Annotated in this window: 46 protein-coding genes, 3 tRNA genes and 1 pseudogene (1 of these 50 running past the window's edge); 26 read left to right on the top strand and 24 right to left on the bottom strand. The window is 63.5% G+C overall.

All coding sequences use genetic code 11. The annotated features are described in order from the left end of the window. The 3 genes in view from D0Z70_RS19490 to obgE are tightly spaced (at most 46 nt apart) and all read right to left on the bottom strand, a layout consistent with a single transcriptional unit that may run on beyond the window. On the bottom strand, window positions 1-714 hold the 5' portion of the coding sequence (locus D0Z70_RS19490; protein WP_239019032.1) for an NAD-dependent epimerase/dehydratase family protein. 183 nt of this gene lie to the left of the window's left edge; 714 of the gene's 897 nt are visible here — the first part of the coding sequence; its start codon is at window positions 712-714; its stop codon lies off the left edge, out of view. A gap of 22 nt (window positions 715-736) precedes the next feature. Continuing rightward, on the bottom strand, window positions 737-1,864 hold the full coding sequence (gene proB, locus D0Z70_RS19485; RefSeq protein ID WP_119749335.1) for a glutamate 5-kinase: 1,128 nt from the start codon (window positions 1,862-1,864) through the stop codon (window positions 737-739). A gap of 46 nt (window positions 1,865-1,910) precedes the next feature. Then, entirely contained in the window at window positions 1,911-3,011 is a 1,101-nt protein-coding gene (gene obgE / locus D0Z70_RS19480) for a GTPase ObgE (protein WP_119749358.1), read from the bottom strand. A gap of 172 nt (window positions 3,012-3,183) precedes the next feature. Here obgE and D0Z70_RS19475 point away from each other — a divergent pair, with 172 nt between their 5' ends. After that, window positions 3,184-3,714: a GNAT family N-acetyltransferase gene (locus D0Z70_RS19475; RefSeq protein ID WP_119749333.1), complete on the top strand. Its 531-nt coding sequence runs from the start codon at window positions 3,184-3,186 to the stop codon at window positions 3,712-3,714. Then, complete coding sequence (locus D0Z70_RS19470; RefSeq protein ID WP_119749331.1) at window positions 3,711-4,253, top strand: hypothetical protein; 543 nt, start codon at window positions 3,711-3,713, stop codon at window positions 4,251-4,253. Before D0Z70_RS19475 ends, D0Z70_RS19470 begins: the two co-directional genes overlap by 4 nt. On the opposite strand, the gene D0Z70_RS19465 is transcribed toward D0Z70_RS19470, so the two are convergent. The 3 genes from D0Z70_RS19465 to rplU form a co-directional block, all read right to left on the bottom strand. Then, entirely contained in the window at window positions 4,240-4,815 is a 576-nt protein-coding gene (locus D0Z70_RS19465; protein WP_119749329.1) for a GNAT family N-acetyltransferase, read from the bottom strand. The genes D0Z70_RS19470 and D0Z70_RS19465 overlap by 14 nt on opposite strands. Before the next feature lie 271 nt (window positions 4,816-5,086). Next, on the bottom strand, window positions 5,087-5,356 hold the full coding sequence (gene rpmA, locus D0Z70_RS19460) for a 50S ribosomal protein L27 (RefSeq protein ID WP_017183119.1): 270 nt from the start codon (window positions 5,354-5,356) through the stop codon (window positions 5,087-5,089). A 32-nt stretch (window positions 5,357-5,388) separates the two neighbouring features. Then, window positions 5,389-5,754, bottom strand: coding sequence for a 50S ribosomal protein L21 (gene rplU, locus D0Z70_RS19455; protein ID WP_119749327.1), 366 nt, complete (start codon window positions 5,752-5,754; stop codon window positions 5,389-5,391). 189 nt (window positions 5,755-5,943) lie between these two features. Here rplU and D0Z70_RS19450 point away from each other — a divergent pair, with 189 nt between their 5' ends. Together D0Z70_RS19450 and ybaL are read left to right on the top strand one after the other, a co-directional pair. Then, on the top strand, window positions 5,944-6,336 hold the full coding sequence (locus D0Z70_RS19450; RefSeq protein WP_119749325.1) for a hypothetical protein: 393 nt from the start codon (window positions 5,944-5,946) through the stop codon (window positions 6,334-6,336). A gap of 54 nt (window positions 6,337-6,390) precedes the next feature. Then, complete coding sequence (gene ybaL / locus D0Z70_RS19445; RefSeq protein ID WP_119749323.1) at window positions 6,391-8,028, top strand: YbaL family putative K(+) efflux transporter; 1,638 nt, start codon at window positions 6,391-6,393, stop codon at window positions 8,026-8,028. Window positions 8,029-8,072: 44 nt separating this feature from the next. Here ybaL and D0Z70_RS19440 read toward each other — a convergent pair whose 3' ends face one another. The 12 genes from D0Z70_RS19440 to D0Z70_RS19385 all read right to left on the bottom strand — a co-directional run bounded on the left by D0Z70_RS19440 (window position 8,073) and on the right by D0Z70_RS19385 (window position 20,244). After that, on the bottom strand, window positions 8,073-9,863 hold the full coding sequence (locus tag D0Z70_RS19440) for a DEAD/DEAH box helicase (protein ID WP_119749321.1): 1,791 nt from the start codon (window positions 9,861-9,863) through the stop codon (window positions 8,073-8,075). Window positions 9,864-10,173: 310 nt separating this feature from the next. Continuing rightward, window positions 10,174-10,872 (bottom strand): 50S ribosomal protein L1, encoded by a 699-nt coding sequence (rplA, locus tag D0Z70_RS19435; protein WP_119749319.1) that lies wholly within the window; start codon window positions 10,870-10,872, stop codon window positions 10,174-10,176. Between the two features lie 4 nt (window positions 10,873-10,876). Next, complete coding sequence (rplK, locus tag D0Z70_RS19430) at window positions 10,877-11,308, bottom strand: 50S ribosomal protein L11 (RefSeq protein ID WP_119749317.1); 432 nt, start codon at window positions 11,306-11,308, stop codon at window positions 10,877-10,879. A 245-nt stretch (window positions 11,309-11,553) separates the two neighbouring features. Further along, window positions 11,554-12,090, bottom strand: a complete 537-nt coding sequence (gene nusG, locus D0Z70_RS19425) for a transcription termination/antitermination protein NusG (protein WP_006968004.1) — start codon at window positions 12,088-12,090, stop codon at window positions 11,554-11,556. 39 nt (window positions 12,091-12,129) lie between these two features. After that, complete coding sequence (gene secE, locus D0Z70_RS19420) at window positions 12,130-12,336, bottom strand: preprotein translocase subunit SecE (protein WP_066857860.1); 207 nt, start codon at window positions 12,334-12,336, stop codon at window positions 12,130-12,132. Between the two features lie 170 nt (window positions 12,337-12,506). Further along, window positions 12,507-12,582 (bottom strand) — tRNA-Trp (locus tag D0Z70_RS19415). A gap of 53 nt (window positions 12,583-12,635) precedes the next feature. Beyond that, window positions 12,636-13,571: a YihY/virulence factor BrkB family protein gene (locus D0Z70_RS19410; RefSeq protein ID WP_119749315.1), complete on the bottom strand. Its 936-nt coding sequence runs from the start codon at window positions 13,569-13,571 to the stop codon at window positions 12,636-12,638. Between the two features lie 235 nt (window positions 13,572-13,806). Next, on the bottom strand, window positions 13,807-15,030 hold the full coding sequence (locus tag D0Z70_RS19405) for a dihydroorotase (protein WP_119749313.1): 1,224 nt from the start codon (window positions 15,028-15,030) through the stop codon (window positions 13,807-13,809). 130 nt (window positions 15,031-15,160) lie between these two features. After that, window positions 15,161-16,156, bottom strand: a complete 996-nt coding sequence (locus tag D0Z70_RS19400; protein ID WP_119749311.1) for an aspartate carbamoyltransferase catalytic subunit — start codon at window positions 16,154-16,156, stop codon at window positions 15,161-15,163. A gap of 119 nt (window positions 16,157-16,275) precedes the next feature. After that, complete coding sequence (locus tag D0Z70_RS19395) at window positions 16,276-17,886, bottom strand: phytoene desaturase family protein (protein ID WP_119749309.1); 1,611 nt, start codon at window positions 17,884-17,886, stop codon at window positions 16,276-16,278. Then, window positions 17,883-19,193, bottom strand: coding sequence for an aromatic ring-hydroxylating oxygenase subunit alpha (locus tag D0Z70_RS19390; protein WP_239019034.1), 1,311 nt, complete (start codon window positions 19,191-19,193; stop codon window positions 17,883-17,885). Before D0Z70_RS19390 ends, D0Z70_RS19395 begins: the two co-directional genes overlap by 4 nt. Before the next feature lie 67 nt (window positions 19,194-19,260). Beyond that, on the bottom strand, window positions 19,261-20,244 hold the full coding sequence (locus tag D0Z70_RS19385; protein WP_119749307.1) for a bile acid:sodium symporter family protein: 984 nt from the start codon (window positions 20,242-20,244) through the stop codon (window positions 19,261-19,263). A 94-nt stretch (window positions 20,245-20,338) separates the two neighbouring features. On the opposite strand from D0Z70_RS19385, the gene D0Z70_RS19380 reads away from it, so the two are divergent. Beyond that, entirely contained in the window at window positions 20,339-21,097 is a 759-nt protein-coding gene (locus tag D0Z70_RS19380; RefSeq protein WP_119749354.1) for an enoyl-CoA hydratase-related protein, read from the top strand. Here D0Z70_RS19380 and D0Z70_RS19375 read toward each other — a convergent pair. The 3 genes from D0Z70_RS19375 to D0Z70_RS19365 form a co-directional block, all read right to left on the bottom strand. Next, on the bottom strand, window positions 21,084-22,004 hold the full coding sequence (locus tag D0Z70_RS19375; protein WP_119749356.1) for a DMT family transporter: 921 nt from the start codon (window positions 22,002-22,004) through the stop codon (window positions 21,084-21,086). The two genes, D0Z70_RS19380 and D0Z70_RS19375, sit on opposite strands and share 14 nt — an antisense overlap. 75 nt (window positions 22,005-22,079) lie before the next feature. Beyond that, a complete protein-coding gene (locus D0Z70_RS19370; protein WP_119749304.1) occupies window positions 22,080-22,394 on the bottom strand; it encodes a hypothetical protein in 315 nt (104 codons plus the stop codon). Window positions 22,395-22,463: 69 nt separating this feature from the next. Further along, window positions 22,464-22,943 carry a MarR family winged helix-turn-helix transcriptional regulator gene (locus D0Z70_RS19365; RefSeq protein WP_119749302.1) on the bottom strand — a complete coding sequence of 160 codons (480 nt, stop codon included), beginning with the start codon at window positions 22,941-22,943 and terminating at the stop codon, window positions 22,464-22,466. A 325-nt stretch (window positions 22,944-23,268) separates the two neighbouring features. Here D0Z70_RS19365 and D0Z70_RS19360 point away from each other — a divergent pair. Beyond that, a tRNA-Gln gene (locus D0Z70_RS19360) sits at window positions 23,269-23,343 on the top strand. 133 nt (window positions 23,344-23,476) lie between these two features. Here the strand turns inward: D0Z70_RS19360 and D0Z70_RS19355 are convergent. Beyond that, window positions 23,477-24,292, bottom strand: a complete 816-nt coding sequence (locus D0Z70_RS19355) for a YncE family protein (protein ID WP_119749352.1) — start codon at window positions 24,290-24,292, stop codon at window positions 23,477-23,479. A 131-nt stretch (window positions 24,293-24,423) separates the two neighbouring features. Between D0Z70_RS19355 and D0Z70_RS19350 the strand changes: the two genes are divergently transcribed. From D0Z70_RS19350 to D0Z70_RS19285, 14 genes are all read left to right on the top strand, one after another. Then, on the top strand, window positions 24,424-25,680 hold the full coding sequence (locus tag D0Z70_RS19350; RefSeq protein WP_239019031.1) for a glycosyltransferase: 1,257 nt from the start codon (window positions 24,424-24,426) through the stop codon (window positions 25,678-25,680). Beyond that, window positions 25,677-26,615 carry a hypothetical protein gene (locus D0Z70_RS19345; RefSeq protein ID WP_119749298.1) on the top strand — a complete coding sequence of 313 codons (939 nt, stop codon included), beginning with the start codon at window positions 25,677-25,679 and terminating at the stop codon, window positions 26,613-26,615. The genes D0Z70_RS19350 and D0Z70_RS19345 overlap by 4 nt, the downstream gene beginning before the upstream one ends. After that, window positions 26,612-27,157 carry a DUF2141 domain-containing protein gene (locus D0Z70_RS19340; RefSeq protein WP_119749296.1) on the top strand — a complete coding sequence of 182 codons (546 nt, stop codon included), beginning with the start codon at window positions 26,612-26,614 and terminating at the stop codon, window positions 27,155-27,157. The genes D0Z70_RS19345 and D0Z70_RS19340 overlap by 4 nt, the downstream gene beginning before the upstream one ends. Before the next feature lie 3 nt (window positions 27,158-27,160). Further along, window positions 27,161-28,336 (top strand): glycosyltransferase, encoded by a 1,176-nt coding sequence (locus D0Z70_RS19335; RefSeq protein WP_119749294.1) that lies wholly within the window; start codon window positions 27,161-27,163, stop codon window positions 28,334-28,336. Window positions 28,337-28,456: 120 nt separating this feature from the next. After that, window positions 28,457-29,554, top strand: a complete 1,098-nt coding sequence (locus tag D0Z70_RS19330) for an endonuclease/exonuclease/phosphatase family protein (protein ID WP_239019030.1) — start codon at window positions 28,457-28,459, stop codon at window positions 29,552-29,554. Continuing rightward, window positions 29,554-30,726: a TonB-dependent receptor domain-containing protein gene (locus tag D0Z70_RS19325; RefSeq protein ID WP_119749290.1), complete on the top strand. Its 1,173-nt coding sequence runs from the start codon at window positions 29,554-29,556 to the stop codon at window positions 30,724-30,726. Before D0Z70_RS19330 ends, D0Z70_RS19325 begins: the two co-directional genes overlap by 1 nt. Before the next feature lie 15 nt (window positions 30,727-30,741). Continuing rightward, window positions 30,742-32,235: a phospholipid carrier-dependent glycosyltransferase gene (locus D0Z70_RS19320; RefSeq protein WP_119749288.1), complete on the top strand. Its 1,494-nt coding sequence runs from the start codon at window positions 30,742-30,744 to the stop codon at window positions 32,233-32,235. A gap of 222 nt (window positions 32,236-32,457) precedes the next feature. Then, on the top strand, window positions 32,458-33,960 hold the full coding sequence (locus D0Z70_RS19315; protein WP_119749286.1) for an acetyl-CoA acetyltransferase: 1,503 nt from the start codon (window positions 32,458-32,460) through the stop codon (window positions 33,958-33,960). A 54-nt stretch (window positions 33,961-34,014) separates the two neighbouring features. Further along, on the top strand, window positions 34,015-34,923 hold the full coding sequence (locus tag D0Z70_RS19310; protein WP_182914038.1) for a LysR family transcriptional regulator: 909 nt from the start codon (window positions 34,015-34,017) through the stop codon (window positions 34,921-34,923). A gap of 291 nt (window positions 34,924-35,214) precedes the next feature. Beyond that, window positions 35,215-36,000, top strand: coding sequence for an enoyl-CoA hydratase-related protein (locus D0Z70_RS19305; RefSeq protein WP_119749282.1), 786 nt, complete (start codon window positions 35,215-35,217; stop codon window positions 35,998-36,000). Next, on the top strand, window positions 35,997-38,090 hold the full coding sequence (locus D0Z70_RS19300; RefSeq protein WP_182914037.1) for an acetate--CoA ligase family protein: 2,094 nt from the start codon (window positions 35,997-35,999) through the stop codon (window positions 38,088-38,090). Before D0Z70_RS19305 ends, D0Z70_RS19300 begins: the two co-directional genes overlap by 4 nt. A gap of 56 nt (window positions 38,091-38,146) precedes the next feature. Continuing rightward, on the top strand, window positions 38,147-40,615 hold the full coding sequence (locus D0Z70_RS19295; protein ID WP_119749278.1) for a TonB-dependent receptor: 2,469 nt from the start codon (window positions 38,147-38,149) through the stop codon (window positions 40,613-40,615). Between the two features lie 93 nt (window positions 40,616-40,708). Beyond that, window positions 40,709-41,809, top strand: a complete 1,101-nt coding sequence (locus D0Z70_RS19290; RefSeq protein ID WP_119749276.1) for an NAD(P)-dependent alcohol dehydrogenase — start codon at window positions 40,709-40,711, stop codon at window positions 41,807-41,809. A gap of 13 nt (window positions 41,810-41,822) precedes the next feature. Next, complete coding sequence (locus tag D0Z70_RS19285) at window positions 41,823-43,247, top strand: aldehyde dehydrogenase family protein (RefSeq protein WP_119749350.1); 1,425 nt, start codon at window positions 41,823-41,825, stop codon at window positions 43,245-43,247. A gap of 135 nt (window positions 43,248-43,382) precedes the next feature. Here the strand turns inward: D0Z70_RS19285 and D0Z70_RS19280 are convergent, their stop codons facing one another. Next, window positions 43,383-48,047: an NAD-glutamate dehydrogenase gene (locus D0Z70_RS19280; RefSeq protein WP_119749274.1), complete on the bottom strand. Its 4,665-nt coding sequence runs from the start codon at window positions 48,045-48,047 to the stop codon at window positions 43,383-43,385. A gap of 312 nt (window positions 48,048-48,359) precedes the next feature. Next, window positions 48,360-49,676, bottom strand: coding sequence for a PAS domain-containing protein (locus tag D0Z70_RS19275; RefSeq protein ID WP_119749272.1), 1,317 nt, complete (start codon window positions 49,674-49,676; stop codon window positions 48,360-48,362). A gap of 189 nt (window positions 49,677-49,865) precedes the next feature. On the opposite strand from D0Z70_RS19275, the gene D0Z70_RS19270 reads away from it, so the two are divergent. The 6 genes and pseudogenes from D0Z70_RS19270 to D0Z70_RS19245 form a co-directional block, all read left to right on the top strand. Beyond that, window positions 49,866-49,941, top strand: a tRNA-Thr gene (locus D0Z70_RS19270). A 164-nt stretch (window positions 49,942-50,105) separates the two neighbouring features. Further along, the gene (locus D0Z70_RS19265; RefSeq protein ID WP_119749270.1) at window positions 50,106-51,323 is read left to right on the top strand and encodes a tyrosine-type recombinase/integrase; all 1,218 of its coding nucleotides are present in this window, start codon (window positions 50,106-50,108) and stop codon (window positions 51,321-51,323) included. A 162-nt stretch (window positions 51,324-51,485) separates the two neighbouring features. After that, on the top strand, window positions 51,486-53,042 hold the full coding sequence (locus D0Z70_RS19260) for an ISL3 family transposase (RefSeq protein ID WP_119749268.1): 1,557 nt from the start codon (window positions 51,486-51,488) through the stop codon (window positions 53,040-53,042). Window positions 53,043-53,366: 324 nt separating this feature from the next. After that, entirely contained in the window at window positions 53,367-56,678 is a 3,312-nt protein-coding gene (locus tag D0Z70_RS19255; protein ID WP_119749266.1) for a DEAD/DEAH box helicase, read from the top strand. A 205-nt stretch (window positions 56,679-56,883) separates the two neighbouring features. Beyond that, on the top strand, window positions 56,884-57,087 hold the full coding sequence (locus D0Z70_RS19250) for a hypothetical protein (RefSeq protein WP_119749264.1): 204 nt from the start codon (window positions 56,884-56,886) through the stop codon (window positions 57,085-57,087). 254 nt (window positions 57,088-57,341) lie between these two features. Next, a pseudogene (locus D0Z70_RS19245) lies at window positions 57,342-57,671 on the top strand (ParB/RepB/Spo0J family partition protein); the annotation flags it as partial.

Here is a 57,671-nt window from a genome sequence, read left to right as displayed (position 1 = left end):
GGTGCGCGCTGCCACGCCCAGCAGCCAGGCGGGGGTCGCCAGCGTCCGCACGGTCCGGCCCATGGCGCGGCCGATCGCGGCCCCAAAATCCTTATGATCCCAACCGCCGACCGTGCCGTCATCCGCCTCATAGATGTGGGTCAGGCTGATCTCTCTCTCACCCGCCAACGTCAGCAGCAGCCGCGCCAGATCGCCGACCTCGATCACCGACAGCCGCCCGCCCGGCGGCAGCATCATGATGCCGCGCTTGGCCATGCGGAACAGTTCCAGCATTTCCCGGTCATTCGGCCCGTAAATGGCGGGCGGACGCACGATCGTCCAGTCAAGTCCGCTGGCCTTCACATGGCGTTCGGCCAATGCCTTCGACCAGCCATAGTCGGACAGGTCGGGTTCGCGCGCGGCGAGCGAGGAGACATGGACCAGCCGCCGCACCCCGCGTTTGCGCATGGCGTCGATCACCGTAATCGTGCCACGCGCATTGCCTGCCTCGAATGCGTCGCGATCGGGCGCGTTCACCACGCCCGCTATATGCACCACGACATCGGCGTCGCGCACCAGCGTATCGAGACCCGCTGCATCGTCCAGCGACCCCGGCACCCATTTCAGCCGCGCGCGTGGCGGCTGCGCCTTGCGGGTCAGCGCGGTGACATGATGCCCCGCCGCCAGCGCCTGATCCAACGTCTCGGTACCGACGAAACCCGTCGCGCCGGTCATGGCAATCCGCAATGCCATGGTGTCAGACCATCGCCATATGGTCGCGATGGACCAGTACGGACCGGGGCAGGTGGCCGAGCAATGTGGCGATATCCTCGCTGCGTTTGCCCGCGATCCGCGCCGCTTCCTCGCTGTCATATTCGCTCAAGCCGCGCGCGATCACCCGGCCATCGGGCGTCACGATATCCACCACATCGCCGCGCGCAAACACGCCTTCCACGCTGGCGACCCCGGCGGGCAGCAGGCTGTTGCCCTTGCCCAGAGCCCGTTCCGCGCCCGCATCCACGATGATCCGCCCGCGCACGGTCAGTCGCCCGGCCAGCCAGCCCTTGCGGGCGCGCTTGGCGGGTGCGGCGAGGAAGATCGACCCCTTGCCGCCACCCGTCCAGTGCGACAGCGGCGCATCGACCTTGCCCGAAATGATCGCCAGATGCGCGCCCGCGCCCGTCGCAATCTTCGCCGCCTCTATCTTGGAGGTCATACCGCCCGATCCCATGCCGGACGCCGAGCCACCGTCGGCCATGGCGGCGATTCGCGCATCGATGCGCTCTATTGTTTCGATCAGCATGGCGTCCGCATCGACGTGCGGGTTGGCGGTGTAAAGCCCGTCCACGTCCGACAGCAGGACAACTGCGTCAGCCCGTGCCGCCTGTCCGATACGCGCCGCCAGCCGGTCATTATCGCCAAAGCGGATTTCGGCGGTCGCCACGCTGTCATTCTCGTTCACCACCGGCACGACGCCCAGCGCCATCAGCCGTTCGAGCGTTGCCGAGGCATTGAGGTAACGGCGGCGATTTTCCAGATCATCGAGTGTCACCAGCATCTGCGCCGCGACAATGCCCTGTTCGTCGAGCAGGCTGGCCCAGCATTGCGACAAGGCGATCTGCCCCGTCGCGGCGGCTGCCTGCGCATCCTCAAGGCTGCCGCGTCCCCCCTTGGGCAATTTCAGCCGCCGCGCGCCTAGCGCGATCGCCCCCGACGACACGATGATGACCTGCTGCCCCGCGCTTTTGCGCGCCGCGACATCGGCCACCAGCGTGCGCAACCAGTCCACCCGCACCTGACCCGCCGGATCGACCAGCAGGGCAGAGCCGATCTTGATCACCAGACGGCGGATGAGGGTGGGGGGAAAGCCGGAGAGGGGGTTCATAGACTAGTCCAGCAACGCCCCTCCCCTTCAGGGGAGGGGATGAAGGTCAGAGCGGCGACCATGGGCGTTCGCCTTCTTCGTCCGCGTCGCTTTCCGGCTTCGCATCGTCCAGCGCCTGCCCCACGATCGGCAGGATCGCGTCGAGCAGCGCTTCCACGCCCTCGCCGGTCCCGGCGGAGATGATGAACACATCCTCCACGCCTTCCTCGCGCAGCTGGTCGGCAATATCCTCCATCAGCTCCGGCCCGAGCAGGTCGCCCTTGTTGAGCGCGACGATCTGCGGCTTTTCGTCCAGCCCCTCGCCATAAGCGGACAATTCGTCCTGCACGATATGGAAAGCCTCGATCGGATCGTCGCCGGTCGCGTCGATCAGATGGAGCAGCACGCGGCAGCGTTCGATGTGACCCAAAAACCGGTCGCCAATCCCCACGCCTTCGGCCGCACCCGCGATCAGGCCCGGAATATCCGCCAGCACGAATTCGCGCTGCTTGTGCAGCACAACGCCCAGCTGCGGCTTGGTGGTGGTAAAGGCATAGGCGCCGACCTTCGCCTTGGTATTGGTGACCTGATTGATCAGCGTGGACTTGCCCGCATTGGGCATCCCGACCAAACCGACATCGGCCAGCAGTTTCAGCCGCAGCCACACCCACATTTCCTGGCCCGGCCAGCCCGTGCCATGCTGGCGCGGGGCGCGGTTGGTGCTGGTCTTGTAGGACATGTTGCCCCGGCCGCCATCGCCGCCGCGCAGGAAAGTGACGCGCTGCCCCACTTCGGTGAAGTCGGCCAGCACGTCCTGATCCTCATAATCGGGAATGCCGTCCTCATCCTCGCTGCCCTCGATCGGCTTGGGATCGGACAATATCTGGGTGCCGACCGGCACCTTGATGATCAGATCCTTGCCGCCCGCGCCATAGCGATTCTTGCCCATGCCCGGCGTGCCGCGCTGCGCCTTGAAATGCTGGGTGTAGCGGAAGTCGATCAGGGTATTGAGACCCTGCACCGCTTCGAAAATGATGTCGCCGCCCTTGCCGCCATTGCCGCCGTCGGGACCGCCATATTCCTCATATTTTTCACGCCGGAAACTGACCGCACCGGGGCCGCCCCAGCCGGATTTGATAAAGATTTTTGCTTGATCGAGAAAATGCATGGGGCGCCCATAGAGCATTCTGAAGTCGGCTGGAACAGTCGACGGCCCGCAGAATGCGGAAAACATAAAATAGCGCCTAATGGCGGAAAATTAAACCTCTGTGCGCGGCGATCGACAATCTGTAGCAAGCGCTTGGCTTGACGACTGGCGGACACTGGCCTTTGATCGCGGCATGATGACCGCGCCCCTGCTCCATACCGACCGCCTGATCCTGCGCCGGCATATGCTTGCCGACTATCCTGCCTGCTGCGCGCTATGGAGCGATGTGGAGGTTGTCCGCCATATCGGCGGATCGCCGCAGGACGCGCAGGCGGTGTGGTTCCGCCTGCTGCGCTATGCGGGCATGTGGTCGCTGCTGGGCTATGGCATGTGGGTGATGGAGGATCGCGCGACCGGCGCGATGATCGGCGAGGCGGGCTTGCTGAGCGCCGCGCGTAGCCTGCCTGAACTGGACGGTGTGCCGGAGGCGGGATGGGTATTGGGACCGCAGGCTTGGGGCCGGGGACTGGCAACCGAGGCGATGGCGGCGGTGCTGGGCTGGGCCGACGCCAATCTGGACAGGACCGCGATCCGCTGCATCATCGAGCCGGACAATGGCGCGTCGATCAAGGTAGCCGAAAAGCTGGGGTTTGCGGCAATGGGCGACGCAGTGCTGGGGGGCAAGGTGATCAAGCTGTTTGACCGTCGGGGGGTGTCGGCATGATCGGTTGGGCCATGCCTGTGCTGGTTAGCATTGCTGTACCTGCGATTGGAGAGGCGGATCGCGCGGCCATCGCTGTCCGCGTCGCCGATTTTGGCGCGATGATGCAGGAAGGGCGCATCGCCGACAGCTTAGACTTTATTCCGCCCCGTCTACTGCGCAGCATCGCGCAGCGTTTCGGCGTGCCGGAAAACGATGTGAAGGCGATGGTTGGCGCACAGATGGCCAATGCTTTGGCGGGTGTTCGTTTCCTGTCCTTTGCCATGGATATGCAGGCAGCGACAGTCGCGACCACGCCAGGCCGACGGCGTGCCTATATGCTGATCCCGACCGAGAGTCAGATCGCCATTCCCGATTTGGGGACGCTGCGCAGCCAGACCAGCACGTTGGCGTTGCAGGATGAGGGCGAATGGTATCTCATCCGAATCGACAGCACGCAACAGGTTGCCCTGCTGCGCGCGGCCTACCCCGAATTTACCGGTGTCGATTTTCCGTCAGGGTCCTCGACCATGGTGGACGGGCCGGTGCCTACGCCGCCATAGCAGGCAAGGCATCCGCATAGAGATCCATCGCCGGATCTTCCCCATTTCGCGCCACCGCGCCTTCCTCGAAGATCAGGCAGGGTGCGGTGCAGCCGCGGGCCGGGCTGAAGCGTGCTTCGACCCGGCCATTATGGCGAAAGCCGAGCTTGCGCAGGACATTGCCCGACGCGCCATTGTCGGCGAAATGCGCGGCGCGGATGTCGCGCACGCCGTTGGCGCGCGCCATGCGCAGAACCGCGTGCGCCGCTTCGGTCGCGAAGCCCAGCCCCCAATAGGGGCGGGCGATCCAATAGCCCAGTTCATGGCTGCCATCTTCGGCGCGCATGACGCCGCAGCCGCCGACCAGACGCGGCGCGCCATGGGTGCGGGTGAAGGCGAGCAGGCTGGGCTGGCGCACATCCTGCGGCCGGGCCAGGAACGCCTGCGCATCGTCCAGACCATAGGGGCTGGGCGCGGGGGTCAGGTTGCGCAGGACCGCCGGATCGCCAATGGCCTGGGCCAGGGCAGGGGCATCCTCGATCCAGCCCGGACGCAGGAGCAGGCGGGGGGTACGGGCGAACATTCTCGTCTCTCCTCTTTGTCTGCGCCGATAGCCGCCAATGATGACGGCTTGACGACGCTGTGGCTTCTGGACTGGCCCCGCCCGCACGACGCGCGGGAAGGGCTTTAGTTCCAGGGACTTGAGGGAAAATGGAGGGGAGGCCCGTAGCAACGAAAAAGGGGCGCTCCTTGTGGAAGGAGCGCCCCTTTTTCCCTCGAAAACCGACAGCGCCTGATGGCCCTGTCGGGAGGATCGCCCCTTTGCGGAGGGACGATCCGTCATTGATCGTCCGTTATTCGGCGGCCTGCGCGACAGCGTCGACCGACACATATTTGCGGCCCTGCTTGCCCGCATGGAATACCACGCGGCCTTCGCCCAGCGCGAACAGCGTGTGGTCCTTGCCCATGCCGACGTTACGGCCGGGATAGACGCGGGTGCCGCGCTGGCGAATGATGATGTTGCCGCCGATCACTTCCTGACCGCCGAACTTCTTGACGCCAAGGCGCTTCGATTCCGAATCACGACCGTTGCGCGACGAACCGCCAGCTTTCTTATGTGCCATTGTCTAAACTCCTAATTCTAGTCGCGAAGCGATCAGGCTTCAGCAGCGGCAGGCGCCGCGTCTTCGGTCTTTGCAGCGGCCTTCTTGGCCTTCTTTTCTTCGCTGCCGATCGACACGATCCGCAGGATCGTGTGACGCTGACGGTGGCCGTTCTTGCGGCGATAATTGTGGCGGCGGCGCTTCTTGAAAACGATGACCTTCTCGCCCTTCGCCTGCGCGATGATCTCGGCTGCGACGGTCAGACCGGCCACATCCTTCAGATCGCCGCCTTCGCCGGCCAGCAGGACGTCGTCCAGCGTGATCTTGTCACCGGCTTCACCGGCCATTTTCTCGACGACGATCTTGTCTCCGGCGGCGACGCGATATTGCTTGCCGCCTGTGCGCACGATAGCGAACATGGCTTGTCTCTTCTCGTTCAAATCTGCTTTACGCCAATCACCAAAGACATGAAGCCTAAGCCGACCCGCGCGGGAATGTGGCCCGGTAGTGGAATGACTCGAACCTGTCAACCACGATGGGCCGGTTCAGGGGGTGGTTTTCCACCTGCCTTGCCCTATCTATAGCAGGATAAAGGGATAGTGGCACGCATGAAGCGCATCGGAGCAGACAGCAAAGGATTTGCGGGCCAGCGCCTGCCGGTCATCGCTGCCCTGTGGATGCTGATTGGCGTCGTCTTGCTCTCGGCCCTCGCGCCGCTAGGGCCGCCGCTCAGCCGGGTTGCCGGGTCGGCCTTCAATCCCGCGACCAGCGATGTGGTGATCAAGGCGCGCGCCCCGCTCCCTCCGCAGACGGTGCAGACCGCCCGGCTAGACGGTGATGGTCCCTCTGCCTTTCACCTGCTGCTGGCAGTGGTGGCAGCCTCTTCACTCATTGTCTGGCGGCTATGTGCCGTCCCGGCATTGTCTCGCCCAGCAGCGACAGTGCGATCCGGCGTCCACTCCCGCACCAGGCAAGCGCGCGCACCCCCAGCCTGTTCCTGACGAATCGACTCCGGGCCCAGCGCGCGGGCCTTCGTTCGGAACAAGGATTTGCCTATGCCCCACCACACGCCCCTGATCGGCACGATCGTTGCCGGTCTTGTCGTCGCCTTCATCATGGGGGCGATCGCGCATCGCCTCAAACTCTCGCCGCTCGTCGGCTATCTCGTCGCCGGGATCATGGTCGGTCCCTTCACCCCCGGTTTCGTTGCCGATGCAAGCCTGGCCAACGAACTGGCCGAAATTGGCGTCATCCTGCTGATGTTCGGAGTGGGGCTGCATTTCTCCCTAAAAGACCTGCTCTCGGTCAAACATATCGCCATCCCCGGCGCGCTGGTGCAGATCGCGGTCGCGACCGGCCTTGGCATGGCGCTGGCGCATGTCATGGGCTGGCCGCTGATGGGCGGCATCGTCTTTGGTCTGGCCTTGTCGGTCGCCAGCACGGTCGTGCTGCTGCGCGCCTTGCAGGGCGCTGATCTGGTCGAAACCCGACGGGGCCGAATCGCCGTCGGCTGGCTGATTGTCGAGGATCTGGTGATGGTCCTTGCGCTGGTCCTGCTGCCAGCCCTCGCCGCCGTCATCAACGACGCCGAGTCCGGCGCAGGGGCGGGCGCATTGATCGCGCCTTTGGTCGGCACCCTGCTCAAGGTCGCGGGCTTCGTCGCGCTGATGCTGGTGGTCGGGCGGCGTGTCATCCCCTGGGCGCTGCACTGGGTCGTCCACACCGGATCGCGCGAGCTGTTCCGCCTCGCCGTCCTCGCCATCGCGCTGGGCGTAGCGTTCGGCGCGGCCTATGCGTTCGACGTGTCCTTCGCGCTGGGGGCTTTCTTTGCGGGCATGATCCTGGGCGAAACCCCGCTCAGCCGCCGCGCGACCGAAGAAACGCTCCCGCTGCGCGATGCCTTTGCGGTGCTGTTCTTCGTGTCGGTGGGCATGTTGTTCAATCCCGCCGTGCTGGTGCAACAGCCGCTGCCGCTGCTCGCCACCGTCGCGATCATCATCGTGGGCAAATCGATCGCCGCCTATGCCATCGTCCGCCTGTTCGGCAAACCGGGCGACACTGCCATGACCATCGCGGTCAGCCTGGCGCAGATCGGCGAATTTTCCTTCATTCTCGCCACGCTGGGGACAGGCCTTGGCGTGCTGCCTGCGGACGCGCGCGACCTGATCCTGGCAGGCGCGATCGTCTCGATCTTCCTCAACCCCATCCTCTTCTCGCTGGCGGTGCGCGGTCGCAAGCAGGAGGAGGTCGATGCCGAAGCCGCCCGCGTTGCCGCCGCGCGTCCGGCGATGGGCCATGTCGTACTGGTCGGCTATGGCCGTGTCGGCAAGCTGATCGCCACCCGCCTGACCCAGCGCGCCGTCCCCTTCGTGGTGATCGAAGGAGACGCGGAGAAAGCCGAGGAGGCGCAAGCCGTCGGACTGTCCGTCGTCCGCGGCAATGCGCTGGAGGACCGCCACCTCATAAAAGCGGGCGTGAAGGAGGCGCATCACCTGCTGATCGCCGTGCCGGAGGGTTTTGAGGGCGGCGCGATCCACGAACATGCGATCCGCCTGAACCCGCAGCTCCAGGTCATCGCCCGCGCACACAGCGATGCGGAGGTCGACTATCTCGAAAAGCTCGGCGTCCCCCATGTGGTGATGGGCGAACGGGAACTGGCGGGCCGGATGCTCAGCCTGTGCGGGGCGGGGTAAAACAAGAAAAATCCTCCCCTTGGCAAGGGGAGGATTTCGGATCGTCAGCCCCGGCTGCGCGGCGGACCCTTGCGGGGGCCACCGGCGCCAGCGCCCTTGAACGGACGCGGGCTGTGCGGTGCTGCGCCGCCACGCGAAAAATTGCCCGGACCGCCACGGGGCGGACCAGCGCGGTTGGGACGATCGCCATTGGCGGGGCGCAGCTGCTTGCGCTTTTCGCGGGCTTCCTCGCGCGGCGCGCCATCGACCGGATCGAACAGCACATCCGCGCCCTCGTCACCCGCTTCGCCGGTGCGGCGGACGGCGGCCAGGAATTTGGATGCGATCGCCTTGGGAATTTCGAACATCGTGTCGTTGGTGGTGATGCGGATCGCGCCGATGTCCCCGCGCGACACATGGCCGCGACGGCAGATCAGCGGCAAAATCCAGCGCGGATCGGCATTCTGGTTGCGACCGATGTTCATGCGGAACCACTGAGTATCCTCGAAACCGGGACGCGGCCCTTCGCGGCGGGCAGGGGCATCGCTGCCGTCCAGCAGCTCTTCGGGCGCAGGCAGGGCGGCGCGGGCGGACCGCACCAGCATCGCGGCGATTTCCTTGGCGCTCTTGGCTTCCAGCAGTTCGCCGCCCAGCGCCCAGTCGGACTCTTCCAGCTCCATCGGCTCCAGCAGGCGGGCGCGCAGCCGCTCGGCATCCTGCGCGGCGATCGCTTCCTTGGTCGGGGCGGACGTCCATTCGACCGGAATTTTCGCGCCCTTCAGCATCCCTTCCACCCGGCGACGGCGCGGATAGGGGACGATCAGCACGGCGGTGCCCTTCTTGCCAGCGCGGCCGGTACGGCCCGACCGATGCTGCATGGTTTCCGCGTCGCGCGGAATTTCCACATGCACAACCAGCGTCAGCGTGGGCAGATCGATGCCGCGCGCGGCCACGTCGGTCGCGACGCACACCCGCGCCCGCTTGTCGCGCAGCGCCTGCAACGCATGGTTGCGTTCATTCTGGCTATGTTCGCCCGACAGCGCCACGGCGGCAAAGCCCCGCTCGGTCAGGCTGGCGTGCAGATGGCGGACATTGTCGCGCGTCGCGCAGAACAACATCGCTGTCTCCGCCTCATGGAAGCGCAGCAGATTGACCACGGCATTTTCAATGTCAGCGGGCGCTACGGTCATCGCCTGATAGCTGATGTCGCCATGGCCCCGCTCGGTCGATGTGGTCGCGATCTGGATCGCGTCCTTCTGGTAGCGACGGGCCAGCGCGACGATCGGCTTGGGCATGGTCGCCGAAAAGAGCAGGGTGCGGCGGCCATCGGGGGTGGCATCGAGTATGCCTTCCAGATCTTCGCGGAAGCCCATGTCGAGCATTTCGTCGGCTTCGTCGAGCACGGCGGTCTTGAGCGCCGACAGGTCGAGCGCGCCGCGCTCCAGATGGTCGCGCAGACGGCCGGGCGTGCCGACGACGATATGCGCGCCCTGCGCCAGTGCCTTGCGTTCCCGCGCCGCGTCCATGCCGCCCACGCAGGTGGCGATGCGCGCGCGCGCTCCGGCGTAAAGCCATTCCAGTTCGCGGCTGACCTGCAACGCCAGTTCGCGCGTCGGCGCGATCACCAGCGCCAGCGGCCAGGCGGGCGGCGGCAGGCGGCCTTCCTCGCTCAGCAATTCGCTGGCCATGGCCAGGCCGAAGGCGACGGTCTTGCCCGACCCGGTCTTGGCCGACACGATCATGTCGCGGCCAATCGCTTCGGGTTCGATGACGGACGCCTGCACTTCGGTCAGGGTCTGATAGCCCTTGGTCGTGAGCGCTTGCGCGAGGATAGGGGGGAGAGTTTCAAATGCCATGTCTATAATGTCCATCGGGAGTGCGATTCCGCCTCTACCGACGGCATCATGAGAACCTTCCATGCTTCCAACATCGCGGAAGCCTGGGGCGTCAGGTCAAGCGCCCCAATCACTAATCTCCGTTCGGGCTGAGCGAAGTCGAAGCCTTCCACTGAGCGCAGCGAAGTGCCTTCGCTATGCTCAGGCGAACCCTTCGACTTCGCTCAGGGCGAACGGGAGGAAGATGGCGGCAACCAAATTCCAAAACAGGAAAGCCTCCTTCCCCATTTCGCGAGGAAGGAGGCTTGCCTGATTGTCTATAGCGCAAAAATCAGATTGCGGCGACTTCCGCCACATCGACCTTCACGCCCGGCCCCATCGAGGAGGACAGGGCGATCTTGCGCACATATTTGCCCTTCGAACCGGTCGGCTTGGCCTTGACGATCGCATCGACGAAGGCGTCGAAGTTGCGACGCAGATCTTCGGCGGTGAAGCTCGCCTTGCCAATGCCCGCATGGATGATGCCGGCCTTTTCGACGCGGAATTCGATCTGGCCACCCTTGGCGGCTTTCACGGCTTCGGCGACGTTCGGCGTCACGGTGCCAAGCTTCGGGTTCGGCATCAGGCCCTTGGGACCAAGCACCTTACCCAGACGACCGACCAGACCCATCATGTCCGGCGTCGCGATGACGCGCTGGAAATCGATGTTACCGGCCTGGATCGATTCCAGCAGATCCTCGGCACCCACAATGTCGGCGCCGGCGTCGAGCGCCTGCTGCGCCTTGTCGTTACGGGCGAACACGGCGACGCGCACGTCCTTGCCGGTGCCGGCGGGCAGGGTGACGACGCCACGGACCATCTGGTCGGCGTGACGGGGATCGACGCCCAGATTGATCGCGATTTCGACGCCTTCGTCGAACTTGGCGGTCGCGTGGGTCTTGATCAGGCCCAGCGCTTCATTGACGCCGTGCAGCTTTTCCTTGTTGATCGCGGCGGCCAGAGCCTTCGCCTTCTTGGTCTGCTTTGCCATGGTCTTAGCCCTCCACCACGTCGAGGCCCATCGCGCGAGCGGAGCCTTCAATGATCTTCGTTGCTGCGTCGATGTCGTTCGCGTTCAGGTCAACCATCTTGGCCTGCGCGATTTCGGTCAGCTGGGTGCGGGTGATCTTGCCAGCGACGATCTTGCCCGGTTCCTTGGAACCCGACTTCAGGTTGATCGCCTTCTTGATCAGGAAGGTGGCAGGCGGCTGCTTCATCGTGAAGGTGAAGCTGCGGTCCGCATAGACGGTGATGATCGTCGGCAGGGGCGTACCCTTTTCGACATTGGCCGTCTGCGCGTTGAACGCCTTGCAGAATTCCATGATGTTCACGCCGCGCTGACCCAGTGCTGGGCCGATCGGCGGGGCAGGCTTGGCATCTCCAGCGGGCACCTGGAGCTTGATATAGCCCGTAATCTTCTTGGCCATGATGACTCACTCTGTTGCTGGGCGTGCCGCAAGGCGCGCCCGGTTCAAGTTTAGCGGTGCAAACGAAGGCCAAAGCCTCCTCCCGCGCTTATTCCCGGTTGCCCGGAAATTCTGTTTGTCCCGTCATTTCAGTCCGTCATCCCGACGAAAGTCGGGATCCATTCTCGCTCGGTCGGCATATCCATGCGACGCAGCCCTGAATGGGTCCCGGATCAAGTCCGGGATGACGATGACGGCACGTAATCTTACTTCGAAAGCTCTACCTGCTCGAAATCCAGTTCCACAGGGGTCGCGCGACCGAAGATCGACACTGACACCTTGACCCGGTTCTTCTCGAAATCCAGTTCCTCGACCGTGCCGTTGAAGCTGGCGAAGGGACCGTCCAGAACCTTGACCGCATCGCCGATTTCGTAATCGACGCTGACCTTGTGCTTGGGGGCGGCCTCGGCTTCCTTGCGGGCGCCGAAATAACGTGCGGCTTCCGATTCGCTGATCGGCTGCGGCTTGCCCATCGACCCCAGGAACCCCGTCACCTTGGGCGTGTTTTTGATCAGGTGATAAATATCGTCGTTCATGGCGAGCTTGGCCAGGACATAGCCGGGCATGAACTTGCGCTCGACCTGCACCTTCTTGCCGCGCTTTACCTCGGTCACGGTTTCGACAGGCACTTCGACCTGCTCGACCAGCTGCGTCAGGCCCATGCGCTCCGCTTCGGACAGGATCGATTCCTTGACCTTGTTCTCGAAGCCCGAATAGGCGTGGATGATGTACCAGCGCGCCATGTTACCGTTTCAAACTCCCAAAAACCAACGCAGTCACGTTCACGCCTGACCCGCCGCGAGGCCCAGCAGCCACTGGACGATCGCACCGAAAAAAGTGTCGATGCCAAAGAAGAAGAGGCCCAGCAGCGTCGTCATGATGACGACCATCACGCCGGTCATGACCGTTTCGCGACCCGTGGGCCACACGATCTTCGACGCTTCGGTTTTCACCTGATTGACGAATTCGCCGGGGGAAACCTTCGCCATCGCCTGCCTCAAACCCTTTGCACAAACACCAAAACGCGAAGCAATAGTCCGCCCTCCCGATCCCGCCCATATCGGCGTCCGGGGGGTGCGGCCGCATGGCTTCGCGACACAATTTCGACGGCGCGTCTAGCGGCAAACCTCATGGAAAACAAGGATGCTGCTGGAACGCTTGGCAGGAGTGGAGGGACTCGAACCCACGGCATTCGGTTTTGGAGACCGACGCTCTACCAACTGAGCTACACTCCTGTGCCAGCGAAGGAGGGCGCTTTAGCGTGGCCTGCCGGGCAGGGCAAGCGCGATTATGCAGCTTTTTCTTGGGGCTGTGCGATGGTCGTTTCGGCACTGGTCTGCCGCTCGGCTTCCGCATTGATCTGCGCGCCCAGCAGCACGACATAGGCTGACACGAACAGCCATAATTGCAGCACGACCACCGCGCCCAGCGACCCGTAGGTCTCGTTATAATTGCCAAATGTCGCGACATAGAAGGACACGCCAAGCGTCACGACCAGCCAGAACAGGGTCGCCGTCACCGACCCGACCGTCAGCCATTGCCACTGCGCCTGCCGCCGGTTCGGCCCGAAGCGATAGATGAGGCCGAAGATGACGCTGGCCAGCAACCCCGCGCAGATCCACGTCACCGCCTTGATCGCAAACAGCACGCCCGGTCCCCAACTGGTCAGCCAGGTCTGGATGAGGCCAATGACCGTGGCGGTAAATACGCCTGCCACCATCACCAGCACGGCGGAAAAAGTGATCCCCATCGAAACACGCGTAAAGGCGATAATGCCGCGCCCTTCCTTCTGCCCATAGACGATGTTCAGGGCTTCCATGATCGCCGAAGCCGCCCGCGTCGCGCCATAGACGGCGATGCCGAGCGCGGCGGCCAGGCCAAAGCCGATCGCGGGCTTGGCAGTGCTGACGACGCCGAGCAACTGGTCGTTGATCAGCTTGGCCGCATCGGTCGGCACCACTGCGATGATCGCCTGCATATGCCGCCCGACCATCGCCGGATCGCCAAACAGCCCATAGGTCAGCACCACAGCCGCCATCATCGGCGCGATCGACAGAAAGGCGTAATAAGCGACGCCCGCCGCCAGCAATCCCACATGGTTGGACGACAGCGCGCCATAGACACGCTTCAAAATCTCCCACCAGGCCCGCGGCGGTATCTTCCACGGCGCATCGACATGGACTTGCTGCGCGACTGGCACCTGCTGCGCGACTGGCTGGTTCATCGGCGTCCCCTGTTGCTCAACCGGGCAAGCGCATGAAGGGGGAGGGCGGTTCCCACCTTTATCCCTCTCCCTTGAGGGAGAGGGTTGCGCAGACTTGGCAGCTTGCTGCCTTAGTCGTAGCTGGGAGAGGGTGTTCTGCGCCATCGCCACCAGCACCCCCTCATCCAATTGCGCCTAACCTCACTGCGTTCGGCAAGGCTCCATATCCTTCTCCCCCAAGGGAGAAGGCAATATGTTACAAAAACACCCCGCCCTTCATGATCCGCCGGGCGCGGCCCTGCACTGGCATACGGTCGAACGGGGTATTGCCCGCCGCCGCCGCCATCTTCGCGCTGTCGACGATCCACGGCGCGTCGGGATCGACAAAGATCAGGTCCGCCGCGCTGCCGGGCGCGAAGCTGCCCGCATTGACGCCCAAAATCTTTGCCGGATTGGCGCTCAGCAAGGTCATCAGCCGGTTGAGCGACACATGCCCCTCCCGCACCAGATTGAGCGAGAGCGCCAGTAGCGTTTCCGCCCCTGCCATGCCGGGCGAGGCGTCGGCGAAGGGCAGGCGCTTGTCCTCCGCCCCGCGCGGATCATGGCTGGAGGTGATGACATCGACCGTCCCGTCCGCCACCGCCGCGATGCTCGCCTTGCGGTCATCCTCCGACCGGAGCGGTGGCGACAGGCGCGCGAAGGTACGGAAGTTCGACACCGCATTGTCGGCCAGAAATAGATAGGCCGGGCTGATGCCGCAACTGACCCGCAACCCTTCGGCCTTCGCCGCGCGAATAAGGTCGAAGCCTGCCTTGGTCGTCACCAGCCGGAAATGGATCGCTGCGTTCGCCTGCCGCGCCAGCATGATGTCGCGCGCGATCGCCATCGCTTCGGCGCAGGCGGGCGCATGGGGCAGGCCCAGCCGCGTCGCCGTCTCGCCGCTCGTCGCCACCGCCTTGCCCGCCAGCCCGCCATCCTCGGCATGGGCGATCACCGTCAGCCCCAGCCCCGACGCATAGGACAAGACCCGCAGCATCACGCCCGAATCCGCGATCCATTGCCGCCCGGTGCCGACCGCCTTCGCGCCCGCCGCCTGCATCATGCCGATCTCGGCCAGTTCGGTGCCAGCCAAGCCCCGCGTCGCCGCCGCGATCGGATGGACCCAGAAATCGGGCTTCCCCGCCCGCGTTGCCTGCCGAATCAGCGCCGCTTCGTCCAGCAGCGACGACTGATCGGGCATCAACGCCGCGCGGGTGATCCCGCCGAAATGAAAGGCCGGCTTGTCCGTGGCAAAGACGCCCAGGTCGATAAGGCCGGGAGCCACCACCTGCCCCTGCGCGTCGATCGTCTCTGCGTCGGCCGCCACGACAATGTCCCCGGCCGCAACGATCCGATCGCCCTCGATCAGGATCGAGCCGGAGACCAGCGCATCCCCCGCCGGATCGGCCAGGCGACCGTTGATGATGGCGATGGTGGTCATCGGTGCGCCTCCAAAATCCGTTCGGGCTGAGCGAAGTCGAAGCCCTCTGCTGAACGAAGTGAAGCACCTCGCTGCGCTCGGTCGAGCCCTTCGACTTCGCTCAGGGCGAACGGAAACTGTGTGCTATCGCTCACGCCCACCCCTCCACACCCCGCGCGCCGCGCGTCAGCACGTCCAGGCACGCCATGCGGATCGCCACGCCCATCTCCACCTGCTCGGTGATCGCGGAGCGCGTCGGATGGTCCGCCACCACGCTCGAAATCTCCACGCCCCGGTTCATCGGTCCCGGATGCATCACCAGCGCATCGGGCTTGGCCAGCGCCAGCCGCTCTGGCGTCAGGCCGTAAAGCATATGATATTCGCGCGCCGACGGGATGAACGCGCCATCCATCCGCTCATTCTGGAGCCGCAGCATCATCACCACGTCCGCGCCGTCCAGCCCCTGCGCCATGCTGGTAAAGGGTGTCGCGCCCAGCATCTCGACTTCCGGTGGCATCAGCGTCGGCGGTGCCACCGCGCGCACCTGCGCGCCCAGCGCGGCCAGGCACAGCATGTTGGAGCGCGCGACCCGGCTGTGCAGCACATCGCCACAGATCGCGACGATCAGCCCCTCGAAACCGCCCTTGCGCCGCCGGATGGTCAGCGCGTCGAGCAAAGCTTGCGTGGGATGCTGATGCCAGCCATCGCCCGCGTTCAAGACCGGACAGTCCACCTTGTCCGCGATCAGCGCGACCGCGCCGGAACTGGCATGACGGATGACGATGACATCGGCGGCCATGGCGTTCAACGTCATCGCCGTGTCGATCAGCGTCTCGCCCTTCTTCACGCTCGACTGGCCCGCGTGCATGTTCACGACATCAGCGCCCAGCCGCTTGCCCGCTATCTCGAACGACAGCAAAGTCCGCGTGCTATTCTCGAAAAAGGCGTTGATCTGCGTCATCCCCGCCAGCCGGTCATCATGCTTGCGCGCCCCACTGCGGTTCGCCCGCGCCCAATGCTCCGCCTCATCCAGCAGAAAACGGATTTCCCAGGGCATCAGGTCCGCAATGGACAGCAAATGCCTGTGCGGAAACAGCGCCCGACCAGTCAGGTCGGACGAAGCGGGCGCGGCGGTCGTTTCGGGCATGGGATGCGCTTTAGGCGAGGGGAGGGGCGAGGGCAAGGTGGAGATGCGGGCGTGCAAACCGAACCCCGTTCGGGCTGCGCCTGTCGAAGCCTTGTCCTTTCTTCTGGTACAAGGCCAGCCTACCCCCGCCCCCAAAGTCGTCCAAACACCGCCCCGTCCCGCAACACCTCCCGCGCGGCATTATGCCCCGGCGCGCCGGTCACGCCGCCGCCCGGATGCGTGCCAGCGCCGCACATATACAGCCCCTTCACCGGCCCGCGATACGCGCCATGGCCCAGCACCGGGCGCGCGGCCCACATCTGGTCCAGCGACAGATGGCCGTGCATGATGTCGCCGCCGACCAGCCCGAATTTGCGCTCCAGGTCGAGCGGCGAGTGGATCTGCCGCGCGATCACGCTGCCTGCAAAGCCCGGCGCGGCGGCTTCCACCGTCGCGATGATGTAGTCCGCCGCCGCCTCCCGCTCCTCGTCCCAACTCCGCCCATCGGGCAGTTCCGGCGCAAATTGCTGGCAGAAGAGGCTCGCCACATGGCACCCCTCCGGTGCCAGTGACGTATCGATGGTGGACGGGATCAGCATCTCCACGATTGGCGCTTTCGACCAGCCGTCGCGTTTCGCGTCCATATAGGCCCGGTCCATATAATCCAGCGTCGGTGCCAATATGATGCCCGACTGGTGATGCTCACCGACACCGGGCAAACAGGTAAAATCGGGCAAAGCGCTCAGCGCCACATTCATGCGGAACGTCCCCGAACCCGCCTTGAACGCCTTGATCCGCTTGATAAAATCGGCGGGCAGGTCAGCCGGGTCCATCATCTGCTCATAGAGCAATTTCGGCCCGACATTGGCGATCACCGCCTTGCCCATCACCTCTTCGCCGCTCTCCAGCCGCACGCCCACGGCCCGCGCGCCATCCACCAGCACGCGGTCGACCGGCGCTTCCAGGCTGATCTCCACCCCCATGGCGGTCACGACCCGCGCCATGATCTGGGTGATCATGCCCATGCCGCCGACACAATGGCCCCATGCGCCCTTCTTGCCGTTCACCTCGCCAAAGACATGGTGCAGCAGCACATAGGCGCTGCCCGGCGTGTCGGGGCTGGCATAATTACCCACCACCGCGTCAAAGCCGAAAGCCGCCTTCACCGCGTCGCTCTCGAACCAGCTGTCCAGGAAAGTGCGCGCCGATTTGGTGAACAGGTCGAGCGCGTCGCGCTGCTGCTCGATCGACAGCCCCGCGATCCGCCGCCATTGCTTAAGCGCATCGACGATCATCGTCAGCCCGTCGCCGACATTGGGCGGGCTTTTCAGCACCATGTCGCGCAGCACGTCCGCCACCACCTCCAGCGCGTCATAATAAGCGGGCAGGGCAGCTGCGTCCTTCGCGCTGAACCGGGCGAACTCCGCCTGCGTCCGCTCCAGCCCGCCGCCCAGTTTCAGATAACCGCCATCGGGCTGGGGCAGGAAATTGCTGATCGGCCGCTCGATGACGCGATAGCCATGGTCGGCCAGCTTCATGTCGGCGATGACCTTGGGATTGAGCAGGCTGACGGTGTAACTGGCGGTCGAATTGCGGAAACCGGGGTGAAATTCCTCCGTCACCGCCGCCCCGCCCACGACATGGCGGCGCTCCAGGATGCGCACCTTATACCCCGCCCGCGCCAGATAGAAGGCGCAGACCAAGCCATTATGCCCCCCGCCGATGATGACGGCATCGTAGCGTTGAGTCATGGCGGGCTTCCTTTGGAAAGCCCCTCCCCTTCAGGTTCGGCGGTGTCACGCGCCGCCGCCGAAGGGTTGGGGTGGGGGCGTGCCGCCTGAGAGGTGGTATCAATGGGGCACGCCCCCACCCCTCGGTCCCTTCCCCTGAAGGGGAGGGGATGAGAAAGGCTCCACCCCATATCCGGCGCGCGATGCTGCCGGGCCTGCGGGATCACCCCCCGCATCCGTCCGCAAAAATGGCGCAGCGCCACTTCATCCTGATGCAGCGGCCCGACGGTAAAACTGTTCGACGCCATCCCCGCCTGCACCCGCGCGACCAGCGCCGTATCCTCGGCATTGACCTGCCGGTTGATCCGCCAGTTCAGGTAGCGTGCCGCTTTCATCTCTCGCCGCTCGTCCGACACCGCATAGCTGATCTCGCGGATCAGCGTCTGTGTCGGCGATAGCGGCAGCCAGGCCATGAAATCGACCTGATCGGGATAAATGTCGAAGGCGAAGTTCGGCCACAGCTTGAAATAGGTCCATAGCCGCTGCCGCTCCGGCGGCAGGTGCGGCACATCCGGCAGGAAGCGTTGATAGGCGCGCTCGGACCAGTTGGCCGATGGTCGCTCGACGATCGGTCCCCACATCTTGTCGACATGCGCACTGGCCTCCACGCCATAGCCATCGCCCATCAGCCGTTTAAGGCCGGGGTGCGCGACGCTGATGTGCAGCCCGTCGGAATAATTATCGCCGATATTCTTCCAGTTCACGTCCCGCGGCCGCAACGTCACCCGCCCCAGCGCGCGCAGGTCGGCAAAGCGATAGGGCGCGATCTCCGCGACATAGGGTGCCATCATCTGCGCCACCGACGGGCCGCCATCATCGGCCAGCCGGACGAACAGGAAGCCGTGAAAATCCTCGACCTGCACCGGCGTCAGCCCATGGTCGGCCATGTCCATCGCATAGCCCGCCTTCATCGGCACGCCCGTCAAACGCCCGTCGCTTGCATAGGTCCAGCCATGATAGGGGCACACCAGCTTCTTCGCGCAGCCCGACGCGCCATCTATGATCCGCGCGCCGCGATGGCGGCAGACATTGGTGAAGGCCCGCACCGCCCCATCCTCGCCGCGGATGACGATGACGCTCTCGCCGATATAGTCGAGCGTGTGAAAATCGCCGGGGTTGGGAATGTCGCTGGCATGGCAGACGATCTGCCAGCTCGGCCGGAAGATACGCGCGACTTCGGCGGCAAAAAATTCCGGGTCGCTATAGGTCCAGGCCGGCAGGCTCCAGCCCGCATCCGGGTCTGCCCCGCTTCCCGCCTGCTCCACCATCTCCGCGCATCCCCCGACGCTGTCGATCAATTTTACGAACGTATAATAAAATCGCTGAAAATGCCAGCTATATGTTCGGCTCAGTGTCGGCTTCGGCCTGCGCCCCATAACGTCGCGCCAGCACGGCGCAGGCCATCAGCTGGATCTGGTGAAACAGCATCACCGGCAACAGGATCGCGCCCACCGCGCTGGCCGGGAATAGCAACCCCGCCATCGGCACCCCGGTCGCCAGGCTCTTCTTCGACCCGCAAAAGACCAGCACGATCCGCTCCGCTCGCGACAGCCCCATCATCCGCCCCAGCCCCCAGGTGAAGCCCAGCACCACCGTCAGCAGAGCAACGCAAAGCCCGGCAAGCAGCGCCATCTCCCCCGCCGACACCGTCTGCCACAGCCCCTCGACCACTGCCGCGCTGAAGGCGGCATAGACCACCAGCAATATCGACCCGCGATCGACCCGCCCGATCATCGCCTTGTGCCGCGCCACGAACCCGCCAATCCATGGCCGCGCCAGATGGCCGATCAGGAAGGGCAGCAGCAATTGCAGTATGATCCCCTCAATCGACGCCAGCGAGACCAGGCTGCCGCTGCCCGTCCGCTGCATCAGCAGTGCGACCAACAGCGGCGTCAGGATGATGCCGAGCAGGTTGGAGAAGGAGGCGCTGACCACGGCGGCAGCGACATTCCCCCGCGCAATCGCGGTAAAGGCGATGGAGGATTGCACCGTCGATGGCAGCACAGTCAGGAACAGCAGCCCCGCCCGCATCCCGTCCGGCACTGCGCCGATATGCTGGCTGGCCAGCCCCAGCAGCGGAAAGACGGCAAATGTCGTCGCCAGCACCGCCAGATGCAGCCGCCACGCCTTCGCCCCATCCCATATCGCCGCGCGCGACAATTTTGCGCCGTGCAGAAAAAACAGCAGCACAATGCCCGCATCCGCCACGGCATCGGCGATCCGCGCCCCGTCCCCCCGCGCTGGCAGCAATGACGCTAGCGCAACCGTGGCGATCAGCAGCAGCAGGAAGGGATCGATCAGTTCGCGAAGGCGGGTCATCAGATCACCTGGGCAGGGAAGGGCAAAAAAAGGGGGATAGACGCCGCCCCATCGTTGAGCCAACAGATTCGCATAAGCCAGTAAGGAGCGGATGGTGAGCGAGTCTATTGCGGTGATCGAGCAAGGCGGCGTGCTGGAAATCCATATCGACCGGCCCGACAAGAAAAATGCGCTGACTGCCCCCATGTATCGCGCCATGACCGCTGCGCTGGCCGACGCCTCCGCCCGCGCTGACATTGGCGTGGTGCTGTTTGCGGGGCGCGGCGACGCCTTTTGCGCGGGCAATGACCTTAAGGATTTTATGGCTGGACCGGAAGGGGGCGCTGCCGCCTTCGCCTTCATCCGCGCCATCGCCGCCTTCGACAAGCCGCTGGTCGCTGCGGTACGGGGGCTGGCTGTGGGCGTCGGTACGACGATGCTGTTCCATTGCGATCTAGTCTATGCCGCGCCCGACGCGCGCTTCATCATGCCGTTCGTCAATCTGGGGATCGTGCCTGAAGCCGGGTCCAGTCTGCTTGCGCCAGCCGTGATGGGCCATGCCAAGGCGGCGGCGATGCTGATGCTGGGTGAACCGATGGACGCGGAAGGGGCCGACCGTGCTGGCTTTGTAACCGCCATCGTCCCGGCTGACACGCTGCTCGCCCATGCCCGCAGCAAGGCTGCCGCGCTGATGGCCAAGCCGCCCCAGGCACTCGCTGCCACCCGCCGCCTGATGAAGGGCGACCCGGCAGCACTCACCGCCCGGATCGAGGAGGAAGCGCGGCTGTTCCGCGAATCTCTCGCCTCGCCCGAAGCGCAGGAAGCCTTCACCGCCTTTTTCGAAAAACGCGTCCCGGTGTTCAGCCGGGGGTAGAGCCGCCCGCCTGTTTGCCCAGCCGCAATTCGCTGATGATCACCGCCGCAACGATCAGCACCCCGCCCAGCAGCGCCATCGGCGGCAGCCGGTCGCCAGCTAGTCTGCCGATGATGCCAGCCCAAACCGGCTCGCCTGCATAGATTAACGTCGCCCGCGTCGGCGACACGGTGCGTTGCGCCCAATTCATCACCAGCTGGATGATAGCGGTCATCGCGCCAAGGCCACAGGCGGCGATCACGACTGCCCAGGAGAAGGGCGGGATCGCCTCACCAGCGGGAACCATGCAGGCAAAGGCAAGCAGGGACGTCACCGCCAGTTGCACCACCGTCACCCGCAGCACGTTGACGCTGCCTGCCCACAGGCTGATGAAGATGATCTCCAGCGCGATCGCCACTGTGCTGATCAGCGTCAATATCTCGCCCCGGCCCAGCGCCATGCCGCCCTCCGGCGCTGCGACCAGCAACAGGCCGATAAACGCCAGCGCCACCCCGATCCAGCTCGCCAGTCGGGGCCGCCGCTGCAGGATGATCCATTGCAGCACCGGCACCAGCGGCACATAGGCCGCGGTGATGAAGGCCGACGCGCTGCTCGAAATCGTCTGAAGCCCCCAGGTCTGGAGCGTGTAGCCGACGAAAATCCCCAGCCCGATCACCAGCCCCGCCCATAGTTCGCGCAACGTCAGCCCGCGCAGCACCGGGATTGCTAATGGCAGCGTGAGCAACGCTGCCGTGCCGAAACGCAGCCCGACAAAATAGAGCGGACCCGACTGCGTCATCGCGCCATGGACGATCAGGAACGTCCCGCCCCATAGCATCGTCACGCCGATCAGCGCGAGTTCGGGACGGCCGATCAGCCAGCGGCTGGGGGCAGGGGGATGGTCGAGGACGGCGGCGGCTTGGGTCATGCGCCGACCGCTATGGACCGCGCAGGGCGTGGTCAAGCCGGGGGTGCGCGGCATCGGGCCGCGCACCCGGACGGATCATTCGTTCTTCAGGTCCTTGCCCGCTTCTTCCAGCGACGCGCCGACATCGCGCTTCGCGGCATCCGCCTTGCGTTCTGCGTCGCTGGTTGCCTCGCTCGTCGCCGCGCCGATCTTGTCCGCGCCCTCGTCGATCGCGCGTCCGGCCTTGTCCAGACCATTGTCGATTGTGTCGCCCGCGCGGTCGACCGACTGGCTGATGTCATTGCCGATCGAAGCGCCGGCATTTTCGACGCTATCCTCGGTCTTTTCCGAGCAGGCCGAGAGGCTGGCGACCGACAGGACCGCAAGTGCGGCCAGAATTGATGTGCGCATGATGGCTCCTATTCCCATTGCGTGGAGGGACATAAGCGCAGCAGCCGCGATAAGGTTGCGTGGTCGTGCCTATCCGCCGCGCAGCCCGAACACCATCGACCGGTCCTGATCGGGGATCAGCCCTTCCAGCACCCGCCAGAAGCCGGTGACGGACCCTTGCCCGGCCTGCGCATAGGCCGCTGCCATCTTCTCGCGCAGGGCGCGGAACAGCTCCGCCTCCAGCGCCGCGCCCGCCGCGCTCAGCCGCAGCAATTTCTGGCGACGGTCGTTGGGGCCGGGCCGCGTTTCGATATAGCCGCGCTCGATCAGGTCATTGAGCACCCGCCCCAGCGATTGCTTGGTGATCGCCAGCAACCGCAGCAGATCCTTGATCGTCAGGTCAGGCTGGCGCGAAATGAAATAGAGCGCGCGGTGATGCGCCCGGCCCAGCCCGATTGCGGCCAGCCCCTCGTCGATCGACCGGGTCAGCGCGGAATAGCCGAAATAGAGCATCTCGATCCCGCGCCGTATCTCATCCTCGCGCAGGAACAGCGGGGAGGCGGGCGACATTTGGGCGGAGGAAGGCGACGAACTGGTAACTGTCATGGCTGTGATGATCCAGCGCGGGAGGAAAGTATCTTATTGCCGTCCCAAAAGGATCATGACTAGTGGTCCGATTCTGACATTTGCTGCCTTATGGGATAAGGCCTGTTCAAATGTCAGAATCTTTTCGGACCACTGGCACCCTTTTGATCCTAGTGGATTTTACGATTTTGACATTTGCAGGCCCATTCCAGCCGCCAGGGGGATGCAAATGTCAAAATCAATCCACCGGGCTTTCCTTTCGCCAATCACACGCTATATGCCTGACCGCGCCGACGAAAGTCGGCCCTGCTGGGGCGTCGCCAAGCGGTAAGGCAGCGGCTTTTGATGCCGCCATGCGCAGGTTCGAATCCTGCCGCCCCAGCCAGACTTTCTTACGTTTTCCCTGATTCGAGCGGGTGAAGCCCTAAACCTTGGGAACAGCGCGCCTGTGGATGGCGCACGCTTTATCGTGACACCAGATCGTTCCGGCGGCGATTCCACCGCCATTCGACAGGCGCTTAGTCCTGCTTGCCGCCATCCCAGCGGATTTCGCTCGCCGCGATGATCGACTGGCCGCGCATGATCGACCAGAGGCGATGGGGCGTCCTGGGGTCCCAGTCGATTGCCTGGCCCTCTGTCGCGATGGGAATGGTGGCCAGCAATTCCAGCGTCGATCCGGCGCTTGGCAGGCGCATGACATATAGCTCCGGCCTGTCGTGGCCAGTGACATAAAGTTGCCCGTCCGCGCCCCAGCTCATGCCCGAACAGCTGAAAGGGGCGAAGCGCGCGAGCACCTCCGCGGGAAACAGCCAACCGCGCAACTGCCGGAAATCATCGTCGAGCTGCACCAGCGTCGTATAGCGATGGTCGCGGTCGGCTTCCCTGCCTTTGCCGTCATAATTGGCGAACATCGCCCACCATGTCCCGTCATGCCGATCAAGAGCGGTCAGCGATCCCGGCCCCATGCCCAGGCTGATGCTGCGGACATGGCGCAAGGTTTTCGTATCGAAGATTTCAACAGCGCTGGTCTGCGGCACGGCGGGATAGTTGGACGCGGCGCATATCAGTTCGCGGCCTACCACCGTGCAGCTGTTCATGTGCGGAAAAAGCCTCCGGTCGCCCTTCCACTGCGCGATGCGGACGCCATCGCTGATCCGGTATTTGCCGATCCGGTCATTGTCGATGGCATAGATATGGACGCCATCGGACGCGACGCCCTGCCGCGCTTCCTCTGCCGCTATACGCAACGTGACCGGCGCGCTGGTCGCAGGGGGCGGCGACGCTGCCATGCCCTGAACGGCAAGCAGCACTGGCAGGAGGAGGGGCGCAAACATGACCGACCTATATCCCGACATTTGTGACGGGTTCATGATGGGTGCAATCATGACATCCCATTCGTCCAGACTTCATCGTTCCGTCACGAATAGTGCATCAGCCTGTTATGAATGTCCGACATGGGCGGGTCATGCAGTGCTTCCGTCAGCCGCTATCGCCGACCGATACAGCTATCGTCGATAGCGATTGTGAAGCCGTTTCGCCGCCGCACGTCCTGGTCTTTCTTCATGCCCCCGGACCGGGCGGAGTCGAACGCATTGCGCTGCGGCTGATCGCGGGCTGGCGGCGGGCCGGGATGGACGTGCGCCTGATTCTCGGCAATCCGGCAGGGCCGATGCAGCATGACCTGCCGCCCGGTAGCGCCAGCCAATATCTGCCATCCTGGCCGCTGATCGGTCACCGTCTGGCGAGCCTCCGCCTCTTGATCGCGACATTGCGCGCCATTGATGCGCGCCGGCCCGACATTTTGTTTTGTGCTGGCAATGTCTATGCGATCGTCGCCGTGCTGCTGAAATTGTGGCTTGGTCGGCGTTGTCCACTCATCCTTGCCAAGGTCAGCAATGATCTGATGCGATCCGACATGCCGGGGATCATGCGGCCCTTCTATCGCCTTTGGCTGCGCTTGCAGGGCAGGGCGATCGACCATTTCGCTGCCCTGTCCGATCCTATGGCGCGGGAAGCGGCGGCACGGATGGGCGTCGATCGCTCGCGCGTGCATGTCGTGCCCAATCCGGTGCTGGCGCTTGCCGATCTGGATGCCGTTGCAGCACCGCCGTCATCGTCATTGCCGCAACCGGGCAGGCATTTCGTGGCTGTCGGTCGGCTGGAACGGCAGAAAAATTATCCGCTGATGCTGCGCGCCTTTGCAGCGAGCAGCGGACCGGACGACAGGCTGACCATCTTCGGGGAAGGCCGCGCACGTCTCCGGCTGGAACGCCTTGCCGAACGGCTCGGTGTCGCGGCGAAGGTCCGCTTCGCCGGGTTCAGCACGGATATTCGTCGCCAGTTGCTGCACCATGATGTGCTGCTGCTCTCGTCCCGCTATGAAGGGCAGCCGGGCGTCGTGGTCGAGGCGCTGGCGTGCGGCCTTCCGGTCATCGCCACCCGCTGCTGCGCGAGCATGTCGCCGCTTTTGGACGATGGCGCGCTCGGCACGCTGATCGATGGCGTCGATGAAGCCGCGTTCGCCGATGCCATCCGCACTGCGCACCGGGACAGGCAGGACCGCCCGCGCGCCCGTGAAAAGGCGGCGGGGTTCACCATCGAACGCGCCGTCCCCGCCTATCGCGCGCTCTTCCGTCACATGCTGGCAACGCCCCCGCACCGACGGCGCGCCACCATTGCCATGCCCCGTTCGCAATCCCCTCTGGAGGCGCAGCTATCATGAGCCATGCCGATGCCCTTGCCCCGCTGATCAACGCGCCGGGCACAGGCGCGATGCTGGACCCGACCCCGCTGGTCCGGTCCGGCCGCAACTGGACGGCATGGTTCGGCCCGCTTATCTCCTTTGCGATATTGGCGGTCGTATTCGTTCAGATCGGCTCGTTCGATTTTCACAAGCTTGTCGCGATGCTGCCGCGCACCCCGTTTTTCTGGCTGGTGTTCGCCGTGACATACAGCCTGACGCCGCTATGCGACTGGCTCATCTTCAACCGGCTATGGTCGATCCCCGCCGGTGGCCTGTCGGCCCTGTTCCGCAAGCGGATCAGTAACGAATTGCTGCTTGGCTATGTCGGCGACGTCTATTTCTACGCCTGGGCGCGACGGCACGTGACGATGGCCGGATCGCCCTTTGGCGCGGTCAAGGATTCAGCGATATTGTCCGGCGTTATGGGCAATATCGTCACGCTGGCGATGCTGCTCTTCACGCTGCCCCTCCTGTCATCGCTGCGGCTGGCGATGGACGGGCGGGCGCTGGGGATATCGCTCACCATCCTTGTGGTGACCTCCTTTGGTCCCATCCTGTTCAGTCGCAAGGTGTTCAGCCTGCCCTGGCCGGAACGGCGGATGGTGGCGGGGGTGCATCTGGCGCGGATCATCGCCAATGTGCTGCTCTATGCGACATTGTGGCACCTGCTGCTGCCCGATGTCGCGTTGAGCTGGTGGTTCATGCTGTCGACGCTGCGGCTGGTCCTGTCCCGCCTGCCGATGGTGCCGAACAAGGATGTGCTGTTCGCAGGCGTGGCCGTATTCCTGGTCGGGCGTGAGCTGGAAATTGCGCAGGTTTTGGCGGTGATCGCCAGCCTGCTGCTCGCCGCGCATCTGCTGGTCGGGCTGATCCTGGGCCTGAGCGGCCTTGTCAAACAGCGGAGGCAGGCATGAAAATCCTGGCGCTCTGGGCAACCGGCATCATCGCCGCTGCAGCGATGCCGACCATCCCCTCAACCCCCGATCTGGGGAAGGCGGAGGCGCGCTGTCGCCCCGGCGAAAACGGCCCGTCGCTGCTGCTCGACATCGTCGGCCTAAAGGATCGCGAAGGCCGACTGAAGGCGGAAGTCTATCCCGCCAACGATCAGGACTTTCTCCAGGACGATAATATCCTGATTTCTCAGGGCAAGATTTTCCGCCGGGTCGAGGTGCCAGTCGGGCAAGGCTCCACGCAAAACGGCTATACTGCGCAAATCTGCGTCCGTGTGCCGGGGCCGGGCCGTTATGCCGTCAGCGTGCTGCATGATCGCGACGGCAACCGGAAATTCGGGCTTTCCGTCGATGGCGTCGGTTTTGGCGGCAACCCGAAACTGGGCATGGGCAAGCCCAAGGCCGCGTCGGCCACGCTGGTCGTCGGCAACGGTCCTACGCGCGGGCGAATCATCATGAATTATCGCCGGGGATTATTGTCCTTCGGCCCGGTCAAGGCGCTTTAGGCTATGCGGATCGTCGATATATGCGCGTTTTATGCGCCGCAGGGCGGGGGCGTCAAAACCTATGTCCGGCACAAGATGCTGGCCGGGCCTGCGCGCGGGCATGAAGTCATCATCCTTGCCCCCGCGGCGCAGGCGCATGTCGAATATTTCGGCGATCATGGCCGCATCGAATATGTGCCGGGTCGCCGCTTCCCGCTCGACGGGCGCTATCATTATTTCCATGACGAAGCGGCTTTGCACGCCCGGCTGGACGCCCTGCGTCCCGATCTGGTGGAGGCATCGACCCCGTGGGGCAGCGCATCGATGGTCGCCAATTGGCGCGGCGATGTGCCACGCAGCCTGATCATGCACGCCGATCCGCTGGGCAATTACGCCTATCGCTGGTTTCGCAGCCTCGCCAGTCGCGAGCAGATCGATCGCGGGTTCGACTGGTTCTGGCGACACTTGCGCCGTCTGGACGCGCGCTTCGATCATATCGTGTGCGCCAGTGACGAACTGGCGGCGCGGCTGGCCAATGGTGGCTTGCGGCATGTCGTCACCAATCGCATGGGGGTGCAGCCCGGCATATTCTCGCCCCGGCACCGCGACCCCGATCTGCGGCGACGGCTGCTGCAATGGTGCGATCTGGATGAGGATGCGCTGCTGCTGTTCGGCGCGGGCCGTCACGCCCCGGAAAAGCGCTGGCCGATGATCGTCGAGGCCGTAACCGCCTGCGGCTTCGACCGTCCGGTCGGCCTCGTCATTGCGGGCGATGGTCGCGCGCGCCCCAGCGTGCAACGCGCCGCAGCAGACAATCCGCATGTCCGGCTGATGGCGCCCGTCACCGACCGCCAAGCCTTCGCCGCCCTGCTCGCCAGCGCCGATGCGCTGGTCCATGGCAGCGAATCCGAAACCTTCTGCATGATCGCGGCAGAGGCGCGGGCCAGCGGCATTCCGATGTTCCTGCCCGATGGCGGAGCGGCGGCGGATCATCTGGTGCCGGGCGCTGGCCATCATTACCGCGCGGCGGACGCATCCAGCCTGGCGGACGCCATTCGCCTGTTCCTGACGCGGGGGCCAGCCGATCATCTCGCCAACGCCCGCGCCGCCGCCGCCGATACGCGCACGATGGACGCCCATTTCGCCGATCTCTTCACCCTCTATGAAGGGACCAGACGGAGCCTTCCGCTCGCTGCATGACAGTTACTGGTCGGATCAGTGACGCTGCCGCCATGGAACTTTCATCATATTGCAGTGCGGAAGAAACGCGCACGACTCATTGGCGGGCTATGACCAGGCCAGCCATTGGGGGGCATCATCATGTACAAGACTATGCGAGCCATGCTGTTTGCAGGGCTGGTCAGTTTCGTCGCGACCGGATCGACCAGCAGCAGCCTGCCATATCGTCTCGATATGGCGCAGCTATTGCCGGACGGCGGCAATACGACGCTCTCCATGATGACCTATAATATCAAGGGTTTGCCCTGGCCGATCGCTTTTGATCGGGATGCGGCGCTGGCGCGGATCGGCGCGCGTTTGCGCGCCCTGCGGCAACGGGGGCAGCAACCCCATATCCTGTTGTTGCAGGAAGCCTTCACGCCGCAGGCGGCAGAGATTGCGCGCACGTCCGGCTATCGGCACATGACCTTCGGACCGGATCGGCTGATGCGCTCGCCGATCGCGCCTGCAACGGCGGATCAGGCCTTTCTAACCGACGCCCGGTGGGATCGTGGCGAGGCGATGGGAAAACAGACCGACAGCGGCCTCATCATTCTGTCCGATTATCCCATTCTGCGCGTCCAGCGCCTCGCCTTCCCCGATTTCGCCTGCGCCGGGTTCGATTGCCTCGCCAACAAAGGCGTGGTGATCGCCGACATACAGGTGCCTGGCGAAGAGAAGCCCGTCGCCATCGTCAATATCCACCTCAACGCGCGCAAGGCGTCGGGCGTCTCCGTGGCGCGATCGCTGGCGGCCTATGCGCGGCAGGTCGATCTGACCGCCCGCTTCATTGCCAGCGCCGTCCCGCGCGACCGCACATTGATGATCGGCGGCGACATGAATATCGGCGGCAATAGCGATCGCACGCGCATTTTCTTCGACAGCTTTTCCCACCATGGCCTGTCGTTCGTCGCAGCAGCGCAGAGCGGCGCGCAGATCGCCCTGCAACAGGCTGCGATTCCGGTTCCGCAGGCGCGCGATGACTTGATCCACGCGACCCAGCGTCGCAAGGACTGGATCTTCGCGCGCGCCGGGCAGGGGACCTCGCTCGTCGTGAAGGGCGCGCAGGTGCCGTTCGGGTCGGAGCCTGACGGTCAGCCGCTCTCCGATCATTTCGGCTATGTCATCGCCTATGACCGCCAGCGCCCACAACTGGCGCTGGCCGATGCCAGCCCCGCGCCGAAAAGCGAGTATCGCTGATGCGCGGCCTGTATATGCTCGGCTTGGTCGCGCTGGCGCTCCAGGGCGGCACCGCATCGGCACAGGATATATTCGTCGACCAAAGCATCAGCTTCACGCTGAAGCCTGCGATCCGGCGATCTCCGCTGGTGGAGGCGCGCAGGACCAGCCCGGATTATGGCTGGATCGGCGCGATCCGCCCTCTGCCCGGTGATGAGCCAGACCATGTCGTGGCCCTGCGCCTCCAGCGCCAGAGCCGCCGGTTCATCGGGGCGCAGGCGGATATTTCGGCCTCTATGGACGCATCAGGCTACGACCACCGCCCGCGCAGCCGCACGCGGATGTTGTCGGTCGAGGATCATTTCGCCCTTTCCGATCAGGTCGCGACGACGCTGGGCTTTGCCGGACTGAAAGTCAGCAACCGCAATGCCAATGTGACAATCGGCAGTGGTGACGATCGGCTGCGGGCGCGCGACTGGTTCCTGCCCCACGCCGTCGTCCACTACCGACCGACCCCCGCAATCACGCTGTCGATGGACTATAACGAATCCATGCGCGCCTATGGCGATACCGGCTTTACCGGCCCGCTTGGCCTTTCGCGCCCCGATTTCGAGGCTTTGCGCCGCTCCCTGCGCCCCGAAAAAAGCCGGATCGCGTCGATTGGCGGCCAATGGTCGGGCGGGGACATGATGGTGACGACCAGCCTCTATCGCGCCGACATCCGCAACGGCCTGTCCTTTGCCAACCGCGCCTATCTGCCCACCAATATCGGGTCCGCCCGCCTGTTAGGCGTGAAGATGATGGCCCGGCACCAGCTGACGCCGCATCTCGACTGGTCCGTCCGCTATCAGCAGGCGGCGGTAGACGCCATGACCGGGCGATTCGTGCAGGAACGGGAAATGGCCCTTGCCGCCGCATGGACCAGCGGGGCGTGGCGTGTCGCGGCGCAGGGATCGCGCAGCGGTCGCGCGGCCCTGGCTGCTCTTGGCACCCAGCAATCGCCCCTGCGCGCCGAAGGCAGCATCGAATATACGCCCGTGCAACAGGGTCGCCAGCGATTGCGCCTTGCCGCCCGCTTCATCAATCCCAGCCGCCTTGTCAGCATCGGCCTCTCCGGCCCGACGGCCATGGGTAGCCTCCATGCCGTCGATCAGACCCGCGCCGTCATGTTCAGCGCCGACATGGGCTGGTAAGCAACCAGCCCTGTGATGACCAAGGCTGTCCGCGCTTCCCCACTGTGCATTTTCCTGCTGTTGCTTGCCGTGCTGCTGGGCATTGCGGCGCTCCGGCCGATCGACCATGACGAAGGGCAATATGTCGCCGCGGTAGCATTGATGCGATCGGGCCTGCCCTATCGCGATTTCGCCTATCTCCAGACGCCGTTGCAACCCCTGCTTTTCACGCCGCTGGCCTGGCTGTGCGAGGGCTGGCTGTTCCTCGCCCTGCGCGCCGTCAATGCCCTGTGCGCGGCGGGGGCGGCGGCGCTGTTATACCAGACCGTATGTCGGGTGGGAGGGTCGCGGCGCAGCGCCGGGATTGCGGCCATGGCGCTCGTCACCAGCCATGCTTTCCTGTTCGCCGCGACAGTTGCGCGGAACGATGCCCTGCCTCTATTCCTGCACATGGCCGGTCTCGCGCTGCTCAACGACGCGCTTGGAAAGGCTCGCCGCCCGCTATTCTTCATGCTGGCCGGGCTTCTACTGGGCGCGGCGGCTTCGGCCAAGATCAGCTATGGCCTGCCCGCCGCCGCGATCGGCCTGTTCGCGCTGGTCAATATTCGACGGCTCGGCCCGATGAGCGTCCTCGCACTGGCGGCGGGCGGGATCGCGGGTGGATTGCCGACCCTGATCCTGTGGGCGATCGCACCGGATGCGGCCTGGTTCGGCATCATCGACTATAGCCTGAAGGCGCCGCTGGAATGGCAGATGCTGAACCAGCGCACCTATATGGTGGAAACCCCGCTCAGCGCACTACGCCTGCTGCGTTTTCTGGCGCAGGGATCGGCGCTGCTCGCGCTTGTCGCGATTGGTGTGGCCATCCAGCGTCGATCCGCAAAATCCTCCATGACGACAGCTCTGCTCGACAGCGTGATCCTCGTCGGCTTGATCGCGGCATGGCTGCCACGGCCGATCTATGTGCAATATTTGGTCCCGCTCCTGCCTGCGCTGTTTCTCCGCTTCGGCCTGATGCTGGACGATCCCCGCTGGTCGCGCCCCGCCGCCATCGCGGCCCTGATGTTGTGCATGGCAGCAGGCATGGCCGAAACCGCCATCCGCATCGCCCCGAACATCGCGCGCGTCCACAGCCCCATCCTGTCGGCGACCCATGATGCCCATGCGATCGGGCAAAGCGTGCGCGCCGCGGGCATCACAGGCCCGATCGTCAGCCTGGCCCCGGAACGGGTGGTGGACAGCGGCATTCCGCTCGATCCGCGTTTTGCCGCCGGACCCTTCCTGTTCCGCACCCGCGACCTGCTCACCCCGGCGCAGCAGACCGCCTTCCATGTGCTGAACGGCGCAAGCGTCGCGAACGGCCTGACCCGCCATCCCCCGGCAGCGATCGTAACCGGGCAGGAAAGCGCGCCGTCCCCCGCCAGTCCGCAGGGTCTCGATGCGTCGCTGATCGCATGGGCTATCGCGCATGGCTATCGCGCTGTTTCGCTGCCATCGGGCGATGGAACGCTGTATCTCCGGCGAGAATGATCGGCAGAATATCGTTCCAACGGATCTGTCGATAGGCTCGCAGACTTGCACCTGACCTTGCGGGCTTCAACGGGCCGCGCCTTGTCGCTCCTCTCCAAAACGCTAGGAGCCGTACCCCTCGTCATGCCGTAATTTGCAGATCAGCCAGACTGTCCAGACCAGAGCAGCCGACCTTCCGATCGTCCGCGCTTGATGGGCAGTGGAATCAGCGGGGAGAGATGAGTGGTACAGGATGAGGCGCACCGGATACCGGTGCTGATCGCAGTGGGCGAGATTTGCGATCGGCCGGAAATCGACGTCGAAGGGCTGGATTCGATCGCATTGATGCTGGCGGCGCTGCGGGAAGCTGAAACGGAACTGGGCGTGCCGGTTCTGGACCGGCTCGACTGGCTGGGCGTGGAGGACCAGATATCCTTTCCCAATCCTGCCCCGCAGGACGATCTGGCCGCCCGGCTGCCGCGCCCGCCCCTTCGCGCCGTCAAGACGTTCGAGGCCAGCGGCGATGGCCCGCTACAACTGATCAACGATGCCGCCAACCTGATCGGCCGAGGCGAGATCCAGCTGGCCGCCGTGGTCGGGGCGGAAGCGCTGCGGACCGCCGCCAAGCGGGCGCAGGCCGATATGGCGGCCGGCCGGACGCCGCCCAAAAGCTCGGTCGCGGACGTCGCGGCGGCACTCGCCGGCCCTCTGGCGCGCAAATATGGCCTGCTGACGCCGATCGATGTCTATCCGCTCTATGAAAATGCCACACGCGCCGCCTGGGGGCAGAGCCTGGCCGAGGGGCAGCGCGAAACGGCGCAGATATGGTCGACCTTTTCGAGCGTCGCTGCCGCCAATCCCCACGCCTGGATGCGCGGGGCGGTGTCGCCTGACGATATTGCGGACGTCAATGCGAACAACCGTATGGTCAGCTTCCCCTACACCAAGCTGATGGTCGCCAATGCATCGGTCAATATGGGCGCGGCGGTGATCGTCGCCAGCCTTGCCATGGCGCGGGCTCTGGGCGTTCCCGAAGAACGGATCGTCTATGTGGGTGCGGGCGCTGCCGCGCATGAGGATGAGGACTTCCTGCGGCGTGACAGCTTTGCCCGTTCGGCGAGTCTGGAAACCACCGTGACGGCTGCGCTGGAACGCAATGCGCTCACGCCCGGCGATATCGACCATGTCGAACTCTATTCCTGCTTTCCCTGCATCCCCAAAATGGCGCGCCGGGTGCTGGAATGGCCGCTCGACCGGCCGGCCAGCGTCTATGGCGGCCTCACGTTCGGGGGCGGGCCTATCGGCAACTGCATGATGCACGCTGCCGCGCAAATGGTACGCAAGCTGCGGAGCGAGGGCGAACATGGCCTGATCGTTGCCAATGGCGGCTATGCCACGCACAGCCATTCGCTGCTATTCACACGACGCCCGGTGCCAGCGGGCACTTTCCCGCAGGATTATAATGTCCAGGCGGAGGCTGACCGGCGACGGGGTGCGGTGCCAGACCTGCTGGAGGATTATGAGGGAGAAGGCGTCATCGAAACCTTCACCATTCCTTTCGACCGCAACGGCGAACCGCGCCATGCCACGCTGGTTGCCCGCGCACCCGACGGCGCAAGGTTCCTGGCGCATGTCCCGCATGACGATGGCGCGATGCTGTCCTTCCTGATGGCGGAGGACCAGCAGCCGGTCGGGTCATCCGGCCAGGCGGTGAGAGTGCAGGACAGGATCGTCTGGAGGCGCTAAAGTCTCTGGCATAAAATGCGCCGACGGCGCGCGGTCAACAAGGGGAGGGAGTCGATGAACGATCTCGACATCCGGCTGGTTCGGTGTTTCGTGGCGGTTGCCAATGAACGCTCCTTCACGCGCGCGGCCGAACGGCTGCGGATTGCCCAGCCATGGCTCTCCGTCCAGATCCGCCGGTTGGAGGAGCAACTGGGTTTTCAGTTGTTCGATCGTAACCGCAACCGCGCCGTCATCGTTTCGCCAGAGGCTGAGTCCTTCCTGCCAGTCGCGCAGGACTATCTGGTGGCGGCAGAACGCGCGGCCGCAACTGCCCGGCGTATCCGCGATCAGGCGGCGGTCTATCTCAATCTTGGCGCGCCCGACTTTTCGGCGGACATGCCGACACGCACTGCGATTATCGACGGGTTTCTGGCCCGTCATCCGCGCTATGAGATAGAGATCCATAATGCCTGGACGCTGGAATTGCTCAAGCGTCTGGGCGAAGGCGAAATCGACATGGCCTTCACGGTTGGTCCGCATGTCGATCCACATAGCGAGGCGCTCGTGCTGGGGCGCTACGGGCTGGGGCTGCTTGTTCCGGTCGAGCGTGCCGGAAGGGCGCCCCAACCCCTGACCCTCTCTGCATTTGCGGGGGAAAAAGTCGCTATCTTTCGTCGCAACGTCAATCCGGCCTTTCACGATTCCGTGGCACCGATTCTGGAAACCGCAGGCATATCACTGACCTATCTGCCGGAATCGAGCCTGACGGCCATGCTGCAATTTGGCCAGCGCACGGGCGTACCCGTGCTGATCGGCGAATGGCAACGCGATGTTCCGCACATGCCCGACAATTTCTCCGTCCTTGCGCTCGACGAGCCTTCACTGTCGTTCAATCTGAACCTCGTTCGCCGCACCGGCGACCGGCGGCCCGCCGTGACGGCATTGTGGAATTTCGCGGCGCAGTCCCTGCGCGTGGCGGCTTGATAGCGATTACGTATCAAGAAGCTTTCGATCCATATTAGACAGGAATGGCCCGGCCGTCCTAGCATCGCATGATAAGAAAGGCCGGTCCGCATGGCGGACAGCAACGGCTAAATGGAATTGGGAGAGTATATATGGAAGCAGCCCTGCACTGATTTGCCGCCACGCTGCGGCTTGTCCCGACCCTGACACATGATTTCGGCCGGCTTTGCTGGATGCGCCTTCTCGCCTGATTGGGGAGGGAGGGGCTGCATCGGCGCGTCCGGCCAAGCCTTCACCCTTCGGAGTGCCTGTATGTCTGACGAAGCCGACGCCGTCCTGCTGGAACGCGTCGATGACCATATTGCGGTCGTGACGCTCAACCGTCCCGAAAAGCGCCACGCCGTCAACGGCGCGGTCGCGCGGCGACTGGATGCCATCGTCAAGGAAACCGAGGCGGACCCGTCGGTTAGGGTTGTGGTGCTGACGTCGAGTGGCGGGCCGACCTTTTGCGCGGGCGCAGACCTTGCCGAAGTCGCGGCCGGACGCGCGGCAGATCTCAGTACGCCCGATGGCGGATTTGGCGGCTTCGTTGAATCAAGGCGTGACAAGCCATGGATCGTGGCGGTGCGTGGCAGTGCATTGGGTGGCGGCCTGGAGTTCTCGCTGGCCTGCGACCTGCGCATTGTCGGCGAGAATACGGTGCTTGGCCTGCCGGAAGTGAAGCGCGGGCTGATCGCTGGCGCGGGCGGCATCTATCGCCTGCCTCGCCAGATTCCGCGCGCCATCGCGCTGGAGATGATCGCTGTGGGCGAGCCGGTGGATGCCGCGCGGGCCTATGCGCTGGGCCTGGTCAACGCGGTCGTACCGGACGGTGATGTGTTGAGGACAGCATTGGACTATGCCCGCAAGATTGCCGCCAACGCGCCGCTGTCGGTGCGCGAAAGCCTGAAAATCGCGCGGGCCACGCAGGATGTGATCGAAGCGGAGTCGATCCTGGCCATGCAGGGCGCGCTGGACCTGCTGATGCAGTCGGAAGATTTCAAGGAAGGCCCCCGTGCCTTCATCGAAAAGCGCGCGCCCCAATGGATCGGCCGGTGAGCGGCAATCTCCACACATTCTTCCGGCCGCGCTCGATCGTGCTGGTCGGCGCGACCGACAAATCGGCCTGGTCGCAGCTCATCCACGGCAATTTCGGTGCGATGGGCTATGAAGGGCAGGTCTGGCTGGTCAACAAGCGCGGCACTCCCGCCCATGGGCGGGCGGCGGTGACATCCTGCCGCGATCTGCCCGCTGTGCCGGATATTGCGTATATTTTCGTCCCGACCGATGCGGTGCGCGAAGCGCTTGAAGATGTCACGGAAGCGGGCATCCGCCATGCGCTGATCCTGTCCTCCGGCTATGCGGAAACGGGAGCGGACGGGACAGAGAAGCAGGCCGGGCTTATTGCCTATGCCCGCGACAAGGGCGTGACGGTGCTGGGGCCAAACAGCCTGGGCTTCATCAACTATGCCGATCATATTCCGGTTTCGCCCTTTCCCGTGGGCAAAGATTATCTGAAGGGCCATCTGGCCATCGTCTCGCAGAGCGGAGCCACCACCAATGTCATCGCAAATTTCGCGCAGCAGCAGGGCATTGGCCTCAGCTATGCGATTGCAACCGGGAATGAGGCCGATCTCGATACCGCACGGGTGATCGACTATCTTGCCGGGGACGAGGCTACACGGGTCATCGCGGTATTTGCCGAGACGATCAAGGATCCCGCCGCGTTCCGCGTTGCCGCGCGCAAGGCGGCGGCAGCGGGCAAGCCGCTGATCGTCCTCAAGGTCGGACGCACCGAACTCGCCAGCCAGCTGGCACAGGCGCATACCGGTTCGGTCACGGGCGATGACCGCATCTTCGACGCGGTATGCGCACAGGACAATATCATCCGCGTCACCTCGATCGAGGAACTGGTCGTGACGGCGGGGGTGCTGGTGCACACGGGACCGATCGAGGGCGGCGTCGCGATCATCTCCATTTCTGGCGGCGCGTGCGAAATCATTGCCGATACGGCCGAGACGGCGGGCCTTGCCCTGCCGCCCTTTGCGGACGAAACGCGCGCCGCGTTGCAGGCGGTGATCGCCGACTATGGCGCGATCTTCAATCCGCTCGACGTGACGGGCGCTGCGGTGCGCGATCCGGCGCTCTTCCAACGCATATTGACCATCCTCGCCGCTGATCCGGCGATCGGGCTGACCGCCTGCGTCTATGACATGCCGCGCGATGGCGGGGATTTTGTCGATCGGACGGCGCTGACCTGTATCGGGGCCGGTCTGGCAGCATCGAAAACGCCAGGCATCATGATCAATCAGGCGATCCGGCCAGTGGGTGCCTTCTCACAAAAGCTGATGGCGGAGCTGGGCATTGCGGCTGTCACTGGCGGCCTCGACCTTGCGGTCCGGGCGTTTGCCGCCGCGCAGCGCTGGTCGGAACGGCGCATCAGGCAAGGCGAGCGAGATGCCGGCATTTTGAGGCAACCGCACATCAGCGCCGCACGACCGGCGTCAGAATATGAAACACTTGCCTATCTTCAAGCTAAGGGCGCGCCAGTCATTCTGGTCAGGCGCGCCCCGACAGCGGACGAGGCGGTCGAGGCATGGCGGGCCATTGGGGGGCCAGTCGTACTCAAGATCGCTTCGTCCGCCATCCAGCACAAAAGCGATATTGGCGGCGTCCGGTTGAATCTGGATGGCGAGATTGCCATTCGGGACGCCTTTGCCGCGATCATGGCTGCCGCGCGCGCGGCTTACCCGGATGCAGCGATCGATGGATGTCTGGTGGCACCGATGCGGCCGGGCGGCATCGAGCTGTTCGTGGGAACCGCGCAGTCCGCCTGGGGGCCGGTGATTGCCGCTGGCCTGGGTGGCGTGTGGATCGAACTGCTCGCCGACACCAGCCTGCGCCTGCTGCCGATTGATCAGGCGGAGGCCCGCGCGATGCTCGACGAACTGCGCGCCCGGCGCATCCTCGACGGCTATCGTGGCGCACCGGCGGCGGACCTGGCCGCGGTGGCGGACGCAATCTGCAAGATCGGCGACGCGGCTCTGGCGCTTGGCCCTGATCTTGTCACGCTGGAGGTCAATCCATTGCTGGCGCGCAGCGATGGGGTCGAGGCACTGGACGCCCTTGCGGTCTGGAGCGACGGATAAACCGTCAGCAGCTTTTAGCGCATGGTCGCGCAATAACATCAAGGAGGGGAAACAAGATGAACAATATTATCTCAAATCTCAAGCTGGCAGGCAGTGCATTGGCGCTCGCTTGCGTGCTGGCCAGCCCGGTCGCGGCGAATGAAGCCGATGCACCCAGCGCCGATCAATCCCAGGGCGGGCTTCAGGACATCGTCGTCACCGCGCGCAAACGGTCGGAAAGCGTGCAGGACGTGCCCGTCGCCGTAACCGCCCTCTCGGCCGAGCAGATTGCGCAGAAGGACCTCACCAACCTGGAGAAGGTCGCCGCATCGACGCCGAACTTCTCGGTCGGGCGGGCCTCCAACGGGTCGGGCGCGACGCTCACCCTGCGCGGCATCGGCTCCTCGGCAACCTCGATCGGCATCGAACAGTCGGTCGCCGTGGTGGTCGATGGCGTCTATTATGGCCAGGGCCGCGTGATCAATGAGGGTTTTTTCGACCTTGCGCGGCTGGAGATATTGAAAGGTCCCCAGGCGCTGTTCTTCGGCAAGAACGCGACCGCAGGCGTCGTTTCGATCACGACCGCCGACCCGACGCCGGACTGGGAGTTCAAGGTCCGCACCGCCTATGAATTCCGGTCCGAACAGGCCCAGGTCGAAGCGATCGCATCGGGGCCGCTGTCCGACACGCTCGGCATTCGCGTGGCCGTGCGCGGGTCGAAAATGTGGGGCGGCTATTTCAAGAATGTCGCTGACCCGGTGACGCTCAACACGCTGGACATTGCCACCGGTACGCTGACGCCGCACATCGCCCGGCCGGCCCCCCGCGACCAGCCGGGCGAAAAGGAACTGCTTGGCCGCGTCACCCTGAAATGGACGCCGGACGAGCGGCTGACCGCGACGCTCAAACTGTCCGGCACCCGGAGCGAGACGAATAATTCGTCCTGGAACTATGTCCCCTTTAATTGCGCCACGGGTTCAAGCTCGCTCAACCCGGCCGTTCCCTGCAAGGAGAGTTTCGTCACGCACCAGAATGCGATTCCCGTCGACATTGCGGCGAACCTGCCCTTCTCGAAGGATGATGGATCGCTCTATAACCGGTATCGTTCTTTCGCGGTGACCGGCGCGATCAACTATGAACTGGATGATGTCACCATCTCGTCCGTCACAAATTATCAGGAAAACAGGAATAGCTGGTCCTGCGCCTGCGATTTCCAGTCGAGCAATCGCGGCACCTGGGCGACCGAGAATGCGAAGTGGCGCGCTGTCTCGTCCGAACTGCGCGCCCTCACCAGCTATGACGGGCCGGTCAACCTGATGGTTGGCGGACTGTATCAAAAGACCAAGCGCGTGTTCGACCAATGGGTTCTGACGGCCGGGGCGACCGGTTTTGCGGTCGAAAATTCGCTGGCGGCACCGGCAAACCGCTACGTCACTTTCCAGAAGAATAGTGAAACCGAGGGCGAAACGCTGGCCGGTTTCGGGCAGGTGATGTGGAAGCTGGTGGACACGCTCGAAGCAACGGCTGGCGTCCGCTATACGCATGAGACCAAGGACAGCTATTTCGTCCAACCCTATGTGAATGCCGCCTATGCCGGCGTGTTCACGCCCAATACCTTTGCCAACGCGAACCAGAGCTTCAACAACTGGTCGCCTGAAGCAACGCTGACCTGGAAGCCGCAGCAAGGCCTGATGGTCTATGCCGCCTACAAGACCGCCTATAAATCGGGTGGCTTTTCCAACAGCGGCATCTACAGCGCCTTCTCGCCCAATCCGATAGAGGATTTCACCTTCAAGCCGGAAAAGGCCAAGGGGTTCGAAGTCGGTGCGAAAACGACGCTTCTCGACAACCAGCTTCGTTTCAATGTCGGCCTCTACAGCTTCAAGTTTACCGATCTTCAGGTCGACTTCTTCAACTCGCAAATATTCGCCTTCCAGACCTATAATGCGGGCGCGGCGCGATCGAAGGGTGTCGAGGTCGAATTTGAATATGCGCCACGCGCGATCGACGGCCTTTCGATCCAGGGTTCGGTCAATTACAACAAGGCGACATACAAGAATTTCATTGCGCCCTGCTTTTCGGGCCAGAAGAGCAGCGAAGGATGCAACTTGCCCTCGGCTGGTAACAATCCTTTGGGGGGGGCGCCGTTCCAGGATCTGAGCGGCAAGCCGACCGCGAACGCCCCGCAATGGACAGCCTCGCTGGGGACGCGGTATGAGACCCCGATCGGGTCGAACCTTAAGTTCGGGCTTTCAGCCGACGCGCGCTATAGCGACAGCTATATCGTATCGGGTTTCGGCAATCCCTATTCACAGATCGGCTCCTATGTTCAGCTTGATGCCGGGGTTCGGATCGGCAGCGAAGATGATCGTTGGGAAGTCGCCGTCATCGGCAAGAATCTGACAAACCGCTTCTATGTGTCGGGCATGGCCGATGGCCCCAGCACCGGCAGCGGTTCCGGCACGGCGGGCGGCGTCCATGCAGACGTGGTCGGTTTTGCAGCGCTGCCGCGCACGGTGCAGATTCAGTTCACCGGCAGGTTCTGACATATTGCAGGGAGAAGGCTGGCCACTCGAACCTGGCCTTCTCCCCCTTGCCGCGCAGGACGGCACAATGGCCGCGGATATGAGGAAAAGCGCGTGGAAATAACAGCAGCGGTTGTCCGCAGCGCCGGGGGACCGTTCACACTGGAAACGGCGCACATCGATCAACCCAAAGACGATGAAGTCCTGGTCCGCATCGTCGGCGTGGGCCTGTGCCACACCGACTTGGTCGCGCGCGACCAGACGGTTCCTTATCCGCTACCCGCCGTGCTTGGCCATGAAGGATCGGGTGTTGTGGAAAGCACGGGACCGCTGGTGACCAAGGTCGTGCCGGGGGACCATGTTGTCCTGACATTTGCGTCCTGTGGACAGTGTGCTCCATGCGGGGACGGTCGACCGGCTTATTGCCAGCAATTCGCCGCGCGCAATTATGCCGGCCTTCGCCCTGCCGGCGGCGCCACGTTGCGCGGCCATGACGGCAATGACCTGTGTGGCTGCTTTTTCGGTCAATCCTCTTTCGCAGCCTATGCCATGGCCAGCGAACGCAATGTGGTGAAGATCGCACCGGACGTTCCGCTCGACATCATGGGACCGCTGGGTTGCAGCATTCAGACCGGCGCGGGGGCGGTGCTGAACGCGCTTCGACCGCCGCCCGGCAGCAGCATCGCCATATTCGGTGCGGGTTCCGTCGGCATGGCCGCTGTGCTCAGCGCCCGCGTGGCTGGCTGCGCCCGGATCATTGCGGTCGATCTCAATCAGGCCCGGCTCGACCTGGCGCTCGAACTTGGCGCGACCGACGCGATCAACGCCGCTGAAACCGACCCGGTTGCCGCGATCCGCGCCCTGACCGACGATCAGGGCGTCGCCTTTGCGATCGAATGTACCGGCGTGCCAAAGGTCGTCCGCCAGGCCGTGGAGTGCGTGAGAGTCACCGGCACATGCGGTCTGGTCGGCACCGCGCCGATGGGCGCTGAAACATCGCTCGACATCAACAGCATCGTGCTTGGCCGGACGATCAGGGGCATAGTGGAGGGCGACAGTCTGCCCGATCTTTTCATTCCGCAGCTCATTGCCCTGTGGCGTCAGGGGCATTTTCCCTTTGACCGCCTGATCCGCTTCTACCGGCTGGATGAGATTAACAGCGCGGTCGAGGATGTTGCGCAGGGCCATGTCTTGAAACCGGTTCTGCGGCCGTAACGGGGTAATGATCATGGATTTTGCCAGCGACTTCACGATGACGATCAACGGCCGGGCAGCCCGCGCGGCAGCAACGTTTGCCGTGCTCAATCCCGCGACCGAAGCGGTGATCGCCCATGTTCCCGATATTGGGCGCGAGCAGCTGGATGAAGCGGTCGCCGCCGCCCGTCAGGCCTTTGGCCATTGGAAAGGGGTGGGGCTGGCCAAGAGGCAGGCGCTGCTGCGCGCGCTGGGTGACCGGCTGGCCGACCATGCCGACGAATTCGCCCGGCTGCTGACCTATGAACAGGGAAAGCCGCTCGCTGATGCCGCGATGGAAATCGGCACGGCGATTTACTGGCTTCAGGAGACCAGCGGGCAGGCGCTGGAGCCGGAGATTCTTTCGGATGCGCCAGAGCGGCGAGTGGAACTGCGGCATGTCCCGGTCGGCGTGGTCGCGGCCATTGCGCCGTGGAACTTCCCGGTGGGGCTGGCGATTTGGAAAATCGCGCCCGCCCTGCTTGCCGGCAATGTGCTGCTCCTCAAGCCATCACCCTTCACTCCGCTGACCAGCCTGAAACTTGGCGAGTTGGCGCGCGACATTTTGCCGCCCGGCGTCCTCAATGTCGTCAGCGGCGGCGATAGTCTGGGGCCATGGATGACCGAGCATCCGGGCATCGACAAGATCGCCTTCACCGGCTCGACCGCGACGGGTAAGGCCGTCATGCGCAGCGCGGCGGGTAATCTGAAGCGCGTCACGCTGGAACTGGGCGGCAATGATCCGGCCATCGTCCTGCCCGACGCGGATGTGGAGGCGGTGGTTCCCCGGCTGTTCTGGGCGGCCTTCGCCAATGCCGGGCAAATCTGCATCGCGTCCAAGCGCATCTATATTCATGAAAGCCTCTACGATCGCTTTGCAACAGCGATGGTCGACTATGCCAAAATGGTGAAGGTCGGGGACGGAACGGAACCAGGCGTCCAGATCGGCCCGATTCAGAACCGCCCGCAATTTGACCGTGTCTGCGCCCTGCTGGCCGATGCGCGATCGGCAGGAACACGCTTCCTGCTGGGCGGAGACGTGCCGGAAGGACAGGGATATTTCATCCCGATTGCCATCGCCGACAATCCCGACGATGGTAGCCGTGTGGTGGCTGAGGAGGCCTTTGGGCCAGTGTTGCCGCTGCTCAAGTTCAGCGATGTGGACGAGGTGGTCGCGCGGGCGAATGACAGCCCCTATGGCCTGGCGGCGTCAGTCTGGGGCACAGACCTTGACGCCGCGCAGGCCGTCGCGGACCGGATCGAGGCGGGGACCGTCTGGATCAATACGGTTCAGGACCTTGGGCCTGGCCAGCCCTTTGGCGGACATAAACAGTCGGGGCTGGGGGTGGAAAATGGCCGGGAAGGGCTGCTGGAATATAGCAATCCGCAAGTCATCGTCCGTTGCACCACGTCGGCCTGACGGCGTTCGCGCTGGAGGTGAGGGATTATTCCCTCACTTGCATCACCTGTCCTGCGACGGCTGATAGCCTCATATCCCGCAGCCCCGACAGCATTACGGCATCACGCGCCCGTCCGCCCAGCCCTCAGGCATATCTTACCGCCCCAGCAGTCCGCGTGCCTGCCCCGCAATTTCCGCCAGCATGGCGACATTGGGCGTCGCCGCTGCCTTGGCGCGTTGCACCAGGGTGCGGAACTGGCGGATGCGGGGACCGCGCTGGATCAGCCATTGTTCGACATGGTCCGAAATATCCTTGCCCTTGCCCTGCGCCAGGAAATCGAGCCGCACCTGCTGCATGTCGCGGGCGACGCCCGAAATCAGCAGCCGCTCCCACGGGTCGGTCGGTTCCATGCGCGCGGCGGCGGACTGGACCCAGTCGATGCCCACCGCTTCGCCCAGATGGGTGAAGGCGCGGGTCAGCGCGATTTCGTCCACGCCCATCTTTCCGGCCAGCGCCGCGATGCCGACCGCGCCGTCCAGCTTGAACAGACCCGCCGTCCGCCGCGCCAGCGCCTCTGGCGCGCCAAGCGCCAGCAGCCTGTCCGTCACCGCATTGGTGCGGCGCTGCGCCTCGCTGGTCAGCAGATCATCGACCTGCGCCGCCAGTGATCCGACGCCCTGGGTCAGTGCCGCCAGACCTGCGCTGGGCAGCGTGCCTGCCGGCTGGCTGCGCAAAATATCGGCAATCTGCGCCCGCATTCCGCCGGCAATATCGCCGAACAGGGCAAGCCGCGCGCTTTCCGCCATGTCGGCCGCGTCGATATCCGCCCACAACGTGCCAATGTCATAGAGCCGCTCGGCGATCAGGAAGGCACTGGCCATGTCGCCCAGCGAACAGCCTTCCTCCTCCACCAGTTCGAACGGATGGATCAGGCCCAGCCGGTTGACGATGCGGTTGGCGACCTTGGTGGCGATAATTTCCTTGCGCAGGGCATGGGCGGCGATCGCGTCAGCTTCCTTCTCCTGCATCGCAGCTGGGAAGGCCGCCATCAGCTCGCCGGTCATGCTTTCGTCGCTGGCGAGGTCGCCTTGTTCGATCGCGTCCTGCAAGGTCAGCTTGGCGGTGGACAGCAGCACGGCCAGTTCCGGCCGGGTCAGCCCCTGACCATCCTGTCCACGCCGCAGCAGTTGGTCGTTCGCGCTCAGCCCCTCGACCTGCCGGTCCAGTCGCCCGCTTTCCTCGAACGTCTCGATCAGCCGCACATAGCTCGCCAGATCGGCCGCGCCGCCACTTTCGGCAATCGACAGGCCCAGCGCCTGCAAGCGATTATCCTCCAGCACGATCGCGCCAACCGCATCGGTCATGCTTTCCAGCAGGGCGTTGCGCTCCTCGAACGGCAGGCGACCTTCGGCCATCTCCTTGTTGAGGGCGATCTTGATATTGACCTCATTATCGGAACAATCGACGCCCGCGCTATTGTCGATAAAGTCAGTGTTGATCCGCCCGCCGCGCAGCGAAAAGGCGATGCGCCCTGCTTGCGTCGTGCCCAGATTGGCGCCTTCGCCGATGACCTTGACGCGCAATTGCTCCGCATTGACGCGCAACCGGTCATTGGCCGGGTCACCGACATCGCCATGGCTCTGCGCCGCCGCCTTCACATAGGTGCCGATGCCGCCGAACCAGAGCAGGTCGGCAGGGGCTTTGAGGATCGCTGAGATGAGCGCTGTCGGCTCCATCTCAGCGTCCGTTACGCCCAGTATCGCCTGGATTTCCGCGGTCAGCGGGATGCTCTTGAGCGCGCGGGAAAACACGCCGCCACCCTTCGAGATCAGCGCCTTGTCATAATCGTCCCAGCTCGACCGGGGCAGCTGGAACAGGCGGTTGCGTTCCTCCCAGCTCTTGGCCGGATCGGGCGCGGGGTCGAAGAAGATGTGGCGATGGTCGAACGCGGCGACCAGCTTGATCGCCTTGCTGAGCAGCATCCCGTTGCCAAACACGTCGCCCGACATGTCACCACAGCCCACGACGCTGACCGGCTCGCTCTGCACATCCACGCCCATTTCGGCAAAGTGGCGCTGCACCGAAATCCACGCGCCGCGCGCGGTGATACCCATGGCCTTATGGTCGTAACCATTGGACCCGCCACTGGCAAAGGCGTCGCCCAGCCAGAATTTGCGGTCGAGGGCGATGGCGTTGGCGACGTCGCTGAAAGTCGCCGTCCCCTTGTCGGCGGCGACCACGAAATAGGGGTCGTCACCGTCGCGCACCACGACCTGTGCTGGATGCTTCACATGGTCGTTGACGATATTGTCGGTGACCGACAGCAGCGCGCGGATGAAGATGCGGTAGCTTTCGGTCCCCTCCGCCAGCCATGCGTCGCGGTCAGCCTGCGGGTTGGGGAGTTGCTTGGGATAGAAGCCGCCCTTCGCGCCGGTCGGCACGATGACGGCGTTCTTGACCCGCTGCGCTTTCATCAGGCCAAGAATTTCAGTGCGGAAATCGTCGCGCCGGTCGGACCAGCGAAGTCCGCCGCGCGCTACCGGTCCGGCGCGCAGATGGATGCCCTCGACCCGCGGGCTATAGACCCAGATTTCGCGCCATGGCAGCGGCGCGGGCAGGCCCGGCACCTGCGCACTGTCCAGCTTGAAGGCCAGTGCCTCGACTGCGGCCTTGCTGAAGAAATTGGTGCGCAGCGTCGCGCTGATGACCGCGCGCAGCAGCCGCAACACCCGGTCCTCGTCAATCGCCGTGACCGCTTCCAGCCCCGCATCGATCGCGGCCTGCGCCTCTGTCACGCGCGCCTCCGCGCCGTCGCGCGCGGCGGGATCGTGCAGCGCTTCGAACAGGGTGATCAGATTGATCGCCACCCCCTGCGCTCGGCGCAGCGTTTCGGCAAAGGTCGCCATGCCATAGGCCATGCCGGTCTGGCGCAGATAGCGGAACAAGGCCCGGAACAGCACCACCGACCGCGGCGTCAGCCCAGCGGTAACGATCAGTTCGTTGAACCGGTCATTCTCGGCCCGGCCTTCCAGCACCTGCGCGATCGCTTCGGTCACGATGTCGGCGCGGGCCACAACGCCCTGCGCATCGCCGCCAGCGGGCAGTTCCAGCACGAAACGCTGAACATGGCCCAATGCGCCGCCGTCGATTGCGGTCGTCATCTCCTCGATCACGCGGAAACCGAAATTCTCGAACGCCGGGACCACTTCGGACAGGGCAATCGTCACATGGCTGTAGAGCTTGAGCCGCAGCCGTTCGGCGCTGTCCTCCGGGTTGCGATAGATACGGATCGCCTTGTCGCCAGCCCCCGACAGGCCGTGGATCAGGCGAATGTCGATCGCGGCTTCGGCTGGACCCGCACCATTGCGATAAGCCGCCGGGAAGCCCCCGGCATAGCGCTGCGCCAGCGCGGCGGCGCGGCCTGGCTCCTCGGTCTGCGTCAGCGCTTCTTCGACAGCGGGCAGCCAGCCGCGCACCATTTGCTTCAACTGATGGTCGAGCGCCACATCGTCCGGCACCATCCCGCCTTCGCGCAGGTCGAGCGTGATGCGCAGCAGCGCAAGGCCACCTTCCTCCAGCGCGATCGACCAACTGAGCACCGGGCCATTGGCGGCTTCCGACAGCATGTCCTGCACCGCCACCCGGCGGGCGGTCGACAATTCGTCGCGCGGCAACCAGACGAAGGCGTAGAGATGGCGGGCCAGCGCGCTGGTCGCCAGCGCCAGCTTGGGCCGGGGCCGGTCCGTCAGCGACATGAAGGTCAGCGCCAGCCGCTCCAGCGTCTCGCGATCGAAACCGATGGTGATGTCGTGGGGCAGGGCGGTCAGCGCATGGGCCAGCGTCTTGCCGGCATGACCCGCCGGATCGAAGCCGAACTTGTCCATCAGGTTCGACAGGGTGGATCGGAGTAATGGCACCTTGTCCGGCGTCGCCGACAGGCCCGAACTGGTCCACATGCCCGCATGGATGGACAGCGCCTTGACCTCGCGCCCTTCGCGCACGGGAATGATGATCAGGTCCAGCAGCACATGGCGGTGGATGCGCGAAATCCGGCTGGATTTGATGATCAGCGGCGTGCGCTTGCCTTCCTCGAACCAGACGAACGCTGCTTCCAGCGAAGCAGGCGCGATCAGCGTCTTGTCGCGCACCGTGCAGATGCCCAGCCGCGACTGGGTGGTGCCGTCGCGGCTGCACAGCTCATGCCCGGTCTGGGTGAAATGGCGCGCCAGGAACCAGCGCAGCAGCGCCGCGCCTTCTTCGTCCGGCACCGCGTCGGCGTCCGCCGCCATCGCCGCCTGCATCGGCGCCCAGTCGGCCACCGCTGCGCGCACGTCGGTCAGCGTGTCGCGCAGCGCCTTTTCCAGCGCCCGGCGCGCCTTGGCATCGGCCCGGTCTGCTTCGATATAGATCATCGATTCGCGCTTCGCGCCCGGCACGTCATCGTCCAGGATCGCGGCCAGCGATCCGTCGGTGTGGCGCTTCACCGACAGAATGGGATGCAGCAGACGGTGGATGGTGATGTCGGCGGCGGCCAGCGTGTTGGCGATGCTGTCGACCAGGAACGGCATATCGTCATTGACGATCGCGATCCGCATATAGCGGCCGTTGGCGCCTTCGCCCAGCGTTTCGACCATGATCGCGGCCTCGCCCGGCTTGCGCCCGTTGGCGGTGCGGCCCAGGAAAGCGGCGGCGGCCGCTATGCCCTGCTCGTCCAGCCCTTCGCGTTCGCCGGGCAAGGCGCCTCGCTCCAGCGCCGTTTCCAGCGCCTCCCGGATGAACGTATCGACTTCCTTGATGTTCGCGTCCGCCAGCGCCGTCATTCGCCTAACCTCTCACGCGGGCTTGTCCCGCTTGGAATTGAACGCAAGGAGACGCTGGATCGCCGCCATGCGACTCCTCGGCTTTCGACCGTCTATATGCCTCCGCCCATGGGGAGGCTCAACCCTGTTTGTGAAATAAAGTGTCTTAGCGTTGAAATAATATGATGCAGCGCAACATGCCCCGCAGGTGGCGGCGGCGCAGATCGTGACCCGACTATCGGCCAGCCCGCGCCGCATGTCGAGCGCAGATAACGGCGCTTTAGGAGCATTTTACCGCGATCCGCGTCGGCGGGGCGGTGCGTCGTGCCGCTATTATCGCGCGGCGGCCAGGATCACCCGCTGCGCCAGGTCCGACCCTTCGGGCAAAGCCGCGACCAGTGCCAGCGTGCCATCCGCTTCCCGCCGGGCAACAACGATGGCCAGCCCATCGGCATCGGTGGCCAGCGCCTGCGGATCAATTGCAGCCGCGGCCTTCATCGCGCTGCGGGCGCTCTGGCGCTTGTCGGGGCGGGGTGGGGCTTCGGCCCGGCGCTGCGCCCGTTCGTCGCGGACCAACGCCTTCAATCCACCGGCATAGCTGGACAGATAATCCGCCAGCGTTCCTACACCCAGTCCCACAGCCCAGCCATGGTCCAGCGCGGTCGCATATTCGGTGATCCGGGTCTTGTCATAGGCCGCGCCGAAAACCAGCTTGATGATCGCGGTCATCGGGCTGCGCGCCTGCACCTTGATGCCGCAATCGGCCAGCAGTTCGGCATAGTCGTCTGGGCGGGCCTGCGCCACCAGCGCGAAATCATAAGCCAGGCCAATCGCGCGGTAGAGCGCGGCATGACTGCGCGCCTCGCTCGTGCGAACCTGGTCGGCACCATCGCGCGCCAGCGCCAGCCAGTCTGCCAGCGGCGCGTCCTCGGTCGGGCTTTCCATGCCGGACAGGTCCAGCGGCTCTTCATCGAAGGACGCCACTGCTTTGGACTGGGGAAGGGGCGCGACCTCCTCGTCGCCCGTCGGACCATCGGCCCATATCGGCACATCGGTTCGCGCGGGCATTGCGTTCAGCAGCGCCGCACCGACTTCCAGTTCCAGCGCGTCGGTCACGTCGCGGCTGGCCAGTTCTTTCCAGTTGATCACGCCGAACACGAAATCGATCGTCTCGTCATCGGACGAAAAGGGCATCAATATGCCGCGATATAATATCTCTGCGTCGCGCTGATTGACGAATTCCGCTTCAAACCCGATTGGCGCGGCATTGGCGACGATCTGGAGATAATGGTCGGTCAGCCGCGACAGTAGCGACCGTGCGGGCACATCATTGATATAGCCGATGCTCCCGTCAATCTCGCACTCCTGGCGCAGCGCGGTGCCCAAATAGACGATGGCCGGATTGTCGAGCCCGGTGGAAAAGTCCAGCAATACGCTGTGCGGGCCGAAATCCTCCAATTGATCGGGCGACAGATCCTCGATCGATGGCAGCGTGCGGTCACCCAGCAGCGACGCCCAATAATTATAGGCGCGCACCTGCATCCGCCGCTCGTCCGACACCACCATCAACGGTGCGTCGATCGCTGCGTCGTCGGCATAATCGAAGTCGTCCTGGTCGTTGGCGACGTCATGCCCCCGCAGAGTGTCCATCCGGTCGGTCCCTATTTCAGGCAAAATTCTGCCTCTTTGGGACTCGACAGTGGCACCGGATGGTAAATTTGCCGTAAAGATGCTGGCGATCAACGACCCGTCCGCCGCGCTCCTCACAAAAAGACCCGCCCGACGATGCAATTGCCCGCTTGTCCTTCGGCCCAACCGCTGTTATCTGCCCGCCGCAACGCCGCTTTAGCTCAGTTGGTAGAGCATCGCATTCGTAATGCGGGGGTCACAGGTTCGAGTCCTGTAAGCGGCACCAGGATCCCCCCATCTACGGGGCTGAAAATCCTCGAAAAACCCCGGAAATGCTGGTATATTGACGCATCGGCTTTCCGGTGTCGTCCGCCTTGGTTCATCCTCATCCGGATGATTTGGGGGCTCGAATCTGGGGGCCTCAACGATCATTCTGGATAGAGGCCCCCAATGCTTACTGTCGTGCAGATCAAGGCACTCAAACCGCGGGAAAAGGCTTATAAGGTAGCCGACGGTAAAGGGCTGTATCTCGCCGTACAGCCGTCTGGGTCACTGATATGGCGGGTCAAATTTCGGTACCATGGCGTTGAGAAGAAGATCACGCTGGGCCACTATCCCGCCATCGGCGTCAAGGAGGCGCGGGAGAAGCTGGAGGAAGCGCGCGAGTTACTGTCGGGCGGCATCGACCCGGTTGCCGTAAAAGCCCAAGCGAAGCTGCAAGCCGAAATTGCTGCCGCGACTACCTTTACAGTGGTAGCTGATGAATACATCAGGAAGATGGAACTGGAGGGAAAATCCCCGGCAACACTCAAGAAGGCACGCTGGTTTCGCGATCTTTTGGAACCCTATGTAGGTCGACGTCCGGTAGCAGCTGTTACAGCTCACGAATTGCTTGCCGCGTTGAAGCGGCTCGAGCGAAAAGGGCATCACGAGACCGCACACCGTTTGAGGGCTTTTTCGGGGCGCATATTTCGTTATGCGGTTTCCACGCTCCGCGCCCAGCATAACCCCGCTGATATATTGCGAGGAGCGTTGATAGCGCCCAAGGTTAAGCATCATGCCGCAGTGCTTGATCCGATAAAGGTCGGAGAACTGTTGCGTGCAATTGATAGCTACAGCGGCCGTATCGAGACCAGGATCGCGTTGCAACTCGCCCCCCATGTCTTTCTGCGCCCCGGAGAGTTGCGCAAGGCAGAGTGGTCGGAAATTGATTTCGGCGCTGCTGTGTGGCGTATCCCAGCCGCAAAAATGAAGATGGGCCAAGCCCATGTCGTCCCGTTGTCGCGCCAGGTGATGGGTCTGCTTCAAAAGCTTCGAGCCCTAAAGAACAGCGGAGAATTTCTCTTTCCCGCACTCCACACGTCGGTGCGGCCAATGTGTGAGAATACTCTCAATGTAGCCTTGCGGAGATTGGGCTATGGTAGCGATGAAATGACATCGCACGGGTTTCGGGCCATTGCCAGTACCCTCCTCAATGAGTCAGGCTTATGGCACCCCGACGCCATCGAGCGCGCTCTTGCTCATAGCGATCGCGATCATGTACGCGCCGCTTACCATCGCGGTGCTCACTGGGCGGAGAGGGTGAAAATGGCACAATGGTGGTCTGACCATCTTGACCAACTTCGTGATGGCGCGGAAATTATTTATCCACAGTTCGGGAGCGTATGACCGCGCGAGCGGTCCAAATGCGGTTCCAGCATTCCGGTATCATCGCTTGTTTCAGTGTTTGGGCATTGAATAGTGTCAATCGGCGTGCAAACGGGGCTCTGACTCAATTTTGATGCAATTCTCTGCCTGAATGGCTTCGGTTTCCACGTTGGGAGCAACGCCATGCAGAAAGCACTACGACCTTCCTCGGTGATCCCGCCGGGCTTTACCATCGTGGCCTCGTCAATAGCCGACGATGGTGCAACGATTTTCGTTCGTAGCACGTCGCCGACCAGCCATTGCCCAAAGTGCCGCAGCGTCAGCTGCCGCGTTCACAGCCGTTACCGGCGTCAGATCTCGGATTTGCCATTGGCGGGCCGCGCCGTAAAACTGATGGCGGATGTCCGCCGTTTCCGGTGTGACACTGTATGGTGCGGGCAAAGGATCTTCGTGGAACGCTTCGCTGATGGGGCTGTTGCTCCCTGGGCACGGCGCACGGGCCGACTGGAAACACTGGTTCATCACCTTGGTCTCGCGCTTGGCGGTCGGCCCGCAGCCAGCTTTGCGCAGCGGCTGATGCTGCCTGTCAGCAACGACACGCTGCTCCGCGTCGTACGACGCCGGGGAACCCCAACGTCTCCGGCTCCGAGGGTGATCGGCATCGATGACTGGGCCTGGCGGCGCAATCAAAGGTACGGCACGATCATCTGCGATCTCGAGCGGCGTCGGCCGATACGTCTGCTCCCGGACCGGGAACCAGCGACCGCCCAGGCATGGCTCGCAGAACAGCCGCAGGTGGCGATAATCGCCCGCGATCGTAGCGGCGCTTATGCCCGCGCGGCGGCCAAGGCGCTGCCGAATGCTGTGCAGGTCGCCGACCGCTGGCATCTCATGGAAAACGCCAGCCATGCCTTCCTGGACGCGGTGCGCCGGTCGATGCGGCAGATCCGATGTGCGATCGGCGCGATGTCGATCAAGCCTGAGTTGCTCACGGCGGCCGAGCGGCTGCAATACGAAGGATATCTTCATCGCGAAGAAACCAATGCGGCGATCCTCGCGCTCTCCAAGGATGGTGTGGCGATCAAGGAGATCGTGCGCCGCACCGGCCACAGTCGCGGCACGGTGCGGCGGATCCTGCGCGGCGAGCGCAGCGACGTGTTCAGGACGCGAGAAACATCCCTTGAGACCTATCTGCCATGGCTGGATCAGCAGTGGGCGGCAGGTCGCCACAATGGCGCAGCACTGTGGCGCTCGTTGCAGGCACAGGGGTTCCGGGGATCGCTTCGCGTCGTGACGGAGTGGGCAACACGCCGATGGCGAGCCGACAAGGTCGATGCCGACACGCTGCAGCGCGTGCCTTCAGCCAGAACCATCGCGCGGTTGATGACGATCGAGCGCAACGATCTCACCAAGGCGGAAACGCTCACCGTCGCCGCCGTCGAAAACGGCGTGCCATCGCTTGTCGAGGCACGGCAGATCATCGACGGGTTCCACCTCATGATCCGCCGGAAAGCAGGAGCAGATCTTGATCCGTGGATAATCCGAGCACGCGCCAGCCTCGTCGCATCGTTTGCAAACGGCGTCGCCAGGGACATTGCCGCCGTTCGAGCCGCGGTGGTCTCCCAATGGTCGAACGGCCAGACTGAGGGGCAAATCACCAAGCTTAAGCTGGTCAAACGTCAGATGTACGGCCGCGGAAAACTCGACCTTCTTGAAGCCCGGCTAATCGGCGCAACGTGAGCACCGATCATCAAAACTGCGTCAGAGCCCTTTTTGCACGCCGATCCACATTGAATAGCGAAGCTGGCCGGTGGCCGACTGGCGGCTTTCGGCGAGCTTGCCGGCGAAGCGGACAAGTCTGGGGCGCCAAAGCATGCAACAATCAGCAATTTTGCTGCATGATCATTCTTTTATATTCAATTACTTAGATGAGGCGTCCTACTGTGCTTGGATCGCTAAAATGGGTCAAAACCCAAAATGGTCTAAAAAAGGACCAACCGGAACATAGCAAAAACGTTACGGTTTGCTTATGAAGGAGAGGTACAACCCTCCAAGGTGTAATTGATGGAAGCCGATATACTTCGTGCCGCGAATTTTCCGCCTCGATTTGCGCTGGACGGGAAGGTCCTCAAAAATCCGATAAGGCAGCTGCTGCAGCACGAGGTAGCGCACCTAGGCAGCTTGGAAACGGTGCGGATTGGGCGCCATGAAGCTCATGTTTTTCGTATCAGCAGTGGCGATGCGATATTACTGGCAGAGAGGCGATATCGTGCCGATCAATTTTCTGGTGCGATTTTTAAATGTCAGAATCTCGACGATTTCATCTCGGGACGCACGGATGAAGTGCGTGGGGAATGGCAAACTCCGGCGCCTCGGCAGCCGCACTTGCTCAATTCAACAGACAATGATGCACTCACGTCAGCCGTGCGCGAAGGCTGGGGCAGCGCATTCAATTTCCGCGAAGAGCGTCGCCAGGGCAACGAAGTAACCGAGACTGGCCTTCGACCGCCGCAAATCGGAGCCCTCTTCGGTGTACTGTCTCATTGGAAAGCGAGCAACTTGCCGGCCACGGTGGTGATGCCCACCGGCACGGGTAAGACCGAAACTATGCTTGCACTGCTGGCCAGGGAGCGGTTGGGACGGCTGCTTGTGATTGTACCGACCGGCGCTCTTCGGGATCAGATTGGCGACAAATTTCTGAAAATGGGCCTCTTAAAAGACCTGGGGGTACTTGACCCAGCGGCACCTTTCCCGGCCGTTGGCTATCTCCAACATAAGCCAAAGAGCCCAGCGGAGGTTGACGATATATTCTCCAGATGCAACGTCATCGTCACGACGATGGCAATCGCTGGACAGTGTTCCGATGCGGTCCAAAGGCGGATGGCTGAAGTTTGCAGCCACCTCTTCATCGATGAAGCTCATCACATCTCTGCTCGCACGTGGGAGGCCTTCCGGGGGCAGTTTTCGCAAAAGCCTATCGTGCAGTTTACCGCCACCCCTTTCAGGAATGATAATAAGCATGTCGATGGCCGAGTAGTATTCAACTACCCCCTTAGGAAGGCTCAGGCAGAGGGTTACTTTAAGGAAATTCGGTTTTTGCCTGTCGACGAACTGGACCTAGTGGAAGCCGATCAAGCTATCGCTGAAACGGCTTTAGCCCAGTTGAGTGCCGATCTTGCCCGGGGTTACAGCCACATCGTTATGGCTCGCTGCGATAGTATTCCACGCGCGAAGAAAATCCATGCCCTCTACGAAGAGTTGGCGCCTGAACACTCCCCTATAGTTCTTCACAATGAAGTTTCGGCCGGTGAAACAAAAGAACTGCTTGCGAAATTGCGGAATGCCGACTCGAAAATAGTTGTTTGCGTGGACATGTTGGGCGAGGGTTTTGACTTGCCCGAACTGAAAATTGCTGCGGTTCATGATCCGCACAAAAGCTTGGCTATTACCCTCCAATTCACGGGCCGGTTCACCCGGTTTCGCTCGGACCTCGGCGACGCGACCATGATCGCGAATATTGCCGACCCCGGGGTCAGCGAAGCACTGCAAGATTTGTACGCAGAAGATGCTGACTGGAATTCGCTATTGCGCGATCTCAGCGAGGGGGCGAACACGCGGCAAACGCGTCGGTCCGAATTCCTTGATGCGTTTCAAGATGTGCCTGAGACGGTTGCGTTGAGGAACATCTTCCCGAAAATGAGCGCGGTCGTTTATCGAGCAAAAGCCTCTCGCTGGCGGCCCGAGCGGGCACTCTCTGCCATGGGTAACACGGAAATTTACGCCGGCCCGACCGTGAACGAGCGCTACAAAGTCCTGCTCTTTATCACTCGCGAACACGAGTCCGTCGTTTGGGGCGACGTAAGGGACATCCGCAATACAGAGTGGCACTTGTACTTGGCGCACTGGGACGAAGGCCGGAAGCTGCTTTACATTAACAGCTCAAACAAAGGGAGCATGCATGAGGAGCTGGCGCGTGCGATCTGCGGCGATGACGTCAATCTGATCAAGGGCGAATTAGTCTTTCGATCACTTCACAATATCAACCGCCTGGTCCTCACGAATCTTGGACTTAGTGACGTGATCAACGAGCGGCTTAGGTTCAGTATGCATGTCGGGGCCGACATCTCCGATGCGCTCCCCGATGCATTGAGAACAAACAAGCGGAAGTCGAACCTGTTCGCTCACGGCTACGAGGAGGGGAAGCGCGTTACCGTTGGCTGCTCTCAAAAAGGGCGCGTTTGGTCGATGTCCACCGCAGAGGATTTGGCCTCATGGGTCGATTGGTGTCATGGGATGGGCGCTAAGCTGCGCGACGACGCAATCTCAACGCGGGACGTATTCACAAACGTTATACTGCCCGTCGAGATCAAAGAGCGACCTGCACTAGTTCCCCTTCTGGTGGATTGGCCCGAGGATTTCCTGAAACGCTCGGAAGATGCAATCACCATCATAATCGATGGTGAGCAGGTGCCATTTTACGAGGCGGAACTGCGGGTTCTCACATTCAAGGCCGAGGGGCCAATACTGTTCCGGGTAGCGACGCCGTCCAAATTTGCTGATTACAACGTGAAGTTCACTCCCGACTCCGTTGAGTATGAACCAACTGGCGGGTTTTCCGCTGAGGTTCGTATCGGCCGCACCACACGTCCGCTTGGCGAGTGGTTCCGAAAGGAGCCGCCCGCAATACGCTTCGAAAACGGCGGATACCTAGAAGGAACGGAGTTATTCGTTCCTCCTCACGGCGCCGGCCGAAAACCTTTTGATAAGGGGAAAATCGACGCGTGGAATTGGTCAGGCGTGGACATCTCCAAAGAGTCACAGGACCTGGAAAAACGCCCAGACTCTATTCAGAGGCGAGTTCTTGACCGTCTGCTGGCCGACCTACCAGTAGACGCATTCCCGATCATCTTTGATGACGATGGGTCGGGCGAGGCCGCCGACATCGTTTGCATCGGGACCCGAGACGGCCGCCTGTTGGTCCATTTGTACCACTGCAAATTCTCGTCCGGAAGTTCGCCGGGCGCTCGCGTCGGTGATCTTTACGAGGTCTGTGGGCAAGCGCAGCGCAGCGCTCATTGGCGGGGGACCGTGGAAGAACTCTTTAAGCATCTGCGGCGCCGCGATGAAGTTCGCAAGAACCGCTTAGGCAAAGCTGGGGCGGCGCACGTAACTCGTTTTGAACGCGGCGACCTCAAGGCACTCCGAGAACTAGGAAAACAAGCCAAACTCTTGATGCCCGAGCTGACGGTGCACATCGTACAGCCAGGCCTATCAAAGGATGAGCTTAACACCAAGCAGCTTGAACTGCTTGGCGCAACCGAACTGTACCTGATGGACACAGCGGCGATCCAGCTTCAAGTGATTGCCAGCGACTGACCACCGGTCGAAATTTATTGGTGCAACCCTATCGCTGATACTGTTGCATGCGCCCGTGACCGTGTCCGCTTTCAGGTACGCCCATGCGAAGCTGATACGTCGAATTATGGCGCAAAGGGGCCGTCGCCACTGAGCGGATGGCGATTACGGATTTATCGACCGCCACCATGGACAGGCAGGCCCTGCCATCGTTATCGGCCTGCCAATGAGTATCATCGCCACCATCATGAATTCGGCTACCGGCCATCCCATCCAGAAAATGACCTTCGGCCGCATGCCCAAGCCCTGGGCGAGCTTCAACCTGGAGAGCGGAGAGCTCGTCACCGCCGACCGGGTCCATGTCGGCAAGCCTGCACCGGGCAAATTCGTCGCACCGGTCGAGGTCTGGGTCACGCCCAAGAGCAAGTAACGAAAAAAGACCATGGCGTGTCCCTGGTCGGGACCGCGCTCTATGTCGCTGCGCGCCACCGAGCCTGCGCTGCGCTTGTCTCGTCCCTTGCGGGTGACGATCGCTCACGCGCGCCGGTCACTGACCGGCCAGCGGCCATCGCGCCGGGCGCGATGAGGCTGTTGCGGCTCCGAACAAGCGGGGTGGGCGTCCCTCTCCTCTAGTCCCGCCGCGGCGTGCCGCAAGCCGCGCTGCACGCGGCTCCTCCTCTTGCNAAGCAGCCAGACCTTACCAACATCCTGCCCTCCGTGCGGGCACGGGGCATACTCGTGCCGCTGATCGTACGGCAGAACGGCAGTCCCACCACCTACGAGATCGTGGCAGGCAAGCGGCGCTATCATGCCGCCCTTGCCGTGGCGCAGGAGAGCGGCGGCATCGATCCGCTACCCTGTGCGGTCATGGAAGCAGGCGACGATGCCGCCGCGCTCGAAGCCTCGCTGATCGAGAATATCGCCCGGCTCGATCCCGACGAGGTGACGCGCTGGGAGAGTTTCACCCGGCTGGTCAGGGAAGGCCGTTCGCCCGAAGACATAGCGCTGACCTTT

Source organism: Sphingobium terrigena (genome assembly GCF_003591655.1).
Taxonomy (GTDB): Bacteria; Pseudomonadota; Alphaproteobacteria; order Sphingomonadales; family Sphingomonadaceae; genus Sphingobium; species Sphingobium terrigena.
This window is presented reverse-complemented; position numbering and strand designations above follow the sequence as displayed.

Coding starts and splice junctions, on each gene's coding strand:
- D0Z70_RS19375 (WP_119749356.1), bottom strand. CDS start 22,004: ATGACCCAAGCCGCCGCCGTCCTCGACCATCCCCCTGCCCCCAGCCGC.
- D0Z70_RS19470 (WP_119749331.1), top strand. CDS start 3,711: ATGATCGGTTGGGCCATGCCTGTGCTGGTTAGCATTGCTGTACCTGCG.
- D0Z70_RS19355 (WP_119749352.1), bottom strand. CDS start 24,292: ATGTTTGCGCCCCTCCTCCTGCCAGTGCTGCTTGCCGTTCAGGGCATG.
- ybaL (WP_119749323.1), top strand. CDS start 6,391: ATGCCCCACCACACGCCCCTGATCGGCACGATCGTTGCCGGTCTTGTC.
- D0Z70_RS19295 (WP_119749278.1), top strand. CDS start 38,147: ATGAACAATATTATCTCAAATCTCAAGCTGGCAGGCAGTGCATTGGCG.
- D0Z70_RS19370 (WP_119749304.1), bottom strand. CDS start 22,394: ATGCGCACATCAATTCTGGCCGCACTTGCGGTCCTGTCGGTCGCCAGC.
- D0Z70_RS19310 (WP_182914038.1), top strand. CDS start 34,015: ATGAACGATCTCGACATCCGGCTGGTTCGGTGTTTCGTGGCGGTTGCC.
- D0Z70_RS19265 (WP_119749270.1), top strand. CDS start 50,106: ATGCTTACTGTCGTGCAGATCAAGGCACTCAAACCGCGGGAAAAGGCT.
- D0Z70_RS19305 (WP_119749282.1), top strand. CDS start 35,215: ATGTCTGACGAAGCCGACGCCGTCCTGCTGGAACGCGTCGATGACCAT.
- D0Z70_RS19400 (WP_119749311.1), bottom strand. CDS start 16,156: ATGCCCGAAACGACCGCCGCGCCCGCTTCGTCCGACCTGACTGGTCGG.
- D0Z70_RS19325 (WP_119749290.1), top strand. CDS start 29,554: ATGCGCGGCCTGTATATGCTCGGCTTGGTCGCGCTGGCGCTCCAGGGC.
- D0Z70_RS19385 (WP_119749307.1), bottom strand. CDS start 20,244: ATGACCCGCCTTCGCGAACTGATCGATCCCTTCCTGCTGCTGCTGATC.
- D0Z70_RS19465 (WP_119749329.1), bottom strand. CDS start 4,815: ATGTTCGCCCGTACCCCCCGCCTGCTCCTGCGTCCGGGCTGGATCGAG.
- D0Z70_RS19350 (WP_239019031.1), top strand. CDS start 24,424: ATGCAGTGCTTCCGTCAGCCGCTATCGCCGACCGATACAGCTATCGTC.
- D0Z70_RS19440 (WP_119749321.1), bottom strand. CDS start 9,863: ATGGCATTTGAAACTCTCCCCCCTATCCTCGCGCAAGCGCTCACGACC.
- rpmA (WP_017183119.1), bottom strand. CDS start 5,356: ATGGCACATAAGAAAGCTGGCGGTTCGTCGCGCAACGGTCGTGATTCG.
- D0Z70_RS19395 (WP_119749309.1), bottom strand. CDS start 17,886: ATGACTCAACGCTACGATGCCGTCATCATCGGCGGGGGGCATAATGGC.
- D0Z70_RS19330 (WP_239019030.1), top strand. CDS start 28,457: ATGTACAAGACTATGCGAGCCATGCTGTTTGCAGGGCTGGTCAGTTTC.
- D0Z70_RS19250 (WP_119749264.1), top strand. CDS start 56,884: ATGAGTATCATCGCCACCATCATGAATTCGGCTACCGGCCATCCCATC.
- D0Z70_RS19475 (WP_119749333.1), top strand. CDS start 3,184: ATGATGACCGCGCCCCTGCTCCATACCGACCGCCTGATCCTGCGCCGG.
- secE (WP_066857860.1), bottom strand. CDS start 12,336: ATGGCGAAGGTTTCCCCCGGCGAATTCGTCAATCAGGTGAAAACCGAA.
- rplA (WP_119749319.1), bottom strand. CDS start 10,872: ATGGCAAAGCAGACCAAGAAGGCGAAGGCTCTGGCCGCCGCGATCAAC.
- D0Z70_RS19260 (WP_119749268.1), top strand. CDS start 51,486: ATGCAGAAAGCACTACGACCTTCCTCGGTGATCCCGCCGGGCTTTACC.
- rplK (WP_119749317.1), bottom strand. CDS start 11,308: ATGGCCAAGAAGATTACGGGCTATATCAAGCTCCAGGTGCCCGCTGGA.
- D0Z70_RS19340 (WP_119749296.1), top strand. CDS start 26,612: ATGAAAATCCTGGCGCTCTGGGCAACCGGCATCATCGCCGCTGCAGCG.
- D0Z70_RS19275 (WP_119749272.1), bottom strand. CDS start 49,676: ATGGACACTCTGCGGGGGCATGACGTCGCCAACGACCAGGACGACTTC.
- D0Z70_RS19405 (WP_119749313.1), bottom strand. CDS start 15,030: ATGACCACCATCGCCATCATCAACGGTCGCCTGGCCGATCCGGCGGGG.
- D0Z70_RS19450 (WP_119749325.1), top strand. CDS start 5,944: ATGAAGCGCATCGGAGCAGACAGCAAAGGATTTGCGGGCCAGCGCCTG.
- nusG (WP_006968004.1), bottom strand. CDS start 12,090: ATGGCGCGCTGGTACATCATCCACGCCTATTCGGGCTTCGAGAACAAG.
- D0Z70_RS19365 (WP_119749302.1), bottom strand. CDS start 22,943: ATGTCGCCCGCCTCCCCGCTGTTCCTGCGCGAGGATGAGATACGGCGC.
- rplU (WP_119749327.1), bottom strand. CDS start 5,754: ATGTTCGCTATCGTGCGCACAGGCGGCAAGCAATATCGCGTCGCCGCC.
- D0Z70_RS19335 (WP_119749294.1), top strand. CDS start 27,161: ATGCGGATCGTCGATATATGCGCGTTTTATGCGCCGCAGGGCGGGGGC.
- D0Z70_RS19285 (WP_119749350.1), top strand. CDS start 41,823: ATGGATTTTGCCAGCGACTTCACGATGACGATCAACGGCCGGGCAGCC.
- D0Z70_RS19255 (WP_119749266.1), top strand. CDS start 53,367: ATGGAAGCCGATATACTTCGTGCCGCGAATTTTCCGCCTCGATTTGCG.
- D0Z70_RS19410 (WP_119749315.1), bottom strand. CDS start 13,571: ATGAACCAGCCAGTCGCGCAGCAGGTGCCAGTCGCGCAGCAAGTCCAT.
- D0Z70_RS19390 (WP_239019034.1), bottom strand. CDS start 19,193: ATGGTGGAGCAGGCGGGAAGCGGGGCAGACCCGGATGCGGGCTGGAGC.
- D0Z70_RS19280 (WP_119749274.1), bottom strand. CDS start 48,047: ATGACGGCGCTGGCGGACGCGAACATCAAGGAAGTCGATACGTTCATC.
- D0Z70_RS19320 (WP_119749288.1), top strand. CDS start 30,742: ATGACCAAGGCTGTCCGCGCTTCCCCACTGTGCATTTTCCTGCTGTTG.
- D0Z70_RS19345 (WP_119749298.1), top strand. CDS start 25,677: ATGAGCCATGCCGATGCCCTTGCCCCGCTGATCAACGCGCCGGGCACA.
- obgE (WP_119749358.1), bottom strand. CDS start 3,011: ATGCATTTTCTCGATCAAGCAAAAATCTTTATCAAATCCGGCTGGGGC.
- proB (WP_119749335.1), bottom strand. CDS start 1,864: ATGAACCCCCTCTCCGGCTTTCCCCCCACCCTCATCCGCCGTCTGGTG.